49 protein-coding genes, 1 tRNA gene and 5 pseudogenes (1 of these 55 running past the window's edge) are annotated in these 57671 nt (G+C 65.5%); 21 read left to right on the top strand and 34 right to left on the bottom strand.

Translation table 11 applies throughout. The features are described 5' to 3' along the window. Positions 1-890, top strand: the 3' portion of a protein-coding gene (gene rimO / locus CG51_RS12610; RefSeq protein ID WP_035745544.1) for a 30S ribosomal protein S12 methylthiotransferase RimO. Its footprint begins 496 nt before the window's first position; 890 of the gene's 1386 nt are visible here — the last part of the coding sequence; its start codon lies beyond the left edge, outside the window; it ends in the stop codon at positions 888-890. A 349-nt stretch (positions 891-1239) separates the two neighbouring features. Here rimO and CG51_RS12605 read toward each other — a convergent pair whose 3' ends face one another. After that, positions 1240-1593, bottom strand: coding sequence for a PRC-barrel domain-containing protein (locus CG51_RS12605; RefSeq protein ID WP_233141148.1), 354 nt, complete (start codon positions 1591-1593; stop codon positions 1240-1242). A gap of 116 nt (positions 1594-1709) precedes the next feature. Here CG51_RS12605 and CG51_RS12600 point away from each other — a divergent pair, with 116 nt between their 5' ends. After that, positions 1710-2804, top strand: a complete 1095-nt coding sequence (locus CG51_RS12600; protein WP_035745542.1) for an NAD(P)/FAD-dependent oxidoreductase — start codon at positions 1710-1712, stop codon at positions 2802-2804. 946 nt (positions 2805-3750) lie between these two features. Here the strand turns inward: CG51_RS12600 and uvrB are convergent. Continuing rightward, positions 3751-5931 (bottom strand): excinuclease ABC subunit UvrB, encoded by a 2181-nt coding sequence (gene uvrB / locus CG51_RS12595; RefSeq protein WP_035745540.1) that lies wholly within the window; start codon positions 5929-5931, stop codon positions 3751-3753. A gap of 124 nt (positions 5932-6055) precedes the next feature. On the opposite strand from uvrB, the gene CG51_RS12590 reads away from it, so the two are divergent. Then, positions 6056-6367 (top strand): ETC complex I subunit, encoded by a 312-nt coding sequence (locus tag CG51_RS12590; protein ID WP_035745538.1) that lies wholly within the window; start codon positions 6056-6058, stop codon positions 6365-6367. Beyond that, on the top strand, positions 6355-7686 hold the full coding sequence (locus CG51_RS12585; protein WP_233141147.1) for an anti-phage deoxyguanosine triphosphatase: 1332 nt from the start codon (positions 6355-6357) through the stop codon (positions 7684-7686). The genes CG51_RS12590 and CG51_RS12585 overlap by 13 nt, the downstream gene beginning before the upstream one ends. A gap of 298 nt (positions 7687-7984) precedes the next feature. On the opposite strand, the pseudogene CG51_RS21145 reads toward CG51_RS12585, so the two are convergent. From CG51_RS21145 to CG51_RS12570, 3 genes and pseudogenes are all read right to left on the bottom strand, one after another. Beyond that, positions 7985-8292 (bottom strand): annotated as a pseudogene (locus tag CG51_RS21145) (hypothetical protein); the annotation flags it as partial. Positions 8293-8295: 3 nt separating this feature from the next. Next, positions 8296-8498, bottom strand: a pseudogene (locus tag CG51_RS12575) (transposase); the annotation flags it as partial. Positions 8499-8559: 61 nt separating this feature from the next. After that, positions 8560-8817, bottom strand: a complete 258-nt coding sequence (locus CG51_RS12570; protein WP_035745532.1) for a DUF167 domain-containing protein — start codon at positions 8815-8817, stop codon at positions 8560-8562. Positions 8818-8883: 66 nt separating this feature from the next. Between CG51_RS12570 and CG51_RS12565 the strand changes: the two genes are divergently transcribed. Continuing rightward, the gene (locus CG51_RS12565; RefSeq protein ID WP_035745531.1) at positions 8884-9462 is read left to right on the top strand and encodes a nitroreductase family protein; all 579 of its coding nucleotides are present in this window, start codon (positions 8884-8886) and stop codon (positions 9460-9462) included. After that, entirely contained in the window at positions 9447-10154 is a 708-nt protein-coding gene (locus CG51_RS12560; RefSeq protein ID WP_035745529.1) for an EI24 domain-containing protein, read from the top strand. The genes CG51_RS12565 and CG51_RS12560 overlap by 16 nt, the downstream gene beginning before the upstream one ends. Here CG51_RS12560 and CG51_RS12555 read toward each other — a convergent pair whose 3' ends face one another. Together CG51_RS12555 and mce are read right to left on the bottom strand one after the other, a co-directional pair. Beyond that, positions 10155-10439, bottom strand: a complete 285-nt coding sequence (locus CG51_RS12555; RefSeq protein ID WP_035745527.1) for a DUF1467 family protein — start codon at positions 10437-10439, stop codon at positions 10155-10157. Continuing rightward, entirely contained in the window at positions 10439-10843 is a 405-nt protein-coding gene (gene mce / locus CG51_RS12550) for a methylmalonyl-CoA epimerase (protein WP_035745525.1), read from the bottom strand. The genes CG51_RS12555 and mce overlap by 1 nt, the downstream gene beginning before the upstream one ends. 132 nt (positions 10844-10975) lie before the next feature. On the opposite strand from mce, the gene CG51_RS12545 reads away from it, so the two are divergent. Next, positions 10976-11443: a response regulator gene (locus CG51_RS12545; protein ID WP_051930554.1), complete on the top strand. Its 468-nt coding sequence runs from the start codon at positions 10976-10978 to the stop codon at positions 11441-11443. A 254-nt stretch (positions 11444-11697) separates the two neighbouring features. Here the strand turns inward: CG51_RS12545 and CG51_RS12540 are convergent, their stop codons facing one another. The 3 genes from CG51_RS12540 to CG51_RS20765 all read right to left on the bottom strand — a co-directional run bounded on the left by CG51_RS12540 (position 11698) and on the right by CG51_RS20765 (position 16529). After that, positions 11698-14280, bottom strand: a complete 2583-nt coding sequence (locus CG51_RS12540; protein WP_035745523.1) for a TIGR02302 family protein — start codon at positions 14278-14280, stop codon at positions 11698-11700. A gap of 36 nt (positions 14281-14316) precedes the next feature. Beyond that, on the bottom strand, positions 14317-15582 hold the full coding sequence (gene lysA / locus CG51_RS12535) for a diaminopimelate decarboxylase (protein WP_035745522.1): 1266 nt from the start codon (positions 15580-15582) through the stop codon (positions 14317-14319). A 296-nt stretch (positions 15583-15878) separates the two neighbouring features. Next, positions 15879-16529 carry a hypothetical protein gene (locus tag CG51_RS20765; RefSeq protein ID WP_035745520.1) on the bottom strand — a complete coding sequence of 217 codons (651 nt, stop codon included), beginning with the start codon at positions 16527-16529 and terminating at the stop codon, positions 15879-15881. A 77-nt stretch (positions 16530-16606) separates the two neighbouring features. Between CG51_RS20765 and CG51_RS12525 the strand changes: the two genes are divergently transcribed. After that, positions 16607-17980 carry an L-serine ammonia-lyase gene (locus CG51_RS12525; RefSeq protein WP_035745518.1) on the top strand — a complete coding sequence of 458 codons (1374 nt, stop codon included), beginning with the start codon at positions 16607-16609 and terminating at the stop codon, positions 17978-17980. Here CG51_RS12525 and moaB read toward each other — a convergent pair whose 3' ends face one another. Both moaB and CG51_RS12515 read right to left on the bottom strand, forming a co-directional pair. Continuing rightward, positions 17981-18505 (bottom strand): molybdenum cofactor biosynthesis protein B, encoded by a 525-nt coding sequence (moaB, locus tag CG51_RS12520; RefSeq protein ID WP_035745517.1) that lies wholly within the window; start codon positions 18503-18505, stop codon positions 17981-17983. Then, complete coding sequence (locus CG51_RS12515) at positions 18502-19326, bottom strand: uracil-DNA glycosylase (protein ID WP_035745516.1); 825 nt, start codon at positions 19324-19326, stop codon at positions 18502-18504. Before CG51_RS12515 ends, moaB begins: the two co-directional genes overlap by 4 nt. Positions 19327-19441: 115 nt before the next feature. Here CG51_RS12515 and CG51_RS12510 point away from each other — a divergent pair, with 115 nt between their 5' ends. The 4 genes from CG51_RS12510 (at position 19442) to plsY (ending at position 23304) form a co-directional block, all read left to right on the top strand. Next, on the top strand, positions 19442-20404 hold the full coding sequence (locus CG51_RS12510; RefSeq protein ID WP_035707867.1) for an aspartate carbamoyltransferase catalytic subunit: 963 nt from the start codon (positions 19442-19444) through the stop codon (positions 20402-20404). Further along, on the top strand, positions 20395-20958 hold the full coding sequence (locus CG51_RS12505; protein WP_035745515.1) for a hypothetical protein: 564 nt from the start codon (positions 20395-20397) through the stop codon (positions 20956-20958). Before CG51_RS12510 ends, CG51_RS12505 begins: the two co-directional genes overlap by 10 nt. A gap of 388 nt (positions 20959-21346) precedes the next feature. Next, on the top strand, positions 21347-22696 hold the full coding sequence (pyrC, locus tag CG51_RS12500) for a dihydroorotase (RefSeq protein WP_084695178.1): 1350 nt from the start codon (positions 21347-21349) through the stop codon (positions 22694-22696). Continuing rightward, complete coding sequence (plsY, locus tag CG51_RS12495) at positions 22696-23304, top strand: glycerol-3-phosphate 1-O-acyltransferase PlsY (protein WP_035745578.1); 609 nt, start codon at positions 22696-22698, stop codon at positions 23302-23304. Before pyrC ends, plsY begins: the two co-directional genes overlap by 1 nt. A 40-nt stretch (positions 23305-23344) precedes the next feature. Here the strand turns inward: plsY and CG51_RS12490 are convergent, their stop codons facing one another. The 4 genes from CG51_RS12490 to CG51_RS12475 form a co-directional block, all read right to left on the bottom strand. Then, positions 23345-24706, bottom strand: coding sequence for a glutamate--cysteine ligase (locus tag CG51_RS12490; protein WP_035745514.1), 1362 nt, complete (start codon positions 24704-24706; stop codon positions 23345-23347). Positions 24707-24774: 68 nt separating this feature from the next. Continuing rightward, on the bottom strand, positions 24775-25305 hold the full coding sequence (locus CG51_RS12485) for a hypothetical protein (RefSeq protein WP_035745513.1): 531 nt from the start codon (positions 25303-25305) through the stop codon (positions 24775-24777). Further along, positions 25302-26276: a GNAT family N-acetyltransferase gene (locus CG51_RS12480; protein WP_051930551.1), complete on the bottom strand. Its 975-nt coding sequence runs from the start codon at positions 26274-26276 to the stop codon at positions 25302-25304. The genes CG51_RS12485 and CG51_RS12480 overlap by 4 nt, the downstream gene beginning before the upstream one ends. Positions 26277-26651: 375 nt before the next feature. Next, on the bottom strand, positions 26652-27371 hold the full coding sequence (locus tag CG51_RS12475; RefSeq protein ID WP_035745512.1) for a 16S rRNA (uracil(1498)-N(3))-methyltransferase: 720 nt from the start codon (positions 27369-27371) through the stop codon (positions 26652-26654). 12 nt (positions 27372-27383) lie between these two features. Between CG51_RS12475 and ubiA the strand changes: the two genes are divergently transcribed. From ubiA to CG51_RS12460, 3 genes are read left to right on the top strand one after another with little or no spacing between them, the layout of a single operon-like run. Next, positions 27384-28349, top strand: a complete 966-nt coding sequence (ubiA, locus tag CG51_RS12470; protein ID WP_051930549.1) for a 4-hydroxybenzoate octaprenyltransferase — start codon at positions 27384-27386, stop codon at positions 28347-28349. 58 nt (positions 28350-28407) lie between these two features. After that, complete coding sequence (locus tag CG51_RS12465) at positions 28408-30441, top strand: OmpA family protein (protein ID WP_084695174.1); 2034 nt, start codon at positions 28408-28410, stop codon at positions 30439-30441. Between the two features lie 59 nt (positions 30442-30500). Beyond that, positions 30501-30818, top strand: coding sequence for a hypothetical protein (locus CG51_RS12460; protein ID WP_035745511.1), 318 nt, complete (start codon positions 30501-30503; stop codon positions 30816-30818). A gap of 1101 nt (positions 30819-31919) precedes the next feature. Here CG51_RS12460 and CG51_RS12455 read toward each other — a convergent pair. The 3 genes from CG51_RS12455 to pgsA are packed head-to-tail and all read right to left on the bottom strand — an operon-like array spanning position 31920 to position 33280. After that, positions 31920-32366, bottom strand: a complete 447-nt coding sequence (locus CG51_RS12455) for a molybdenum cofactor biosynthesis protein MoaE (protein WP_035745510.1) — start codon at positions 32364-32366, stop codon at positions 31920-31922. Between the two features lie 3 nt (positions 32367-32369). Further along, a complete protein-coding gene (gene moaD / locus CG51_RS12450; protein WP_035745509.1) occupies positions 32370-32618 on the bottom strand; it encodes a molybdopterin converting factor subunit 1 in 249 nt (82 codons plus the stop codon). Continuing rightward, positions 32615-33280 (bottom strand): CDP-diacylglycerol--glycerol-3-phosphate 3-phosphatidyltransferase, encoded by a 666-nt coding sequence (gene pgsA / locus CG51_RS12445; RefSeq protein ID WP_035745508.1) that lies wholly within the window; start codon positions 33278-33280, stop codon positions 32615-32617. Before pgsA ends, moaD begins: the two co-directional genes overlap by 4 nt. Before the next feature lie 173 nt (positions 33281-33453). Here pgsA and CG51_RS21140 point away from each other — a divergent pair. Next, positions 33454-33636: pseudogene (locus CG51_RS21140) on the top strand (winged helix-turn-helix domain-containing protein); the annotation flags it as partial. 178 nt (positions 33637-33814) lie between these two features. Here the strand turns inward: CG51_RS21140 and CG51_RS19570 are convergent. Next, positions 33815-34028, bottom strand: a pseudogene (locus tag CG51_RS19570) (integrase core domain-containing protein); the annotation flags it as partial. A gap of 269 nt (positions 34029-34297) precedes the next feature. On the opposite strand from CG51_RS19570, the gene CG51_RS19565 reads away from it, so the two are divergent. Next, on the top strand, positions 34298-34807 hold the full coding sequence (locus CG51_RS19565) for a restriction endonuclease (RefSeq protein ID WP_233141151.1): 510 nt from the start codon (positions 34298-34300) through the stop codon (positions 34805-34807). On the opposite strand, the gene uvrC is transcribed toward CG51_RS19565, so the two are convergent. From uvrC to CG51_RS19215, 5 genes are all read right to left on the bottom strand, one after another. After that, positions 34760-36631: an excinuclease ABC subunit UvrC gene (gene uvrC / locus CG51_RS12435; protein ID WP_035745504.1), complete on the bottom strand. Its 1872-nt coding sequence runs from the start codon at positions 36629-36631 to the stop codon at positions 34760-34762. The genes CG51_RS19565 and uvrC overlap by 48 nt on opposite strands. 335 nt (positions 36632-36966) lie before the next feature. Further along, positions 36967-37749: an SDR family oxidoreductase gene (locus tag CG51_RS12430; RefSeq protein ID WP_035745502.1), complete on the bottom strand. Its 783-nt coding sequence runs from the start codon at positions 37747-37749 to the stop codon at positions 36967-36969. A 39-nt stretch (positions 37750-37788) separates the two neighbouring features. Continuing rightward, positions 37789-37974, bottom strand: a complete 186-nt coding sequence (locus CG51_RS12425) for a hypothetical protein (RefSeq protein ID WP_035745500.1) — start codon at positions 37972-37974, stop codon at positions 37789-37791. A gap of 1 nt (position 37975) precedes the next feature. Beyond that, positions 37976-38791, bottom strand: coding sequence for a S49 family peptidase (locus tag CG51_RS12420; RefSeq protein ID WP_233141146.1), 816 nt, complete (start codon positions 38789-38791; stop codon positions 37976-37978). A 44-nt stretch (positions 38792-38835) separates the two neighbouring features. Further along, positions 38836-39579, bottom strand: a complete 744-nt coding sequence (locus CG51_RS19215) for a hypothetical protein (protein WP_051930547.1) — start codon at positions 39577-39579, stop codon at positions 38836-38838. A 204-nt stretch (positions 39580-39783) separates the two neighbouring features. Between CG51_RS19215 and CG51_RS12410 the strand changes: the two genes are divergently transcribed. Together CG51_RS12410 and CG51_RS12405 are read left to right on the top strand one after the other, a co-directional pair. Next, entirely contained in the window at positions 39784-48768 is an 8985-nt protein-coding gene (locus tag CG51_RS12410) for a GH36-type glycosyl hydrolase domain-containing protein (protein WP_143412970.1), read from the top strand. A gap of 111 nt (positions 48769-48879) precedes the next feature. Further along, positions 48880-49437: an NADPH-dependent FMN reductase gene (locus tag CG51_RS12405; RefSeq protein WP_035745498.1), complete on the top strand. Its 558-nt coding sequence runs from the start codon at positions 48880-48882 to the stop codon at positions 49435-49437. A gap of 4 nt (positions 49438-49441) precedes the next feature. Here CG51_RS12405 and CG51_RS12400 read toward each other — a convergent pair whose 3' ends face one another. From CG51_RS12400 to rpmH, 5 genes are read right to left on the bottom strand one after another with little or no spacing between them, the layout of a single operon-like run. Then, positions 49442-50980, bottom strand: a complete 1539-nt coding sequence (locus CG51_RS12400; protein ID WP_035745496.1) for a VOC family protein — start codon at positions 50978-50980, stop codon at positions 49442-49444. Between the two features lie 57 nt (positions 50981-51037). Further along, complete coding sequence (gene ttcA / locus CG51_RS12395) at positions 51038-51907, bottom strand: tRNA 2-thiocytidine(32) synthetase TtcA (RefSeq protein ID WP_035745494.1); 870 nt, start codon at positions 51905-51907, stop codon at positions 51038-51040. Further along, a complete protein-coding gene (gene yidD, locus CG51_RS12390) occupies positions 51907-52143 on the bottom strand; it encodes a membrane protein insertion efficiency factor YidD (RefSeq protein WP_035707821.1) in 237 nt (78 codons plus the stop codon). The genes ttcA and yidD overlap by 1 nt, the downstream gene beginning before the upstream one ends. Continuing rightward, positions 52140-52655, bottom strand: a complete 516-nt coding sequence (gene rnpA, locus CG51_RS12385; RefSeq protein WP_035745492.1) for a ribonuclease P protein component — start codon at positions 52653-52655, stop codon at positions 52140-52142. Before rnpA ends, yidD begins: the two co-directional genes overlap by 4 nt. 26 nt (positions 52656-52681) lie before the next feature. Continuing rightward, complete coding sequence (gene rpmH, locus CG51_RS12380; protein WP_035707816.1) at positions 52682-52819, bottom strand: 50S ribosomal protein L34; 138 nt, start codon at positions 52817-52819, stop codon at positions 52682-52684. A gap of 242 nt (positions 52820-53061) precedes the next feature. On the opposite strand from rpmH, the gene CG51_RS12375 reads away from it, so the two are divergent. Together CG51_RS12375 and CG51_RS12370 are read left to right on the top strand one after the other, a co-directional pair. Next, on the top strand, positions 53062-54477 hold the full coding sequence (locus CG51_RS12375) for a sensor histidine kinase (RefSeq protein WP_035745490.1): 1416 nt from the start codon (positions 53062-53064) through the stop codon (positions 54475-54477). A 57-nt stretch (positions 54478-54534) separates the two neighbouring features. Continuing rightward, positions 54535-54611: transfer RNA gene (locus CG51_RS12370), tRNA-Arg, on the top strand. A 6-nt stretch (positions 54612-54617) separates the two neighbouring features. On the opposite strand, the pseudogene CG51_RS20760 reads toward CG51_RS12370, so the two are convergent. The 4 genes and pseudogenes from CG51_RS20760 to CG51_RS12350 form a co-directional block, all read right to left on the bottom strand. Continuing rightward, positions 54618-56272: pseudogene (locus CG51_RS20760) on the bottom strand (phage portal protein). 5 nt (positions 56273-56277) lie between these two features. Continuing rightward, positions 56278-56637: an HK97 family phage prohead protease gene (locus CG51_RS12355; protein WP_233141150.1), complete on the bottom strand. Its 360-nt coding sequence runs from the start codon at positions 56635-56637 to the stop codon at positions 56278-56280. A gap of 168 nt (positions 56638-56805) precedes the next feature. After that, the gene (locus CG51_RS19210; RefSeq protein ID WP_051930541.1) at positions 56806-57069 is read right to left on the bottom strand and encodes a head-tail connector protein; all 264 of its coding nucleotides are present in this window, start codon (positions 57067-57069) and stop codon (positions 56806-56808) included. 177 nt (positions 57070-57246) lie between these two features. After that, positions 57247-57573, bottom strand: a complete 327-nt coding sequence (locus CG51_RS12350; protein ID WP_051930539.1) for a phage major capsid protein — start codon at positions 57571-57573, stop codon at positions 57247-57249. Between the last annotated feature and the right edge of the window lie 98 nt (positions 57574-57671).

Genomic DNA, 57671 nt, shown 5'->3' with positions numbered 1-57671 from the left:
CGGAGGGCTGCAATCACAAGTGCAAGTTCTGCATCATCCCCGACATGCGGGGCAAGCTGCAGAGCCGCCCTGCCCATGCCGTGCTGCGCGAGGCTGAGAAGCTGGTGGAGGCGGGGGTGAAGGAACTCCTCGTCATCAGCCAGGACACATCTGCTTACGGAGTCGACCGGAAACACGATTTCTCGCCCTGGAGGGGCGGGGATGTCCGGGCACATATCACCGATCTGGCTCGCGAACTGGGCGGGCTCGGCGCATGGGTGAGGCTCCACTACGTCTATCCCTACCCGCATGTCCGCCAACTTGTTCCCCTGATGGCGGAGGGGCTGGTGCTGCCTTATCTGGATATCCCCTTCCAGCACGCGCACCCGGATGTCCTGGGCCGCATGGCGCGCCCTGCCGCCGCCGCGCGCACGTTGGACGAAATTGCCGCGTGGCGAAGCGATTGCCCGGAACTGGCGCTGCGCTCCACCTTCATCGTCGGTTACCCCGGCGAGACGGAAGCCGAATTCCAGACTCTGCTCGACTGGCTGGACGAGGCTCAGCTCGATCGTGTCGGCTGCTTCAAATATGAAAACGTCGCCGGGGCCCGCTCCAACGATCTTCCGGATCACGTGCCGGAAGCCGTAAAGCAAGACCGTTGGGAGCGCTTCATGGAAAAGGCACAGGCCATTTCCGAAGCCCGGCTCGCAGCCCGCGTGGGCACGCGCCAGGAGGTGATTGTTGACGACGTGGACCAAGACGGGGCGACTTGCCGTACCCGCTTCGACGCGCCGGAAATCGACGGAAACCTTTTCATAGATGAAGGGTTCGAGGGCTTGAAGCCGGGAGACATCGTTACTGTAGCAGTGGACGAAGCAGGTGAGTATGATCTCTGGGGATCACTGATCTGACGTTGGCTCAGCCGCGTCGATATATACAGTTGCTAGGCGTAGCAGCGGTGACGCAGAAAACATCCTTTATATCCGTGATGTGCCTCTACATGTCCTGCGATTACAGGGCATCTCATTGTCCCTTGCGTCCCAGTTATAGGCCTCCCAGTTGAAGCCTGCCGGGAAAAGCTATGATCCGGCTTGGAGCAGAACCAGTTTGCCACCCGGCGATTGCCAGAATGAAATTCGGTTTCTTAACTTCGGCAAAAACGACTCAAACCGTTCGTAATTCTTGGTGGCCTATGGAGGCAAGCGACACACACAAAAAAAGCCGGGACGCGTATATCGCCCCGGCTCGATTTAAAATGTATCAAACCCAGTAGGGTTGAAGGCCGTAATGGCTCCAGACACGGGTTTCCCAATCGCGATCGCGGTCCCAGTCGCGCTCCCATTTAGGAGCCGTGCGATACTGCTCCGCCGTGATACCCGTCACATATCCTTCGAGTGTCGTGTCGTATTTCAATGCATTCCAAGGGATTGGACTATACTCCTCCCCAATGCCCAGAAATCCACCCGAACCCATCACGGCATAGGCAACCTTGCCGGATTTCTTGTCCAGCATCAGGTGGTCGATCGTCCCGAGCTTATCTCCCTCCGTGTTGTAAACAGCGGTACCGTTCACATCGGCGGACGAAATCATCGGATTGGCGAGTTCGGTCTGCATAGCATCCTCCATGGATCGTTTTGGTCCATGCAGAATTAACGCCGTTTCTTTCCCAAGGTTCCTGTCTTTTACCGCTCGCCGCTTCCCTCTAATGTCGGACAAAAGCGGGGGAATGAATGGATCGTGTAGATTGTATCGTCGCGGGCGCAGGGGTGGTCGGGCTTGCCATCGCGCGGGAACTGGCGCTCAAAGGCATGGAAGTTCTTGTGCTGGAGCGGGAGGATACCTTTGGTACCGGCACGTCTTCGCGTAATTCGGAAGTGATCCACGCGGGCATCTATTATGAACCCGGCAGCCTCAAGCAGCAGCTCTGCCTGCGAGGACGGGAAATACTTTATGCCTTCGCGGCCACGCGCGATGTCCCCCATCGCCGCTCCGGCAAGCTGATCGTCGCCACTGATGCCGCGCAGGAGCCCGCTTTGGCGGCCGTCGCCGCAAAAGCGGAGGCGGCGGGCGTTCCGCTTCGCCATCTGAGTGGGGAGGAGGCCATGAGGCTGGAGCCTGCGCTCTTCTGTACGCAGGCGCTTCTGTCACCGGAGACAGGGATCGTGGACAGTCACGCCCTGATGCTGACCCTTCTGGGCGACGCCGAGGCGCACGGAGCAACGCTCGTCACCGGCACGACCGTGCGTGCAGTACGCCGGGAGGGGAACGCTTTCATCGTCACGACAGAGGATGACTCGGGGCTGTTCGAGCTCTCCGCCACCCGTTTCGTCAACGCAGCGGGGCTGGATGCATCCCATCTGGCACAACAGATAGAGGGGCTGGCCAACGTACCCGCTACCCGATTTGCGCGCGGCAGCTATTATGCCCTGCCCGGTCGGCCGATGTTCCAGCGACTGATCTATCCCGTGCCGGAGCCGGGCGGCCTGGGGGTTCATCTCACGCTCGATCTGGGCGGCGCCATGCGCTTCGGCCCGGATGTCGAGTGGATCCCGGAAGTAGACTACCGTTTGAATACCGAGCGGCGGGCGCATTTCGAAGCGGAGATTCGAAAATACTGGCCCGGCTTGCCACGGGGCGTACTATCGCCGACCTACTGCGGCATCCGCCCCAAGATCGCAGGGCCGGGCGAGGCTGCCGCAGATTTCCGTATTGATGGACCCACAACGCACGGGATCCCAAACCTGATGACGCTCTATGGCATCGAAAGCCCCGGCCTGACCTCCTCCCTCGCCATAGCCGAGAACGTCGCGGAGCAATTGGGCTGACGCCGCCACTGACCCGCGGAAAGTCTGCGCTGTGCAGATCGACCGATGGCTGTGTTCAGGGCGACCACATCGATCAGCGGAGTGTCGTCTGGCCTTTGGAATAGCGGAGAGGCAAGCTCGCCCCGGTGTCTGCGGAGGTCGCCAGCGCAAGCGAGCAACGAAAGAAAGGCGAGGAGGCGGCACTTCGGGCGACACAGCGGGCTGCCTATGGCTCGCGCCCGAACGACTGCAAAGAGGCCATGCCAGTGATGCCACTGCTCTGTAGCACCGGTGCCAGCGGCCCGGGCCAGCACGGCACGGTTGCCCACCGCACGCCCCAGAAGGCTCGCCAATCTCCGCACCCCTATCTCCGTGCGAGCCATTGCCCGCATGGACTCTTCATGCCCCTGAAGGGGGCCAGCTTGTGGAGGCTGTATGGCTTAGCCCTCCCTGTCCATGTCTGACCGGAGGGAGCGAGGGAGACCGAGATGCCGGCCCCTCCCACGCCGGGACCGCTCCGCAGGCGGAGAAACGCAGCACAACATCGGTGCCGACAGGCCGACAGGCTGTTGAAGACAACCTGAAGTGTCACGCCAATCCTGCAGGTACCGGGGAGTCAGCCGGAATATGTCTGGATCCGCATGGGTTTCTGAATTCCGGAAGATTTCCGCTCCAGCTTAGAAGCCTTTTTTCCGCATCGCGCCAAGCCCATCTCGCCAGAACCACTCCACGAACAGGCCCGATGGCGCCACTCATGAACGACTGTCCAACGGTCCGTGCATTCGCTCACCTCGCACCCGCTGAATGGCGGTGTTCTGCCGGCAGAATGTTGGCAGACAGATGAATATTCCGGCCCAGGGAACGCAGAAAACAGCGCCGTTGTCACATGTTGTCCGGAGAGCCACTCGACGAGGGGCTTTGCGCTTCCCCTCGCCGGGCCCTGTAGGACATAGGCCGGAAAATCCGGTCAGGATCGCCGCTTGCGCCGGTTGGGGCGGGCTCCCGCACGGCCTGCGGTCGACCGACCGGAGGCGGCAACGGCAGCCTCCGCGGCCTCCTCCACGACCGATTGCCGGGCCAGCGGATCGTCCGCCACGGCAAGCTCCACCGCCTCCAGCCGTTTCACCTCGTCGCGAAGGCGGGCGGCTTCCTCGAACTCCAGGTTCTCGGCCGCCTTGCGCATCTGGGTGCGAAGCGCCTCCAGATGGGCCGACAGATTGCCGCCGACCATCGCCTTCTCGACCTTCGTGGTGATGCGCGACTGGTCGGTATCGCCCTTCCACAGCCCGGCCAGCACGTCCTCCACGTTCTTTCGAACGGTCTGGGGGGTGATGCCGTGCGCCTCGTTATAGGCGATCTGCTTTTCGCGCCGCCGCTCGGTCTCCCGCATCGCACGCTCCATGGAGCCGGTGATGCGATCAGCATACATGATGACGCGCCCCTCCGCATTCCGCGCCGCGCGTCCAATGGTCTGGATGAGGGAGGTCTCCGAGCGCAGAAATCCCTCCTTGTCTGCGTCCAGAATAGCCACCAGCCCGCATTCAGGAATATCCAGCCCCTCGCGCAGCAGGTTGATCCCCACCAGAACGTCGAACGCGCCGAGCCTGAGATCACGCAGGATCTCGATGCGCTCGATCGTGTCGATGTCGGAATGCATGTAGCGGACACGGATGCCCTGTTCATGCAGGTATTCGGTGAGATCCTCAGCCATCCGCTTGGTGAGCACGGTGACGAGGCTGCGATATCCCGCCTGCGAAACGCGCCGCACCTCGTCCAGCAGGTCATCCACCTGCATGGTGACCGGGCGGATTTCCACCTGCGGATCCACAAGCCCGGTCGGGCGGATCACCTGCTCCGCGAAGACGCCGCCCGCCTGCTCCATCTCCCACGCCGAGGGAGTGGCGGAAACGAATACCGACTGTGGGCGCATCGCATCCCATTCCTCGAACTTCAGCGGACGGTTGTCCATGCAGGACGGCAGACGGAAACCATGTTCCGCCAGCGTGAACTTCCGCCGATAGTCCCCCCGGTACATCCCACCGATCTGCGGGACCGTCACATGCGATTCGTCCGCAAAGACAATGGCATTGTCGGGAATGAACTCGAACAGCGTCGGCGGCGGCTCTCCCGGCGCACGACCCGTGAGATAACGGGAATAATTCTCGATACCATTGCAGACACCGGTGGCGTCCAGCATCTCCAGATCAAAATTCGTCCGCTGTTCCAGCCGCTGCGCCTCCAGCAGCCGCCCCTCCGAAACGAGCTGGTCGAGGCGCTGGCGGAGTTCCTTCTTGATCCCGTCGATCGCCTGTTTCAGCGTCGGACGCGGCGTCACGTAGTGGCTGTTCGCATAAATGCGGATCTGCTTGAAGGAGTCGGTCTTGGCGCCGGTCAGCGGATCGAATTCGGTGATCGATTCCAGCTCCTCTCCGAAGAAGGAGAACCGCCAGGCGCGATCTTCAAGGTGCGCCGGCCAGACCTCCAGGCTGTCCCCCCTGACGCGGAAAGAACCGCGCTGAAACGCCTGATCGTTGCGCCGGTATTGCTGCGCGACGAGCTCCGCGATCACCTGCCGCTGGTCATAGGATTGCCCGACGACCAGATCCTGCGTCATCGCGGAATAGGTTTCGACCGAGCCGATACCATAGATACAGGAGACCGAAGCAACGATGATCACGTCGTCACGTTCCAGCAGCGCCCGGGTGGCCGAGTGGCGCATCCGGTCGATCTGGTCGTTGATCTGGCTTTCCTTCTCGATATACGTGTCCGACCGGGGAACGTAGGCTTCCGGCTGGTAGTAGTCGTAATAACTGACGAAATACTCCACCGCGTTGTCGGGGAAAAAGCTCTTGAATTCCCCGTAAAGCTGGGCGGCCAGTGTCTTGTTGGGCGCAAGGATGATCGCCGGGCGCTGCGTCTCCTCAATGACCTTGGCCATGGTGAAGGTCTTGCCCGTTCCGGTGGCACCCAACAGCACCTGATTGCGCTCTCCCCCGTTCACCGCCTCCGCGATCTCGGCGATGGCGGCGGGCTGATCCCCGGCCGGCGAGAATTCGGTATGCATGACGAAGGCGCGCCCCCCTTCCAGCTTGGGACGGGTCAGCACGTCGAAGCGATTCATCGGGGCGTTGGTGTTGTTATGGGGCATGAGCGGACCTCCGGCGACCGGCCTCTCACATTTGATCTGTTTTTGTTCCCGTTCAAGGGGGCGACCGCCTCTTGCGCAGAGGCGCGGGTTTTTCCATAACGAAGGCGATATCACGGAGAAGGCCATGGTCGCGCGCATCTACAAGCCAGCCAAGACAGCCATGCAATCTGGCGTCGCCCGGACAAAGCGCTGGATTCTCGAATACGCCCCTGAAAACGCGCGTCAGATAGACCCGCTCATGGGCTGGACATCCAGCGACGACACCCAGACTCAGGTCCGCCTGCGCTTCGACACGCAGGAGGAGGCAGAGACCTACGCGCGGGAAAACGGCATCGACTACATCGTGCTCCCGGTTCATGGCCGGAAAGCCAATGTCCGCGCCATGGGGTATGGGGAGAATTTCGCCACCAACCGCCGGGGCGCGTGGACACATTGAGCCCATCTGCGGCGGCGGATGTCTGGCAGGAGCGGCGGGAGCCGCGCCGGGCGCCGCCGACGGATGCTCGCTCTCCCGGTGATGTGGACTACGCCCGAGTCATCCATTCGGCGTCCTTCCGGCGCCTGCAGGGCAAGACGCAGATCCTGAGCGTGGGCGATGGCGATTTCTACCGGACCCGGTTGACCCATTCGCTTGAGGTGGCCCAGATCGCCGCAGGGCTGGCCCGGCAGCTCGCCCGCTCCTTCCCCGACCATCCCGCCAGCGCCGTCCTGCCGGAACGCAGCTTGATAGAGGCCATCGGCTGCGCCCATGACCTTGGCCACCCGCCCTTCGGCCATGGAGGAGAGGTCGCGCTGAACTACGCCATGCGCGATGCGGGCGGGTTCGAGGGTAACGGCCAGACACTCAGGATCGTCGCACGGCTGGAGCATTTCTCCGACAGTGCGGGCGCGAACCTGACACGGCGGACGCTGCTTGGTCTGCTGAAATATCCCGTGGCCTATAGCCAGGCGCTCAACCCCGCTCTCCGTCCCGCGCTCCAGCCGGGAGAGGGCAAGATCCGCACGCTGGACATTCCCGCCTCCACCCCGCCGAAATGCTATCTCGACAGCGAGGCGGACGTGGTGGACTGGGTGCTCGCGCCGCTGTCGCCGGCGGAACGCGTGGTCTTTACGGCAATGGGGCCGAAGGGATGCAAGCACGGGCGAAGCCTGCACAAATCGCTCGATTGTGCCCTCATGGACCTGGCCGATGACATCGCCTACGGCATCCACGATCTGGAGGATGCGATCACGCTCGGCCTGATACCGGAGGGGCGGTTCCGGGACAGGCTGGCCGTCGCGGATTGCCGTTCGCTTTGTGCCGATGCGCCGGCGCGTGATGTCCTGATCCGTGACCTGTATGAGAGCCCGCGCGCGCGGAAGCGGCGGATCGGCGAGCTTGTCCACCATTTCATCAGCGCTGCGCACTACACCACGGAAGAAGCCTTTGCCGATCCGCTGCTGCGCTACCGCGTGGCGCTGCCGGAGGCGGAAGCGACCTTTCTGCGCGCCCTGAAGATGCTGGCCTCTGACGAGGTGATCAACAGCCCGTCCGTCCAGCAACTGGAGTTCAAGGGGCAGGGAATGGTGATGGCGGTGTTCGAGGCTCTGGCTTCCGATCCCGTGCGCCTCCTGCCCCGCGACTGGCTGACCCGCATGGAAAACGACGGGCGGGCGCTCTGCGACTACGTCGCGGGCATGACCGATGCCCACCTGCTACGCACCTATGAGCGGCTATTCGCACCCCGGATGGGGTCGGTGTTCGACCGGATCTAGGCTCGGTCCTTCGGTAACGGGGTCGCGCTAGTCAAGCGGGTTTGCGCATACGGGATGTGCCGCCGGAGCGGGTGGCCTTATTCTTTGATCAAGTGATTTACCTCCTTATTCGGCGGGCTTTGTCTGAGATCACCCCGGGCACATACTCGGTCCGTAGCGGGTGCCATGGCCGCCAACATGATGCTGGTTTAATGCAATTCCGATGTCCCCATTTCATTGGCGTGCTCGATATGATCGGCATCAGTCCTGAGCACGCATCACCGGAACCGCGTCCCTTGGGGACCTCGAACGCCCGCGATCAGGCGGGCAGCAGTCGGGATCCTGTATCTTCAGCCGGCAAGAAGCAGGGAGTGTCGAAGCGGAAGTCGGTCTGATCCTTCCACATCCGGTGCAGGATCGCGGCGATGCGGCGCGCCAGCGCAATCATCGCGCGCTTGGCGCCACGACGGCGCGCAAGCTTTGCCGCCCCGGTTCGCAGCCAGCTCATCCGTCCACCAATCGTCGGGAAAACAGCGCTCAGACTGTTTTCTGACCCTCCTCATACATCATGACAGTTTCTGCCTGGAACAGCGCGCGTCGAAGGTTGACGTCGCCTGCCTTAGTAATCCTCCAGCGCTTCCAACGGGTGTCGAGAGCCTTCGGCGGACCCGTATTCCTTGGGTGCATCACACCAAACGCAAGCCATTGCGATTGATTAATATTATGCCACTAAAAACGCGGCTATACTCAACGAGGGGCTTGCCATGGCGCTTGGGAAAGAGCGGTTTCAGACGCTCCATCTGGGGGTCGCTCAGCCAGAAAAGATTGCTCATGCATCAGCTCTCCTTGCGGTGCTGAGTCACGACAAATGTTCGAACTAAGTGGGTCTAGAGCCTAATCCACGCGGAACAGTTTGAACCGTGCGGTGGCGCCTCGCTCCAATGTCAGCCGCGAAGGCGCTATACCAAGCGCCTCGGCCAGCACCCTCGTCACAGCGGCATTGGCGCGCCCATCCTCCGGCACTTCGGTCACCGCGATGCGAATCGGTCCCTCCTCCGGCACCGTCAGGCCAGGACGGCGTGCACGCGGGGTCACGCGCACCTCGATCCGCGCGCCTTCAGCCACCAGATGCGCCAGTTCACCACGGGCCATGGCCCCTCTCCTCTTGAACCGTCTCGGGTGATCGCCGACATCTGTCCCCGGATCAAGGAGATACCCATGCCGGACGCCAATCCCGCCGCTCTCGACTTTCTGCTGACCCGGCAGTCTGTCTCTGCCAAGACGCTCCGCCCTCCCGTCCCCTCCCGCACGGAGATGGAGACGATGCTGACCGCCGCCGCCCGCGTACCCGACCACGGCGGGCTCGCCCCGTGGCGATTCATCGTGCTGGAACGGCCGGCGCTGGAGCGGCTGGCCCGCGTCGCGGCGGCACGGGGTGTGGCGCTCGGTTATGATGCGGAGAGGATCGGCAAGGGCGAGGGGCAGTTCGCCCGGTCGCACCTCGCCGTTGCGGTGATCGCGAGTCCGGTGGCCAGCGAGAAGGCGCCGGAGGTGGAGCAGACCCTTTCCACCGGCGCGGCCTGTGTGAGCCTTGTCAATGCGGCGCTCGCCTCCGGCTGGGGCGCCGCATGGATCACCGGCTGGCCCGCCTTCGACCGCGGATTCGCGGAGGAGGCGCTGCATCTGGCACCGCAGGAATGGGTGGCGGGCTTCGTCCATATGGGAACCCCTGGCTCCGCCGTGGCGGATCGTCCCCGGCCCTCCCTGGACCGGATCGTCACATGGGTGGCGGCGTGATCTTCACCGACCTCTTCCGCGCCCTGTCGCAACTGGGCGACCGCAGGTTCCAGAGCGTGTTCTGGCGCGGCATCCTCATCACCCTGCTGGTGTTCGTGGCGGTGGCGACCGGGGTGTTCTGGCTCATCGATCATTTCGCGCCGGAGAGCTTTTCCCTGCCGTGGATCGGACAGGTGGGCGGGCTGAACCTGTTCCTGTCCTGGGCAGGCGTCGTTGTGATGATGGTGCTGTCGGTCTTTCTGATGGTGCCTGTCGCTTCTGCCGTCACCGGCTTCTTTCTGGAGGAGGTGGCCGATGCCGTGGAGGCGCGCTACTATCCTGATCTGCCCCCCGCCCGTGATGTGCCGCTGCTGGAGATGCTGCGCGATTCGCTTGGCCTGTTCCTGCTGGTGATCGTGCTCAACCTTGGACTGTTCGTGGTCTATCTGTTCACCGGGCCGCTGGGGCCCGTGCTCTTCTGGGTGGTGAACGGATTTCTGCTCGGGCGAGAGTATTTCCAGCTCGTTGCGCTCCGCCGCGTGAGCGAGGAGGAGGCACGCATCCTTCGCACCCGCCACTTCGGCCAGATCTGGCTTGCCGGAACGCTAATGGCCGCGCCGCTCACCGTACCAATCGTTAATCTTTTCGTGCCGGTGATCGGAGCCGCCACCTTCACTCATCTTTACCATCGGCTGACGCGCGATGCGGGCTGACTACTCCCCGGCCGCCGGGGGGTTCATGCGATGATAGAAGTCTATGTCGCGGATGGAAATCACCCCTGACATGATGATCCCCGCCAACACGATCCACAGCCCGATGGTGATGAGCGTGGTGAGCTTCGCCTTACGCCCCACCGCTGCGTCCGAGGGGGCGGAGGCCGGTGTTCCCGGCTCTACATGGCCCGCCTCTGCCTGACTCTTCATGCCGATCGGCAGGATGACCAGGAACACCAGAAACCATATGACGGCGAAAAGGACGACTGCTCCGGTGATGGTCATCAGACCTGCTCCAGCTCGATCAGTGTTCCGGTGAAGTCCTTGGGGTGCAGAAACAGGACCGGCTTGCCATGCGCGCCGATCTTGGGTTCACCGCTGCCCAGAACGCGGATGCCCCGTTCCAGAAGACGATCCCGCGCGGCGAGGATGTCGTCCACCTCGTAGCAGATGTGATGGATACCCCCCGCCGGATTCTTGTCGAGGAATCCCTGTATGGGAGAGTTCTCACCCAGCGGGTGCAGCAGCTCGATCTTTGTGTTCGGCAACTCTATGAATACGACGGTCACGCCGTGATCCGGCTCGTCCTGCGGGGCGCCGACCCGCGCTCCCAGCGTATCCGCATATTGCGCCGTTGCCGCCGCAAGGTCCGGCACCGCGATGGCGACATGGTTGAGGCGTCCAATCATTTTCGCAATCTCCCTCCGCTCCGCCCGGTTTATGGGCGTTGCACCTCGCCGTCGCAAGGGCGGACCCTCCATTAACCATGGAGTGAGGAATTCCTGCTGGAATAGGTGTAGAAAGAAGCAAAGGAGAATCGCATGGCCCTCCTCACCCTGAACCGACAGCCGCTGCTCGCGCCCAGGCGCCCGCTTACGGGCCAGACGGTGCTTGTCGTTGCGCCGTCCGTCACGGATTTCGCAGCGCTACAGCGGGCGGGTGCCCGGCTTCGTCACGCGGATGGACACGGGGCGATGCTTCGGCACCTGGCAAGCTACCGGCCGACCTTTGTCATCGTCGATATGGCGGCGGGGGTCGAGGTTCTCCACGACGCCGTGCGGTTTCTCCCCGGCCAACGCAGCCTCATCGCGTTGGGAGAGCGGGGCAACCGCGCCGCCGCGCTGGAGGCGGGCGCCACCGGTTTCCTCGCCCTGCCGGTGACAGAGGCCGCACTTCTGAGCCTGCTCCTCGGCGGTCTGTGGGGCGGCAATGTCCTCCCGTTTCGGCAAAGACAGCCCTCAATGGATATTCGCCGGTCTGATGGTCAGCACCGCAGCGGGAAGTTGTGAAAACTGCACAGCCCGGCGAATGTCCGATACCCGAGCGGCCCCATCCAGCTACCGCCTTCGCGCGCCCGAAGCGCGTCCGCGATGACGCCGGGCTGCTTTCCATGGTCAGCAACGCCAGTCGAGAAACGGCCGGACAGGGAGCCCGCCGTCAGGAACAGCGAAGAATCCCAGCCCGCCGGGGGCGGCGCGCCCGGTCTCGGCAGCTCGTGCAACGGTCAGGCATAATCGGCGCAAACCGGCTCGGGGGGGTGTCTTCAGAACAGGTCGAGCAGACGCCGAAGGTAATCCCGCTCCAGGTCGGGGCGTTCCTGCTCCCCTGAACGGCGGCGAAGTTCATTCAGAATATCCTGCGCACGGCGATAGACATCATCTCCCTGAAGCATGGAATCCTGCGTTCCGATGCCGCGGCCGACCTCTCCCGGCCGACGGCCCAGCGGATCACGCTGCCCATTGGGATCGCCCGAGCCGAACTGATCCCCACCGCCGCTCTCGCCCGGTTGCCCCTGCTGCCGGTTCTGCGCCATGGCGTCGCCGAGGTTGCGCATCCCTTCGCGCATGCTTTCCATCGCGTCTGCTTGCCGGTCGAGCGCGCGCCCGTTGTCACCGTCCCTGAGCGCCTGCTCCGCTTCGTCCATGGCGCGGCCCGCACGGCCAAGCGCGTCGCGCCCCGCCTGCCCTTCGGGCGTACCCAGCCCGGGGAGCCCGCGCTGCATCAAACCATCAAGCTGGTTCCGCAAGCCCTGCTGCCGATCGGCAAGACTGCCGCCCTGACCGGGCCCGCTACCTTGCCCCTGACCCTGTTGCTGACCCTGACCTTGCCCGGAAGACTGCCCCTGACCAGGTTGCTGGCCCCCCTGCCCCTGCTGGCCCTCTCCCTGTTGGCCCTGTTGGCCCTGGCCGGGCTGCTGGCCCTGCATCCCCTGAAACGCCTCGTCGGAAAGACCCTGCTGTTGACGGAGCGTTTCGGCCAGATCGCGCATCGCCTGCTGGCCGGGACTGCCCTGTCCGCCCTGGCCCTGCGTGACACGCATGTTCTCCATCATCCGCCGCAGCTGGTCGAGAAGCTGCTGCGCCTCTGCCATCCGGCCCTCCTGCATCAGCTGCTGGAGACGGTCGAGCATCTGTTGAAGCTGATCGCCGGTGATCTTCTGCCCCTGCTGATCCTCTGCCGTCTGACGGTTCGGGTCGTTCTGCTGCTGCTCGGCAAGCTGGCGGATATAATCGTTCATCGCCTGCTGCAGCTCCTGCATGAGCTGGGCGATTTCCTCGTCGCTGGCACCGTTGCGGATCGCTTCAGACAGCCGATCCTGCGCGCGCTGCAGCCGTTCCATCGCGTTGTTGAGATCGCCATCCTCCAGCAGCACCGCGATGTCCCAGAGCGCGGACGCTACCTCATCCCGTGTTTCGGCACTCAATCCCTGCGAAACCCCGGTTTCGAGCTGCCGCATGGCGACGCGAAGCTGGAGATAGGCCCGCTGGTTGCGGATGAACCCCTCCGGTCGATTGGTCACGGCACGAAGCACCTGAAGGGAACGCTCCCCGTTCTCCCGCGACCACAGCAGGTCGCGCCGGTTCTCGATCAGCGCCGCTGCCAGCGGGTCGAAGAACCGCCGGCCCGGCAATACGATGCTGCGGGCCTCTGTCGCGCCCGTCTGACCGGCGGCATCCTGGACCGTCAGACTGATCTTCACGGGCAGGTTGGCCCAAGGGTGCTGGGAAAAGTTCTCAGCCAGCGTTTCGGTGAAATCCGCGCGGCTGCCGGTAATCGGCATGGGAAGATCCACCACCAGCGCATCCCGTGGCTCCGGCTCCGCCGCCAACCCGTAGCGCCGGTCGAGCGCGGCAGTGTCCAGCTCCATCCGGGCCTGCCCGGCGGTAACGCCGTAATCGTCATGCGCGGTGAAGGGCTGGCGCATCGCGCCATCCGCCTCGCGTCCGATGGGGCCGGAAAGCTCCACGCTGGGGGCGCGGTCAGCGATGGTCGTCACATCCCATCCCGCGCCGCGCGGCCCGTTTATGTTGAGCCGGCCCGAGCGGGTAATGGAGAATTCCTGGCTGGGGGCAGAGGCGCTGTCCACCATGCCGGTCCGGCCCGATACCGTTTCATCGACCGTAAGACTGCCTGCCTCGCCATAAAGACGCAGCACCACCTTGCTGCCGACCGGCACCGAAAGATCCGATTGCCGAATGTCGTTGAGATAGAGTGTTGGCTTGCCCGTATAGTCGGGCGGCTGGATCCAGCCTTCCCAGGACGGGCCCGAAGCCACGGCCCCGCCCCCCGGCATCTGCGCCAGATCCGCGACTGACGCCACCCGCCAGACGGAGCCGAACATCAGCCCTACCACCAGCGCGGTGAGCGCCACATAACGCAGTGCATAGGGATCGCGGCGAGTGACGTTGAGATCGGGATGCACAGGCTTTGCACCCCGCGTACGCTCCGCCATGCGGGCCAGATGCGCGCGCCAGACCTGCTGGGCCGCCTCGTCCCCCTTACCGATAGCGATATGGTCACCGAGAGCGGAGATCGGTCGGCCCGGCAGTGTGGCGTCCAGCCGCGCGGCGGCCTCTGCCCGGCTGGGCCAGCGGAATCGCCGCGCGCCGAACACCGCCGCTGCGACGAGAGCCACGACGATCAAGACAGCTCCCGCCCAGGCGACCTCAATGCTCACCGCATCCAGTGCACCGAAAAAAATGATCGCGAGCGTGGCGAACAAGATCACCGGGACCGGCCAGAAGGCCTGCGTCAGACGTTCGGTCACCATCCCCCACCGCGTCAAGCGCAGGGGCCATTTCAGTCGGTCGAGCGCTGCGGCAGGGTCACGATCCTGTGCGGTCATACCTCATCCTGGGGGCTACGGCACGCGACATGCGTGTCAGAGCCACTCGGGAATGGTATCTCGCGCGAGGATTTCGTCAAAGTCAGGTCTTTTGCGGATGACGGCGAAGTGATCGCCCTGCACCAGTACCTCGGGGACGAGCGGACGGCTGTTGTACTCCGACGCCATCACCGCGCCATAGGCCCCGGCGGAGCGGAAGGCGACCAGGTCGCCGGGCGCGAGCGGCGGGAGTGGCCACTGACGGGCGAAGGTATCGGAGGTCTCGCAGATCGGGCCGACCACGTCATAAGGCGATGCGGCGGCACCCGCGGCGGGCTCTGTCACCGGTACGATATCGTGATGGGCGCCATACATGGCCGGGCGGATCAGATCGTTCATTGCCGCATCCACGATCAGGAACTCCCGTTCCTCGCCTTCCTTCACGTAGATGACCTCTGAGACGAGCAGCCCCGCATTGCCGGAGATGAGCCGCCCCGGCTCGATCTCGATCTCGCAGTCCAGATCGCCGAGCGTCCGTTTCACCAGCGCGCCGTAGTCGAACGGCAGGGGGGGTGCCTCGTTGGAACGGGTATAGGGGATGCCCAGGCCGCCGCCCAGGTCGAGCCTGCGGATATGGTGCCCCTCCGCCCGAAGCTGCCGCGTCAGGTCGGCCACCTTGGCGAACGCAGCCTCGAACGGGGCAAGATCGGTGAGTTGCGAGCCGATATGCACGTCGATCCCCACCACCTCTATTCCGGGGAGGGAGGCCGCCAGTGCATAGACCTCCGACGCACGGGAAATCGGGATGCCGAACTTGTCCTCCTTCCGGCCGGTGGAGATCTTCTCATGCGTATGGGCATCGACGTCGGGATTGACGCGGACGGTGACCGGAGCCTGCACCCCAAGCCCTTCCGCGATACGGGAGAGCGCGCGCAGCTCTGCCTCGCTCTCCACGTTGAACTGGCGGATGCCGTCCTCCAGCGCGAGGCCCATCTCCTCCCCCGTCTTGCCGACGCCGGAGAACACGATCCGCTCTCCCGGCACGCCCGCAGCCCGCGCCCGGCGATATTCGCCGCCCGAGACCACATCCATCCCCGCGCCCAGATCGCCCAGCAGCTTCAGCACCGCGAGATTGGAGTTCGACTTCACCGAGAAGCAGATCAGATGCGGTAGCCCAGCCAGCGCCTCGGTGAACAGCCGGTAATGCCGGGCCAGCGTCGCGGCCGAATAGACATAGAACGGTGTGCCTACGGTGTGCGCGATGTCGGGAATCGCGACATCCTCGGCGTGGAGGATGCCGTCGCGGTAAAGGAAATGGTCCATGGCGATACTCCCTTTCAGGCCGAGGGTTTCAGCCAAAGCCTCTAGCGGATCGCCGGGAGCGAGGGAAGGCCGCGTTCCGCCTGTCGCGCTCCATCCGTCGGCTGTGCGCTGCAATCGGGCGAGGACTCACGCTCCGCTGGCTGGCGTGGCCGACGTGGCGCCCAGTAGCTGCAGGATAACAACGAAGGCCGGCAGGCACCCGCCTCCCATCCGCTGGCCACAGAAGCACGCGCCGCCGGTCAGACCAGCGGCTGGCCCTACAGCGTCTGCCTCCAATCAATCCATCTCAGCCAGTCTTACCCCTTGCCGGTCCAACCTCCTTGCCGGTCCAACCTCCTTGCCGGTCCAACCTGCTGCCCGTCCGCCTTCAGCTTGTCCGCCACCCGAATTGTCATCGCCAGCAGGCAGAGCAACCCACAGCACGAGGAAATCGGCCACGGAGGCAGGCACTCAACCCCGAGACCGCCCCCGCCGCGCGGGATAGCAAAATGCAACCCGCGGTCCAGCGGTCCAGCGGTCCAGCGGTCCAGCGGTCCAGCGGTCCAGCGGTCCAGCGGTCCAGCGGTCCAGCGGTCCAGCGGTCCAGCGGTCCAGCGGTCCAGCGGTCCAGCGGTCCAGCGGTCCAGCGGTCCAGCGGTCCAGCGGTCCAGCGGTCCAGCGGTCCAGCGGTCCAGCGGTCCAGCGGTCCAGCGGTCCAGCGGTCCAGCGGTCCAGCGGTCCAGCGGTCCAGCGGTCCAGCGGTCCAGCGGTCCAGCGGTCCAGCGGTCCAGCGGTCCAGCGGTCCAGCGGTCCAGCGGTCCAGCGGTCCAGCGGTCCAGCGGTCCAGCGGTCCAGCGGTCCAGCGGTCCAGCGGTCCAGCGGTCCAGCGGTCCAGCGGTCCAGCGGTCCAGCGGTCCAGCGGTCCAGCGGTCCAGCGGTCCAGCGGTCCAGCGGTCCAGAACGGCCACTACATAACCGGATCACGGTCAAGGGGGGAGACGCGGGCGGCGGGCGGCACTATGTAGAAGGGAAACCGCGAGGCATCATGTTCCTGTCCGTCTTCGACGTCTTCAAGATCGGTATTGGCCCCTCCTCCTCCCATACGATGGGGCCGATGGTGGCGGCGGGGCGGTTTCTGGACCTGCTCCGCGGCTCGCCCTTCCGGCCGGTGGCGCTCAGGTGCAGCCTGCACGGGTCGCTGGCCTTCACGGGTGTCGGCCATGCGACGGACCGGGCGGTGATACTCGGGCTGGACGGATTTCTGCCCGCGACCTACGACGCGGATCATGCCGAAGCGGCTCTCGCCCGCATTCGCGAGACGGGCGAGGTCTCACCCCCCGGCCTGCCGCCGCTCGGCTTCCGGCCAGAGCACGATCTGGTGTTCGACTACGGCCCGCCGCTTCCCGGACACCCGAACGGCATGACCCTATCCGCCCGCGATGCGCAGGGCGATACGCTTGTCAGCGAAACCTACTATTCCATCGGTGGCGGCTTCGTGGTGACGCCGGACGAACAGGCGGCGGGACCGGGCGGGGCTGCGCGGATCAGTGTGCCCTATCCCTTCGCCAGCGCGGCGGAGATGCTGCTCATGGCCGCAGCCTCTGGCCTTTCCATCGCGGAAATGAAACGGGCCAATGAACGCGCCGTCCACTCCCGGCGGGAGGTGGAGGACGGGCTCGGCCGTCTGTGGACGGTGATGTCAGGCTGCATAGACAGGGGGCTTGCGACCGAGGGCACCCTGCCGGGGGGCCTGAACGTACGGCGCCGGGCGCCCGCCATCCACGCGGCGCTGCTCCGGGAGCGGGGGCTGAACATCGCGCCGCCGCATACCGTCAACGACTGGATCGCCTGCTACGCCATGGCCGTGAACGAGGAGAATGCGGCGGGCGGACAGGTGGTCACCGCGCCCACCAACGGCGCGGCGGGCGTGGTTCCCGCCGTACTGCGCTACTGGCTGGACCATGTGCCGGGGGCGAGCGCATCGCGGATCGGGGATTTCCTGCTGACCGCCTCCGCCATCGGGGGAATCGTGAAGCACAACGCCTCCATCTCCGGAGCGGAATGCGGCTGTCAGGCAGAGGTGGGCTCGGCAGCGGCGATGGCGGCAGCGGGGCTTGCGCAGGTGATGGGCGGCACGCCGGAGCAGGTGGAGAACGCGGCCGAGATCGCGCTGGAGCACCATCTCGGCATGACCTGCGACCCGGTGAAGGGGCTGGTTCAGGTGCCCTGCATCGAACGGAACGGGCTTGGCGCGATCAAGGCTGTCTCCGCCGCGTCGCTGGCGCTCCGCGGCGACGGGATGCATTTCGTTCCCTTGGACGCCTGTATCGAGACGATGCGTCAGACCGGCGCGGACATGAGCGACAAGTACAAGGAAACCTCGCTGGGAGGCCTCGCTGTCAATGTGCCGAACTGCTGATCACTTACGCTTCAGATGTTCGTCCAGACGGGGCAGGATTTCCACGAAGTTGCAGGGCTTGTGGCGATAGTCGAACTGATGGACGAGGATCTCGTCCCAGGCATCCCTGCAGGCCCCCGGGCTGCCGGGCAGAGCGAAAAGATACGTGCCCCCCGCCACCCCTCCGCAGGCGCGCGATTGCACCGCTGACGTGCCTATCTTCTGCATCGAGACGATGGTGAAGACGGTGCCGAACGCCTCGATCTCCTTCTCATAGACATCGCGATGCGCCTCTACCGTCACATCGCGACCCGTAAGGCCAGTGCCGCCGGTGGTCAGGATCACGTCGATCCCCGCATCCGCGATCCACTCCCGCAACCGGCCCGCGATGGCGGCGCGGTCATCGGGCAGCAGGCCGCGCGCGGCAAGCAGATGTCTGGCCGCCGTGATCCGTGCAGCCAGCGTATCGCCGGAGCGGTCCTCCGCCGTGGTCCGCGTGTCGGAAACGGTCAGCACGGCGAAACGCACCGGAATGAAATCAGTCATTTTTCCTCCAGCCGGGATTGCAGAAGCAGCAGGTCCGACCAGCTTTCCCGCTTGCACGGTGGATTGCGGAGCAGGAACGCCGGGTGGAACATCGGCAGGGCCGGCCGCCCGAACACCGTCTGCCAAGTGCCGCGGAGCCGGGTGATCCCCTTGCGCCCCAGCAGCGCCTGACAGGAAATATTACCCATGAGGACGAGGAAATCCGGATCTGCCAGCGCCACATGACGCTCCACGAAAGGCAGCATCATGGCGATTTCCTCCGGCGACGGATCGCGGTTCTGCGGGGGCCGCCAGGGCAGGATATTGGTGATGTAGAGCGCCTTTTCCGCATCGGGCGCAGCACGGCCCATACCGATGGCACCGAACATCAGGTCGAGCAGCCGCCCCGCGCGACCGACGAAGGGCAGACCGCGCTGGTCCTCCTCACGTCCAGGCGCCTCGCCGACGATCATCACCCGCGCGCCGGGCTGGCCATCGGCAAAGACGAGGTTCCGCGCGCCTTTCCTGAGTTCGCAATGGCCATAGCCCGCCATGGCCTCCCGCAACGCGGCAAGGTCGGGCGCCGCGGCAGCGAGGGCGCGGGCCTCGGCCACCGGATCACCGGCGCTCTCCGCTTCGGGGGGCGGAGTTGCGGAGCGGTTCTGGAGGGCAGGTTGGGCTCCAGGGGCGGTCGGTGAATGGGCGGGGGCGCGTGCCGCACGGGCAGCGGCACTTTCGGCAAAGCGATCCACCGGACCCTCGCCGATCGCCTCGGTCGCACCGAGCTCGATCTGCCATTCCAGCAGCGCGAGGGCCGTCTCGTGATCGAGCGATTCCAGCATGCCTTTTCCTTACGCCGGGCTGCGTGTTGGGTAAACTCCCTTGTGAGGCCCCGGCGCCGCCTTGCCCGCCCGCCCGCCCTGCCCTATAAGCAGGCAGGCAGCGAAGGGGGCACGCATGACGTTCCGGGCGAAGCATCTCTTGGGTATCGAACCCCTGCACCCCGAGGAAATCCGCACCGTCCTCGACCTGTCCGACAAATATGTGGAGCTGAACCGACGCACGGTGAAGCAGTCGGACGTGCTGGCGGGGATGACCCAGATCAACATGTTCTTCGAGAATTCCACCCGCACGCAGGCGAGCTTCGAACTCGCGGGCAAGCGGCTCGGGGCCGATGTGATGAACATGGCGGTGTCGCAATCCTCCGTGAAGAAGGGGGAGACGCTGATCGACACGGCGCTTACCCTGAACGCCATGCACCCAGACCTTCTCGTGGTGCGGCATCAGAACTCCGGCGCGGTGGACCAGCTTGCGCAGAAGGTGAACTGCGCCGTGCTGAACGCGGGCGACGGGCGGCACGAGCATCCGACGCAGGCCCTTCTGGACGCATTGACCATCCGGCGGGCGAAGGGGCGGCTCCACCGGCTGACCATCGCGATCTGCGGCGACATCGCCCACAGCCGTGTCGCGCGGTCCAACATCATCCTGCTGGGCAAGATGGAGAACCGCGTCCGCCTGATCGGCCCGCCGACGCTCATGCCCACGGGGGTGCAGGAATTCGGGGTGGAGGTGTATGACGACATGAAGGCCGGGCTTGCCGATGCCGATGTGGTCATGATGCTCAGGCTCCAGAAGGAGCGGATGGATGGAGCGTTCATCCCATCGGAACGTGAGTATTTCCACCGCTACGGTCTCGATGCGGAGAAGCTCTCCCACGCGAAGGAAGATGCCATCGTCATGCATCCCGGCCCGATGAACCGGGGGGTGGAGATCGACGGTACCATCGCCGACGACATCAACCGCTCGGTCATTCAGGAACAGGTGGAGATGGGCGTGGCCGTCCGCATGGCGGCGATGGACCTGCTGGCCCGCAACCTGCGGGCGGAGCGTGGGCGGCAGGCGGTGGGTGAGTGGGCCTGACACAGGGCGCTTCCGCCTCCGGCGGCTGGGAAGGCATACTTGAACCGGGAGAGCGGGTTCTCTGGCAGGGGCAGCCCGAACCGGGGCTGGACCTTTCGCGCGCATCGCTGGGGCAGCTCGCCTCGGCATTGCCGCTGGTGATCTTTGGCCTCGTCTGGATCGCCGTGACGGTGGAGGCCGGGGGGGACGACCTCATCGCCCGACTGTTTCCGCTGTTCGGGGTGATGATCCTGCTTGGCGGGCTGTGGCATGGCGGCCTGCGGCTTCTCGGGGAGGCCTATGTCCTGCGCCACACCGTCTACACGCTCACCAACCGGCGCGCTTTCATCGCAACGGACCCCATGGGGCGCAAGCGGCTGAAATCCTGGCCGCTGGATGAGATGACGCTGCTCGACTATGATGGGGAGGTGCCCGGCACGATCTGGTTCGGGCAGCAGTTCAAATCCAACCGCCCCGGTCGCCGTCGCGTCGGCTTTCAGCGGATCGCCGAAGCCCCCCACGTGTATGACATGATGCGGAAGATCCGCGCGGGCGGGGAGATCGCACGGCCTTGAGGACCGGCACTTATCGCGGGAACCGGATACGGGGATGGACGGCGGCCCACCACGGTGTCGCGAAGCTCACCCTCCCCCGAGCAGAAGTGCAAGGGCTTACGGGCCTCCGCAGAGATGTCGAGGGCACGGTGGCTGCGGGCATTCTCCCGGAGGCCGGAGCCGCCGCAGCCCACCGGACCATGGACCCGCGCGATCCGGGACGGTATGGAAATCCACGCGGCGCGGATGCAGCAACGCTGCCACGGCGAAGATCGCAGATCGCGTGTACAAAGGCGAAGCGTGAAACCGTGCTGAACCGGCTGCGGGTCCGCGCCAAGATACAGCGGCCCCCAGCCGCAATGAAATGACGCGGCATGATGCCGCGACGGAAACGGAGGCGGAGGCTGCCATGACCGAGGCGAACGAAGCTCTGACAGGGGGCGGCGCAGCCCTTGCCGCACCGCCCGCCAACAGTGGCGCGGGCCTGTTGCTCACCAATGTCCGGCTGGTCGATCCCGAGGCGGGCGAGGTGCGGCCCGGCACGATCCGCATCGCGGAGGGCCGCATCGCCGCGGTGGACGGGCAGGACCGCACCGGCGAGGCCGTGGACGCGCGCGGCCTGCACCTTGCCCCCGGCATCGTCGATATGGGCGTGAAGGTCGGTGAGCCGGGCGAGCGCCACAAGGAGAGCTTCCGCTCCGCCGGTCTGGCCGCCGCCGCGGGCGGGGTGACGACGATGGTCGTCCGGCCCGACACCAACCCCGCGATCGACAGCCCGGAGATGCTGGAATTCGTCACCCGCCGCGCGGCGGAGGTTTCACCCGTCCATATCCGCCACATCGCCGCGCTGACCCGCGCGCGGGAGGGGCGCGAGATGGTGGAGATCGGCTTCCTGATCGATGCGGGCGCCGTAGCCTTTTCGGATTGCGACCATGTCGTGACCAACACCAAAGTGCTGTCCCGCTGCCTGATCTATGCGAAATCGCTGGGCGCGCTGGTGATCGGCCATCCGCAGGATCCCGGCCTGTCGGAGGGGGCGGCAGCGACATCGGGCAAGTTCGCCTCGCTCCGCGGGCTTCCCAGCGTCTCGCCCATCGCGGAGCGGATGGGACTGGAGCGCGACATGACGCTCGTCGAGATGACCGGTGTGCGCTACCACGCGGATCAGATCACCACCGCCCGGGCCCTGCCGGTTCTGGAACGGGCGAAGGCGCGGCTGGATGTCACCGCCGGTGTGTCGATCCACCACCTCACGCTGAACGACCTCGATGTCGGCGACTACCGCACCTTCTTCAAGGTGACGCCGCCCCTCCGCTCGGAGGAGGACCGCCGCGCGGTGGTGGAGGCCGTCGCCTCCGGGCTGATCGACACGATCTCCTCCTTCCACACGCCGCAGGACGAGGAATCCAAACGCCTCCCCTTTGAGGAGGCCGCCCCCGGTGCCGTCGGGCTTCAGACGCTGCTGCCCGCCGCCCTGCGGCTCCATCACGCGGGGCTGGTGAGCCTGCCGGTGCTGTTCCGCGCCATGGCGCTGAACCCGGCGCGCAGGCTCGGGCTGGAAGCGGGGCGGCTGGCGGAAGGCGCGCCCGCCGATCTCGTGCTGTTCGACCCCGACGCCCCCTTCGTGCTGGATCGTTTCACCCTGCTGTCGAAATCCAAGAACACGCCGTTCGACGGAGAGCGGATGCAGGGCAAGGTCGCGGCCACCTTCGTCTCTGGTCGGCAGGTTCACGGCGCGAAACTGGGGGGGCAGGCGTGATCCCTGCGCTGACCTCCTCCCCGCTCGCGCTGATCGTCACGGCGGTTCTCGCCTATCTGGTGGGGTCGATCCCCTTCGGGCTGCTGCTGGCCCGGGCGATGGGGCTTGGCAACCTGCGCAAGATCGGTTCGGGCAATATCGGCGCGACCAACGTGCTCAGGACGGGCAACAAGAAGGCGGCGGCGCTGACCCTGCTGCTCGACGCGGTGAAGGGGGCGGTGCCCGTGCTCCTCGCCCGCATCCTGCTGGGCGAGGACGCGGCGCAGGTGGCCGGTCTGGCCGCGTTCCTGGGCCATCTCTTTCCGGTCTGGATCGGCTTTCGCGGCGGCAAGGGGGTGGCGACCTTCCTTGGCGTGGTGCTGGCGCTGGCTTGGCCGGTGGGGGTCGCGGCCTGCGTGGCATGGCTCGTGGTGGCCTATGCCACGCGGTATTCCTCGCTCTCCGCGCTGGTGGCGGCGGCGCTGTCGCCCGTCTGGGCATGGGTGCTGGGCTATCAGCAGATGGTGGGACTGATCCTGCTGCTCGTGGTGCTGATCTTCCTGCGCCACCACGAAAACATCACCCGTCTGATCGCGGGAACGGAATCGCGGATCGGCGCGAAGAAATAGCGCGAAAGACGGCGAGAGGGGCTTCCCTCCCCGCCCCTTCTCAATACTGCTGGGAAGCGTAGATCCGCGAGAGATCGCGCCCCCATTCGCCGTCGTAGAGGTCGAGCAGCCGATCGGCAGGCACCTTGCCGCTCGCCACCCTGTCCCGCAGGGTCGCAAGGAACACGGTCTCGTCACGCCCTTCGGCGTCCAGCCGGTTGCGCGCTTTCAGCCCGCCTTCCGCGAGCGCCAGCGCCTCCCGCGCCACGTCGTGGAGCCTGACGCCATTCGCCTCGCCCCGGAGCGCCGAGACGGAGGCGGCGATGCGCAGCTCCTCCCGCGTAGCCGCATCCCAGCCCTTCACCAGCTCCCATGCCGCATCCAGCGCGTCCTGATCATAGAGCAGACCGACCCAGAAGGCGGGCAGCGCCGCAAGCTGCGCCCTGTCGCCCGCGTCCGCGCCGCGCATCTCCATGAACTTCTTGATGCGGACCTCGGGGAAGACCGTGGTCAGATGGTCGGCCCAGTCGGACAGGGTTGGCGTTTCTCCCGGCAGGGCGGGCAGACGACCGTCGAGGAAATCGCGGAAGGATTGCCCCCGCGCATCGACGTAATTTCCATCGCGATAGACGAAATACATCGGCACATCGAGCACCCAATCGGCATACCGCTCGAACCCAAAGCCCTCGTCGAAGACAAAGGGCAGCATTCCCGTGCGGGCGGCATCCAGATCGCGCCAGATCCGGCTGCGCCAGCTCATATGGCCGTTGGGCCTGCCTTCGAAGAACGGCGAATTGGCGAACAGCGCCGTCGCCACCGGTTGCAGCGCGAGGCTCACGCGGAACTTCTTCACCATGTCGGCTTCCGACCCGAAGTCGAGGTTCACCTGCACGGTGGAGGTGCGATACATCATCTGCGTGCCGTGGGTGCCCACGCGGCCCATGTATTCGGTCATCAGCCGATAGCGGCCCTTCGGCATCACCGGCATCTCGTCCTGCGTCCATTCCGGCGCGGCGCCGAGCCCCATGAACGCCACGCCCATGTCGGCCGTGACCTCCGCCACCTCTGCGAGATGACGTGCGGTTTCCGCGGCCGTCTCATGCACCGTGGCGAGGGGGGCGCCGGAAAGCTCGAACTGTCCGCCGGGTTCGAGGCTCACGCTCGCCCCGTCACGGGACAGGCCGATGAGCTTGCCCTGCTCCTCCACCGGCGCCCAGCCGAAGCGTTGCAGGCCTTTCAGCAGTGCGTGGATCGAACGCTCGCCGTCATAGGGAAGCGGTGCGTGGCTGTCGGTCAGGAAGCCGAACTTCTCATGCTCCGTGCCGATGCGCCACTCTGACGGCGGCTTGCACCCGGAGGCAAGGTAGTCGGCCAGCGCGGCCCGGTTCTCGATCGGCCCGCCGCCGGACTGGGGAATGGACATGTCGCTCTCCAGGCAGTTCTGGGGAAGTTCTTAACGGTCGCAACTCGTCGCAATCGGCGCGGCCCAAGTCAAGGCTTCGACGTGACCTGACGAACAGGACGACGCCAGATGAGCACATCGCCCTCACTCCGCTCCAGCGCCGCCAGCACGGCACCGAGATGCAGCCCAGGCAGCGTCGCGAACACGTCATAAAGGCGCTCCGCCCCTCTCGCATCCACCGGAACGACCAGCGGCGCAGCGCCCGCCTGCCCGATCCGCCATGCCCGGCCCTCATCCGAAAGAACGAGGGAGAGGGAAGTGATTTCGGGGATCGACGCGAAGCCGCCCCGCTCCGGCACGGGCGAGAGGTAGGCGATCTGCCCCTCCAGCACGTCCACCGCACCGATGCCGGTGGTGGCAGACCGGAAGCGCAGCCGCCTGACCCCGATCACGGCCAGCCCCAGTCCCGCCATGCCGGCAAGCACACCGACCGCGCCAAAGAACCAGCCGCCGAACAGCCCCACCCAAAGGCCCACGGCCGCGATGGCAAGACCGGTGAGCACCTCCTGCCAGCGGCGAAGCACGGCTACCGCTTCGGGGCGCAGAAGCGGTGCGCTCACGGCGTTTCCTTCCGGAGCGAGGGACAGGGAGCGACGGAAGCGCCCGGATCGGTGCTCCGGCCGGACTGAGCGGCGGTATCGGCCAACGTTCGGGGCAACACCGGCACGGCCCGCGCCTCGGGGAACAGCGTCAGCCGATAAGCACCGACCTGCCGGAAACCGATGGCCTGATAGGCGCGGAGCGCCGGTGGGCCAGAGGCGAAAAGGATGGCCGTTTCCGCCCCCTGCCCACGGGCTTCCGCCAGATGAAGCGCGACGGCAAGGCGGGCGTAGCCGCGTCCGCGATAAGCGGTGGGTGTATAGACTCCGCCTACCTGAACCATCTGTGCGGGCGCAGGCAGGCGCGCGTTGAAAGCGGTGATCGCCACCGGTACGCCCCCCTGCATCAGGATGCGAAGCCGGTCCTGCGCCATCAGCGCCGCGATATGCCGCGTCACGGCCTCAAGTTCCGCCGCACCGTGAAGTTCCGCCTCGTAAGACTGCCGCCAACGGCCCAGCCAGTCCAAATCGCCAGTCAGCGGGCGGCGCAGTACGGCGTCCCCTTCCGGCACGCGGAGGTCGCTCAACTGCAGCCGGCACAGCGGCTCCGCACCGTTGAACCTTGGTGCTCCCAACTCCAGCGCAGGCAGCAGAGCGGCTACCTGGCCCGCTTCTCCGGCGATACCGAAAACACGTTCCCCTGCCAGAGCGGCGCGAAGGGCGACCAGATCGGCGGGCGTGGCCGAAGGAAGCTGGACCGACAGGAACCCGGCGGTGCTGAGCGCGACGGCGCCCTCACCCACCCACCAGAAGCGGGCATTCTTCGGCTCAGGGCCGCCATCGATACCGGAAAGCAGTGATTCGCGCAGGAACATGGAGGTTTCCGCGTGGCGGGCGAGAAAGGCGGAGAGCACGGGCACTTCCTGTGCCATCACCCGCCGGACAATGGCCGGAGCGCCTTCGGCACCGGCTTTCCTAATGATCTCAGACATCATCTCCCTCCAACCTCAACACCCCGCGGTGCGGCCCTGCCCGCTCGTTCCCCGCTCACAGAGCGGCCTCCCACCCATCGAGCAGCGGAAACCGACATCCCGGAAAGTCGGCCCGCGCGGCCTTCTGCCACAGCACAAGAAACGGCATCCTCGCAGCGCTCATCCCCGGTCTCTCTCACCACCCTCCCACCCGCAGACAGCGGAAGCCGACACGCCGGGAGGCCGGAACTCGCGGCCTTCCGCCACCGCATGTAGATATGTAATCCTCGCAGCGCTCATCCCCGGTCTCTCTCACCACCTTCCCACCCGCAGACGGCGACATCCCGGAAGCGCCCGCTGCGCATTCTGCGGGCGGATAGGGCATTCCCGCAGCACTCACCCCCAGTCTCCCAGCGCGGCCTGCCACAATGTCAACGCCGCGACGGCAGCCGTATCCGCCCGCAGAATGCGCGGGCCGAGCGAGACCGGCAAGACGAAGGGCAGTGCCCGGAGCCTGTCCCTTTCGGCAGGAGAAAAGCCGCCCTCCGGCCCGATGAGGATGGCCCATGGCCCAGGCTCCGCACCCGAAAGCGCCGCGGCCGCGCCGACGAGGCTTTCGTCCGCCCACAGAATCCGCCGCCCTGCGTCCCAGCTGGAGAGCCAGCGGGAAAGCGGGCGCAACTCCTCCACCTCCGGCACGAAGGTTCCCCCGCATTGCTCCGCCGCCTCTACCGCATGGGCCTGCAACCGGTCCTGCCGGATGCGTTCCGCGTTGGTGAAATCGGTCTGCACCGGGCAGATACGGGCCGCGCCAAGTTCCGTCGCCTTCTCCACGATGAAATCGGTACGAGCCTTCTTGATCGGGGCGAAAAGCAGCCAGACATCGGGCGGGATCTGAAGCGGCCGCGTCTTCTCCTCCAGCTCGAGCTCTCCCCCCCGCTTGGCCGCACGAGCGACACGGGCGACGAACTCCCCCTCCCGCCCGTTGAACACGAGAATGTCATCGCCGGGGCCAAGCCGCATGACGCCGAACAGGTAATGCGCCTGCGCCTCCGTCAGCGGGAGCGATTGCCCTTGGGCGAGCGGGTGGTCTACATGAAGTCTGATGCGTGACATGAGGGCGAGATTATGACCCACCCCTTCGGAATGCCAGAGGCTGACGGACGCGTCGCCGATGCGGTCAGTGGAAGCTGGGTCGATACCCGCGCGCCCCGCGTGTTCCGCCCTTACCTCCGCCTGTCGCGCGCGGACCGCCCAATCGGAACATGGCTGCTCTACATGCCGATGCTATGGTCCATCCTGCTCGCGGCCTCGGCCACGCGGTTCACGTTCTACGACCTCTGGCTCATCCTTGCCAGCGGTGTCGGTGCGATCCTGATGCGCGGCGCCGGCTGCACCTGGAACGACATCACCGACCGGGATTTCGACGGCTCCGTTGCACGGACCCGGTCCCGTCCCATTCCCTCGGGTCAGGTCACGGTGCGGCAGGCGGCGATCTGGATGGGGGTGCAGGCGGGCATCTCCGCCCTGATCCTGTTCACCTTCAACGGGCTGGCCATCGCGCTCGGGGTGCTGTCGCTGGCGCTGGTTGCGATCTATCCCTTCGCCAAACGGTTCACCTGGTGGCCACAGGTGTTCCTTGGCCTCGCCTTCAACTGGGGGGCCCTGCTCGGCTGGGCGGCGCATATGGGCAACCTGGCGTGGGCACCGGTGTTCCTCTATATCGCCGGGATCTCCTGGACGCTGTTCTACGACACCATCTATGCTCATCAGGACAAGGAGGACGACGCACTGATCGGCGTGAAGTCCACCGCCCGGCTGTTCGGAGAGGATACGCACCGCTGGCTGACGATCTTCCTCGGCATCTCCGTCGTGCTGATGAGCTTCGCCTTCCTCTCCGCTCTGGGGCCGACAGGGAGTCCTTTGAAGCTGATCTTCGGGTTGGCGGGCGTGTGGTGCTTCGGCTTTCACCTGTGGTGGCAACTGACGAAACTCCGCATAGACGACCCGGATCTCTGCCTCAGGCTTTTCCGCTCCAACCGCGATGCGGGGCTGATCCCTGCGCTGTTTCTTGCCATTTCACTTTTCGTTTGATTGAAGCCGGGAGACAGGGGACTTAAGCAGGCGCCGACCGAAACGACACGGGGCCTTCATGCGTTTTTCCCCTGCGCTTCTCAGCACTCTTGCCCTCGCAGCCGCGGCGGGCCTTTCCCTTATCGGGGCGAGCCTCGCCGCCCAGGTGGTAGAAGATCGCGCCGTCCGCGCGGTGGATGGCGCCCTCGACACTGCGAACGTGACATGGGCGCGCGCCTCTGCCGACGGGCTGACGGTCACTCTGGCAGGGACGGCGCCGACTGAGGCCGCGCGGTTCCGGGCGCTGACGGTGGCGGGGGGCGTGGTGGACCCGTCCCGCATCGTCGATACGCTGGAGGTCGCAGCCGCCGCCGTGATCCCCGCGCCGACTCTCTCCGTGGAAATCCTGCGCAACCGTGACGGCATCTCCGTGATCGGCCTGATCCCGGTAGCAACCGGGCGGGAGGCGATCCTAGACCCACTCATCCGTGTGGCGAATGGCGTGCGTGTCTCCGATATGGTAGAGGCCACGCAGCAGCCAGTGCCCCAGGGCTGGGCGGAGGCAGTCGGTTTCGGGGTGAAGGCCGCGGAACTCCTGCCCCGCTCTAAGATCTCCATCGCCGCGGGCAGGGTGGCGGTAACCGCGGTCGCGGACAGCCCGGAGCAGAAACAACGTCTGGAACGTGAACTGCGGGCGCAGATGCCCAGGAGCGTTCCGGTCACGCTCGACATCTCCGCGCCTCGCCCGGTCATCACCCCGTTCACGCTGCGCTTCGTACTGGATGGTCAAAATCCGCATTTCGATGCATGCGCCGCGCCCGATGAGGCGGCCCTCGGCCAGATCATCGCCGCCGCGCGGGAAGCCGGAGTGAAAGACCCGATCGACTGTCAGGTCGGCCTTGGCGCGCCCTCGCAGGACTGGGGGCAAGCCGCGGCGCGGAGCATCGCCGCCCTGACGGCGCTTGGCGGCGGCACGGTGACGCTCGCGGATGCGGATATCACGCTGGAAGCCGCCGAAGGCACCGATGCGCAGACGTTCGAGGAGGTGGTGAGCAATCTCGACGCGTCCCTCCCAAGCCTTTTCTCCCTCCATGCCAACCGTCCCGTTGCCCCGGTGCAGGAGGCCGCCACTGCGGAGAGCGGTCCGCCCGAATTCACAGCGACGCTGGGTGCCGAAGGCGGCGTCACGCTACGCGGCCGGTTCCTTGACGAACGCCAGCGCGCAGCCGTGGAAAGCTATGCCCGCGCCCGTTTCGGCGCAGGGGCGGTCAACGTCGCAACCCGGCTCGACGACCGGTTACCCCAAGGCTGGGCGCTCCGCGTGCTGGCAGGGCTGGAAGCGCTGGGAGAGCTGAACCGGGGTGAATTGCTGGTCACGCAGGACCGCATCGCCGTCCGGGGCGTCACCGGCGACAAGTCCGCGCGGGGCAACATCACCCGCACCCTCTCCTCCCGTCTCGGGCGCGCGGCCTATACGGTCGATGTGAGCTATGACGAACGGCTGGATCCGCAGGCCGCGCTGCCGACCCCGCAGGAATGCGTGCGCACGATCAACGCGATCCTCGACAGCCACAAGATCACCTTCGCGCCCGGGTCCGCCACGATCAACGCAGATGCCCGCCAGACGCTCGACAAGGTGGCGGAGGCGATGATCCCCTGCATCGACGTGAAGATGGAGATCGGTGGCCATACCGACAGCCAAGGACGGGACGAGATGAACCTCCAGCTCAGCCAGGCGCGGGCGGAGGCGGTGCTGGAGGCGCTGCTTGCGCGCCGGGTGCCGATCTCCAACCTCACGGCGCGCGGCTATGGCGAGACGCGCCCCATCGCCGACAACGGCAAGGAGGAGGGGCGTGAGGCCAACCGGCGCATCGCCTTCACCCTCATCATAGGATCCGCCGATCAGCCCGCCCTGCCGGAGCCGGTGCCCGCCCCGACGGCCCGCCCCGAAGCGGTGACCGATGCTGCCCGCGCGGCAGAGGCCGCAGCCCCCCCTGCGGATGAAACGGAAGGGGCCATGGACGACGATGCGAGTGAGGAGGGTGAACCGATGGATGCGATCGACGGCGACGAGGAACCTTCCCCCGCCACGGAAGCCCCTGATACCAACTGAACCGCCCCGCCTCAGCAGGCGGTCCTCCCGGCAACCAGAACCCAGCGACGGCCAAGACCATGAACCGCACCGAATTCATCATCGCCACGGCCATTGCGCTGTTCATCGCCTTTTTGCTGGGCTGGCTCGCGCACTGGCTCGTCCATCGGCTGACGCGCGTGTCGCAGGCGGATCTGGACGAACTGGAAAGGATGGCGCAATCGCTCCACGATGCGGAGGAGACGCGGGACGCGGCCCTCGCCCATCTCTCCGCGCGGGAGGAGGAGATGCGCCACGAGAGCGAGGGCCGGGAAACCGAACTGATGGCGGCAATGGACGCCGTGCGGCAGGCGCGGGAGGAAAACGAACGCCTCCGGCATCGGCTGGGCGAGCACTGAACGCGCCGGCCAAGCCGTCCATGCTTCGCCCGCGAAAGGTGGCGCCAGTTGCCGCATAATGCGAGCAGAGGGTCGGGCTTTGCGGGCTTCCTGCGCCAGCCTTGTGAGCGGTATGACAATAGCTGGGTTTTGCAGGCTTTCTGAGCCGGTCCCGTTCCTGATAGTATCGCGGAGCCGTCCACGGTCTCGCGTACATCTGTCGGCAGACCACGCGGAAGCATCTTGCCGTTGTGATGGGTCTCTGCTCCCCCACATGGTGCTGGGTCTATCTAAATGACCGACGTGGTGCCGCCAACGCTGCACTTGGCGCGATGGCGACAAAGGCCGAAGCAAGTCGTGTTGATCCGCCCAGGGTCACAGCCACCGGCGTGAACCGGGCGGCTTTCATCCCAGTTTCACAATCCTGAACCCTGAACAGGCCGCTGAAAAAGACTTTCCGGCCCGTGTTGGAACGGAGATCCCTCGCAAACTGACGAAAGCTAGCCGGAAATCTATATACTTCCGGGCGTTCCCGGGCCGATTTTCCGCTTTCGGGCTCATATAGGCATGACGCTCCAGGACTTTTTCAGCAGCCTGTTAATGTGATAAGGTGAGGGCCATGACAACGCAGCGGCGCGGCGCTTCCGCTCATCGAGCGCAAACGTATCTGGCACCGCAGCGACAAGCACCCGCGGTAAGCACAGCACGACTTGTTCGACGTATGAAACACGTCAGAAACTTGATACTTTCACCCACCAAATTTTAAACTACAGCAGCGCTTGAAAGGCGTAAGGCGTGTAGAGGCTACGCGATTCGCTCCTGCGCCCTGCATACCGGCTCCGCTGCGCATGCCCTTGCCGGTGGAGATGCGGAATAACCCATTGCAATAAATTCTAGATTTTATCCCTCTCCGCCGCGGGATTTCTCATAACTTGGGCAGAACTCGCGTGATCCCGGTCAGGAGGGTTTGCTGAGAATTTCCGTTCGCTTCCGCAATGTCAGGAGGCGTCATCAGCACGATGATGCTCCACCGCTGCATCTCCCATTTTTCACGTGAGCCACGAGCCACGAGCCACGAGCCACGAGCCACGAGCCACGAGCCACGAGCCACGAGCGTTGCGATCAGTCCTGCCAGCGGTCAAGCTGGTCTTCATCCTCCTGCCGCGGGGCGACCCAGCCGGCTGCACCAGTCGTCAGCTCTTTCTTCCAGAAGGGGGCGCGCGATTTGAGCCAGTCCATCAGGAACTCCGCTGCGGAAAAGGCCGCTCCACGGTGAGCGGAGGCCGTGGCGACCATCATGATCTGGTCCCCGGGCGCAAGCCGTCCGTATCGGTGGATCACCAGTGCATCCAGGAGCGCAAAGCGCCGCATCGCCTCCTCCACCATCCCCGCGATGGCGCGCTCGGTCATGCCGGGGTAATGTTCGATCTCCATGGCGACGAGGCCGCCCGCCACGTCGCGCACCACACCGGTGAAGCTGACGACCGCCCCGGCCGCAGAGGCACGGCGGGTAAAGGCATCAAGCTCCTGCCCCGGTGCGAAGGCCTCGCTCTGGACGCGGATGTCCATGCCTCAGCCCCCCGTCATCGGCGGGAAGAATGCGACCTCCCTCACCCCGGCCAGAGGGGCGTCGAAGTCGGCAAGTTCCTGATCCAGCGCAACACGCAGCGCGCGCGTATCGGCGAAGGCGGCGGCATAGCGCGGCTCCCGGGCCTTCAGCTCCTCAACCAGAGCGGTCACGTCGGGCGCCGTCGTCTCCAGCCGCTCCTTCGGCAGGCCGATCCGCTCCCGCACCCAGGCGAAATAGAGAATATCGATCATTTCGGCTCCTTCAGATAGGGCAGCGCCTTTCTGAAATATTCAAGACCAGTGACGATGGTAAGGCCGGCCGCGATCCAGATCAGCCCCAGCCCCAGAACCGTCGCCGCCCCGGCGCAGCCGCTGGCAAAGCAGGTGCGGACCGGATCTGCCGTTCCCAGTTCCACCGCGCGGGCATAGGCCTCCGCCGTCATGCCGCGCAGGTGAATGCCGTTCAGATAATCGAGGCCGGTGCCCAGAAACAGCACTGCGATCGCGACCATCTGGGCCGTCGTCTTCCACTTGGCGAGCCGGGTCACCTTCAGGAGCCGCGAACGGTCTCCCAGATACTCCCGCAGTCCGGAGACGAACACCTCCCGAAACAGGATCACGGTCGCCGGGAGGATGAGCCATGGGTTCATGCCGGAATAGCCGGTGATCACGAGCAAAGCGATCACCACCATGGCCTTGTCGGCGATCGGGTCCATCGCTGCGCCGAAATGACTTTCCTGCCCCCAGGCGCGGGCGAGGTAGCCATCGATCCAGTCGGTCACTGCGGCACCGATGAAGAGCGCCAGCGCGAACCAATCGGCCCAAGGGCGGGCAAAGTAAAGGAACATCACCGGCACCCCCGGTGCCGCGATCAGCCGGAACACGGTGAGGATGTTCGGAATGTTCCACTTCATGCGCGGCGTCCCTCTTGTCTCGGCGACATACCTAGCCCGTCGGACCGGGGGTTGAAAGGGGAGAGCCCGCTTCTTGCGGCGGAGGTCGGGGCCGGTCTACCGAATACCAAGCTTCCGCTTCAGCGTATCATGTCGCTTCCGAACTTTCAGACCTTCGTGCTTCCTTTCCTCACTTGCTTGAAAACGTACGATCGAGGCGCGTAGGTGGGCGTGTTGACGCCCTTCAGCCGCAGCTGCATATCAGCGATGAAGATGCCGATGCCCTTCCCCCCAGCGGGAAACCGGCAGTCCTGCACAATCGCATCCACCGGGCGGGGACCTATCTCGCCAAAGCCGGGCTTTCAGGTCGGTCGGGTGAGGCAACCTTCAGATCACAGCCGAGGGAAGGCATTTCTGGCTTCCAAAGCAGACAAGATCGACGTCAGAATGCTGGAGCGATATCCGCCTACGTTCAATGGCTGGAAATCTCGCGCATGGGGGACGCGGCTCAAGAACAGGCATTTTCCTTGCCACGCGACCGGCGATCTTCATCTTTTAAACGGGGCGCAGAATTAGACTTCTGGCCGCCATCTTCAGTTTCTGGGCGGCGTAATGCCGCCAATGTCTGTGTTGGGGCGCTCATTGTTCCGTAGCCAGTCGGCTGCGATCTCCACACCTCATCGATTGTTTCAAAGATGGGGAGGTCCAGCCATTCATGCCGGACCGTCCTGTTGTAACGCTCGACGTAAGCGTTCTGATGTGGCTTCCCGTTCCACCTTCCTCGGTAAAACATCCTGCCACCGACCAGACCCCTAAACAGGCTGCTGAAAAGGCTTTTTGGCCTGTGTTGGGGTGGAAATCGTTCGCCATCTGACGAAATCCAGCCAAAATCCGTATACTTCCGTGGGTTCGAGCGGATTTTCCGATTTCCGGCGCGTAGCATGACACTTCAGGACTTCTTCAGCAGCCTGTTAAGACGCCATCGAAACTGCATCGCAGCAACTCAATGCCGCGGTGCGGGACGAACTGTTGACCCTGGTGCGCCAGATGACCCCGCGACGCTTCGAGCGTGTCATTCTGGAGCTGCTTGGTGCGATGGGATTCGGAGGCGGAGACTTGGCGAACGGACGCCTGACCGCGCAAGGTGCCGATGACGGGATCGACGGGATCATCCATGAGGACGCCCTGGGCCTCGATACGGTATTCGTGCAGGCCAAGCGCTATGCGGAGGATCATCGGGTCGGTCGGCCGGACATGCAGAAGTTCATCGGATCGCTCACCGGCGAAGGCGCGACGAAGGGGGTTTTCGTCACGACTTCGGGTTTTTTCACGAGATGCCTCGGATTATCTGCGGTGGGTGCAACACCCTGTCGTCCGGATCAACGGCCGTCGGCTGGCCGATCTCATGCTTACCCATGGCGTGGGCGTGCGAACGCGGGCTACCTGTCTCATCAGGACGGTGGACAGGGATTTCTTCGACGAAGCAGAGATTTGATCAACTCAATCCTTGTGGAAGAAATCGTAAACCGTCTGGGCAATGGCCTCTGATATGCCGGGCGCTGCCTTCAGGTCGGACAGACCGGCCCGGGCCACCGCCTTGGCGGATCCGAAATGCTGAAGCAACGCGCGTTTGCGCGATGCGCCAACGCCCGGTATCTCGTCCAGCGGAGTGGCGCCCATGGACTTCGCCCGCTTGGCCCGGTGAGTGCCGATCGCGAATCGGTGCGCCTCATCGCGGAGTCTCTGGATGAAATAGAGCACCGGATCATTGTGGCGGAGTGCAAATGGCGGCGCGCCGGTGCGGTAGAACTCCTCCTTGCCGGCATCCCGGTCGATCCCCTTGGCGACACCCACCATCGGAATATCCTCCACCCCCAGTTCGGCCATGATCTCATGCACGGCCGAGACCTGCCCCGCCCCGCCATCGATCAGCAGAAGGTCTGGCCATGCCTCTCCCTGCCGTTCCGGGTCTTCCTTCAGCAGCCGCTGGAACCGCCGGGTCAGCACCTCCTTCATCATGCCGAAGTCATCGCCGGGCGTGATCTCGGTGCCCTTGATGTTGAACTTGCGATACTGCGACTTGATGAACCCCTCAGGCCCCGCGACGATCATGCCGCCGACCGCGTTCGTGCCCTGAATGTGAGAGTTGTCGTAGACCTCGATCCGCGCGGGCGGGGCCTCCAGCCCGAAGGCCTCCGCCACCCCCTCCAGGAGCCGCTTCTGTGTGGCACTCTCCGACAGGCGGCGGGCAAGGCTTTCGCGCGCGTTGCGGAGCGCGTTGGCAACCAGCTCCGCCTTTTCACCGCGGAGCGGCACGCTGATCTCCACTTTGCGGCCCGCGCGCTCCCGAAGCGCCTCCGTCACGAGATCGGCATTGTCGATCTCCTGCGACAGCAGGATGAGGCGCGGCGGCGTCTTGTCGTCGTAGAACTGCGTCAGAAACGCCTCCAGCACCTCGCCCGCCTCCGCGCCGGAACCGGTCCGCGGATAGTAGTCGCGGTTGCCCCAGCTCTGATTCGCGCGGATGAAGAAGACCTGCACGCAGGCCTGTCCCCCTTCCATGTAAAGTGAAATCACGTCAGCTTCGGCCACTCCGCGCGGATTGATCCCCTGCGAGGACTGCACCTGCGTCAGCGCCCTGATACGGTCCCGCAGCGCGGCGGCGCGCTCGAATTCCATCGCCTCCGACGCGGCCTGCATCTCGGTGGCGAGCTCCGACTGCACATGGGTCGTGCGGCCTTCCAGAAACTCCTTCGCATCGTGGACGAGGCCCGCATAGCCCTCCTCCGAGACATGGCCCACGCAGGGGGCGGAGCAACGCTTGATCTGATAGAGCAGACACGGCCGCGTCCTGCTGGAGAAGGTCGCATCCGAGCAGGTGCGCAGCAGGAACACCTTCTGCAACTGGTTGATCGTCCGGTTCACGGCATCGGCGGAAGCAAAGGGTCCGAAGTAATCTCCCTTCTCCGCCTTGCGGCCACGGTGTTTCTTGATCGGCGGAAAGGGATGCTCCCGCGACAGAAGGATGTTCGGAAAGCTCTTGTCGTCGCGCAGCAACACGTTGTAGCGCGGCTTCAGTTGCTTGATGAGGTTCTGCTCCAGCAGCAGCGCCTCCACCTCCGTCCGGGTGGTCAGGAACATCATGGAGGCCGTCTCGCGGATCATCCGCGCGATGCGCCCCGAATGGCCGGAGGGGCGCGCGTAATTCGAGACCCGCGCCTTCAGGTTCCGCGCCTTGCCGACGTAGAGCACGCGCCCTTCGCCATCCAGCATCCGGTAGACGCCGGGGGATGAGTCGAGCGTGCGCAGATAATCCGCTATCACCGCATGTCCGGTTTTGGGCTGGTCCGGTCTGGGATCGACGGCGGTCACGGAATGGCTCTCCTCTTGGCGACCGGGTCGATTCCCGGCATGGGCTGCAATCTGGGCACTCGGTATGCAAGGGAAAAGGAGTCCACGACTTTTGTGGATAAGTCTGGAGACAACTTCATGGCAGAGAGCCTTTTTCCTTGTTTTCCTACCCCTTCGTCAAGCTGCCCGTTTTTTGGGCACGATTGCAACGCTCTGATTTTGCTGGTGAAATTTTTTTCCGCAGGCAAAGCGGCAGCAAATGCGGATGAATCGTGAACAACGTGTGACGGACCACCCCCGCTTGGGAAAAGTCAAGTCTCGGTGCCGCTTGCTGCCGGGCAAAGGGTGGCGAAAGGTTATTTCGTCCCGAGGATGTCAGGCGTCTGCCAGGCAAGCCGCTGCCCACCATCAACGAACAGAAGCTGCCCCGTGACGGACCGCGCTTCGATCAGATATCCCAGAGCAGCGGTGATGTCCGAGGGATCGGCTCCACGTTCCAGAATCGTTGCGGACCGCTGGCGGCGGTAGTGTTCGTCATCCTGACGCGCGCCCCGAAGCGTCGGTCCCGGCGCGATGCCATTGACCCGGATCGTCGGGGCAAGCGCCTGTGCCGCCGTGCGGGTAAAAGCCCAGAGCCCCATCTTGGCGATGGTATAGGTCATGAATTCCGGCGTCAGCTTCTCCACCCGCTGGTCTATGATATTGACGACGAGCGCCTGCGCAACCGCCTCACCCCGGTCATCCTTGCCCGCCTGCGGCGCCTGTGCGGCAAAGGCCTGCGTCAGAAAGAACGGCGCACGAAGATTGGAGCCGATATGCCGGTCCCAGCTTTCCCCCGTGGCCGAGGCAAGTGTGTCGTATTCGAAGATCGACGCATTGTTCACCAGAAGCGTCAGCGCACCGCCCAGCATATCCACCGCACGAGGCACGAGGCTCTCTGTCTCCGAAGCGCTCAGCAGGTCGGCTTGAAGTGCCACGGCCTGCCCACCCGCGTCGCGAATCTGGCGGACGACCTCATCCGCCCCATTGGCAGATGCGGAGTAATGGACCGCAACCTCATATCCCCGCTGGCCGAGGTAGAGCGCCATCTCGCGCCCGATACGTTTGCCTGCGCCGGTAACCAGTGCCTTGGGTGCCATGTCTTCTTCCTTCCGCCCTCGGATGCGCCGAAGAACGCGTCAGGCCTTGTCCTTGCAGGGACAGGTCTTCCGCCCGATGAGCCAGGTGCCGCAGTCGCCACACCGTTGCGGCTTCGATATCTGCGGCGGCTGTTGCTTCCGCGTAGGCCGGAACCAACGCATCTGGCCGAGAAAGCCGAGCAGAACGACCGCCGCCAGAAAGAATACCGCGATTTTCAGCAGCATGTCACAATCCGTATCTCGCCCACAGCGCCCGCTCTTCCACAGCTCCCTCCAGCCCGGCCAGTGCTTCCGCGCCCAGCGCATTCATACCAAGTCGCGACAGCAGGGACCGTTTCGGCCCGAACGCGCGAAAGCGGACCTTGTCGCCATAGAGCGCCTTCATGCGTGGCACGAGATGTCCGATACCGTCGGCGAGGCCCAGCGCAACCGCCTGCTGGCCGACCCATACATCGCCCTGAAACAGGTCGATGTCGCTGGCCAGCCGCGTACCGCGCCGCATCTCCACATGACGGATGAAATTCCCGTGGATCGGCTCAAGCAACGCCCGGATCCGCTGCTCGTCAGCTTCGGTCAGGCTGCGGAACGGATCGGCAAGGCTCTTTGAGCGACCCGCCGTCAGCACCCGTCGCTCGATGCCATGGCGATGAATGAACTCGGCAAAGCCGAAGGAGGCATGGATGACCCCAATGGATCCGAGCATGGAACTGTCATCGGCCCAGATATCATCCCCCGCCGTGGCGAGCCAGTAGCCCCCCGAAGCAGCAACATCTTCCACGAATGCGTGTACGGGCACCTGCTTCTCCTCCGCCAGACGGCGGATGCGCGCGGCGATGAGCGCGCTCTGCACCGGAGATCCACCCGGAGAATTCACGGCAAGCGCCACCGCAACCGGCTTCTTCGCGAAAGCACGCGCGATCACCGGGGCAAGGGACGCATCGCTCAACCCCCCGCGGCCACCTGCGGCAATCGTGCCCTGCAGGCGGATGACGGCGACGGTCGGACGGCAGGACAAGGAGAATTTGAAAGCCATGGTCCGCATTTATGCGCGGATACCCTCCCCCGGCAAGGGGTGCCGCCGTCCTGTCACCGCACGGGCGTAGGCGGGCTGGCGACAACTTCTTTCAAAAAGCGGTGAATCGGCGGCAGGCCAGAAGGATTTTGGTTACATGCGGTGGAGCGCGACGGCGAGCAGCAGATGTCTGACAGGGCCGGCCCGTTACGGGTGCCGGCATGGCGCAGCAAAAGGCGTATCATTGGATCCCAATTGCTGATCACCCGTCGGCCATGTGCGGTGTCATGTCCGAACAACAGGTAGCCCCGGGTGTCCTCACAAGCGTCCGACCGGATCCCCATCAGCCAGGGCTCCATAGAATTCGTCCCATCGAAGTGCTGCGGAATTTCCACCGACTGCACCGACTGCACCGACTGCACCGACTGCACCGACTGCACCGACTGCACCGACTGCACCGACTGCACCGACTGCACCGACTGCACCGACTGCACCGACTGCACCGACTGCACCGACTGCACCGACTGCACCGACTGCACCGACTGCACCGACTGCACCGACTGCACCGACTGCACCGACTGCACCGACTGCACCGACTGCACCGACTGCACCGACTGCACCGACTGCACCGACTGCACCGACTGCACCGACTGCACCGACTGCACCGACTGCACCGACTGCACCGACTGCACCGACTGCACCGACTGCACCGACTGCACCGACTGCACCGACTGCACCGACTGCACCGACTGCACCGACTGCACCGACTGCACCGACTGCACCGACTGCACCGACTGCACCGACTGCACCGACTGCACCGACTGGCGTCTTCTGCCCGCAGGACAGGCGCAAGGAGATGGGTCGCTTAAAGTTCGGGCGGCGCGCACAGAGCGGTCAAGCAAGCCTCGCGCTTAGGGAACAACGCCGCTTTCGCCGCGTTGCAGCTCGGGTGAGCGAGGTATTCAGATCGCCGCCCGTTGCTCAGGGAGGCGCTGCATGACCCACCGGCATTGGGCTTGACCGTGGACGGAACGAGCCCCGAGGCGTCCTCCATACGTATCCCCTTCTGGTCGGGCGGAAGTCTTCGCGCGGCGGGCGCCGCTGTGGCGGAGAGCGAAAGCCCCGACCTTTACGCCTTCCAGCCCTTCCGCATCATGGATCGCCTGGACCAGAATCAGGCGGTTATTGCGCGAAACTACCTTTCCATCATGTCCGCTGCGCGGGACGGGGAGCTTATCACCCCCGCCGCCGAATGGTTGATCGACAACCATCACGTGGTGGAGGAAAACTTCCGTCACCTTCGCCGCGACCTCACCCCTTCCTTCTACCGCCATCTGCCGCAGATCACGCTCGTCAACGGGCAGCGGGTTCCCCGGGCCTTCGCTCTTGCCTGGCAATACGTGGCAATCGTGGATTCCGAAATATCGCTCGCCGGCCTGACGGAGATGGTCGAGGGCTACCAGACGCGCCGTGTCCTTACCATCGGAGAGCTCTGGGCGGTTCCAGCGCTGCTGCGCTTCGTGCTTCTCGAAAACCTCCGCCGGCAATCGGAACAGGTGGACAGCGCCCGTCGGCAGAGGCTTGCGGCCAACGCGCTCGCCGATCAGATGCTCATCCCTGCGGGCGATGGCGGTGTGGCGCTGCTTCTGGCTACGCATGTCGCGGAAGCGCGGGAGGATACCTTCGCGTCCCAGCTCGTCTATCGCTTCCGCGACGGCACGCAGATATCCCGCGAGGGCACGGCGTGGCTGGATGCCCGGCTGGCGGAACGCGGGACCACTGCCGAGCGCATGGTTGCGCTGGAACATGCACGCCAGTCGGCGAGCAATGTCTCCAGCGGCAATATCATCCGCAGCCTGAGGCTGGTGGACGACGTGGACTGGCTGACATGGTTCGAAAAGGTCAGCGCAGTCGACAGGGTGCTCCGGCAGTCTTCCGATTATGGCCGTCTCGACAAGCCGTCACGCAACTCCTACCGCGACACGGTCGAACGCGTGGCGCGGCATGGCCGGCTCGACGAGGTGGAGGTGGCGGAAAAAGCCGTCGCCCTCGCCCGGACGGAAAGGCCACATGATCCAGACGGGTTTCATGACGCAGATGGGCCGCGGGATGCGGGCGGACGGCCTGACGCGATCGGACCTGACACAACCGGGCCGGGCTCAACCGGGCCAGATGATAGGGACACGCGCCTGACGCCTGATGCGGCGCAATCGGCTCGCATCCCCGCATCGGGTGAAGGAGCGGCAGAAAGCCTCCGCTCTGGTGCTGAACCGGAGCGGCGCTTTCCTACGCAGCCGGAGGCCCCCCCTCCCTTGCAGGATGCCGGAGCAGGCGCGCCCCTGTCCGGCACGCCTCCTTTGGCTTCGACCGGGAACGCATCGCACCCGGATGATCGGAGGAATGATCGTTCACTCATTTTGCCTGCGCAGGCCCCCGACGCGTCCCGCGCCCCGGTCAGTTCCGAGGCGGCGGGTACTCTTTCAGGCGCAGGTGATCCGAATGGCTTCGCCGCCCGCCCAACGGAACCACAGGCGCAGGCAGACGCCGCAGATACCCGCACCGGTGACGCGGGAAGTCCCGCCGCCCCCCCGCACGATGCGCCTCACGAGGTCGGGCCAGAGGTCGGGCGGGTGCTGGTCGGCGACAGGCTCGGCGAGCTGGAACAAGCCTGCGGCTACCGGACGCGCTTCGGGGAACGCTGCCTTCGCTTTGCGCAACGGCTGGGCTGGCCGGCGATCTTCGTGCCGGTGTTGGTGCTGTCCGTGATCATCGCCGGGCTGCTGGCCCTCACGCTTCCCGCCCAGCCGATGCTGCCGCTCCCCGTTTCCATCGTGCTTATCCTGCTGGCGCTGGTTCCGGCCTCGGATGCTGCGATGGCACTGGTGAGTCTCGTCTCCTCGCGGCTCGTGCCACCGGCGCGGCTACCCGCCTATGACTACACCGATGCCATCCCTCCTGAGGCGCGGACGCTGGTGGTTATCCCCTCCCTGCTTACCGACTACGACACGATCGATGACCTGCTGGGCAATCTTGAGCGCCACTACCTCGCGAACCCGCGCGGCGAGGTATCCTTTGCATTGCTCTCCGACTGGGCGGATGCGGCGGAGGAGACGCAGCCTTCCGACGACGAACTGGTCGCCTATGCCCGAAACGGCATTGACCTTCTGGCCGAGCGCTATGCCCATGACGGGCGGCGACGGTTCTTCCTTCTGCATCGCCGCCGCCTGTTCAATGCTGCCGAAGGCGTCTGGATGGGGTGGGAGCGCAAGCGCGGCAAGCTCAGCGAGCTGAACCAGCTACTGGAGGGTGAGGGCGACACCACCTTCCTCGACACAGGCCCCCGCCCGCCGGATGGGGTGCGCTACGTGGTGACGCTTGATGCGGATACCCGTCTGCCGCGCGATTCCATCGCCGATCTGGTCGGCAAGATCGACAACCCGGTGAACCGGCCCCGCAACGATCCCAAGACGGGCCTTGTCACGCGCGGACACGGCATCCTTCAGCCGCGCGTCACGCCCTCCCTCACATCCGGAGCGGAAAGCTCGGTTTTCCAGCGGGTGTTCTCCGCCAACCGTGGCCTTGACCCCTATGTCTTTGCCGTGTCCGACCTCTATCAGGACCTGCTGGACGAGGGGAGCTTCACCGGCAAGGGTATCTATGATGTTCGCGCCTTCGATGCCGCGATCGACAACCGCCTGCCGGAAAATGCCGTTCTGAGCCATGACCTGATCGAAGGATCTCTGGCCCGCGCGGCGCTCGTCTCAGATGTCCAGGTGATCGAGGATTTCCCGACCCGCTACGAAGTGGATGTCTCTCGCCAGCATCGCTGGGCAAGGGGGGACTGGCAGCTTCTACCCTTCATCCTCGACCCGACGAACGGCCTGAACGGCGTGGCACGGCTGAAGATGGTGGACAACCTGCGCCGCACCTTGGTCCCCATCGCCTGGGTTCTGGCGTCCGCCATAGGCTGGCTCACGATGCCGTTCAACGCCGCGCTCTGGTGGCAGGTAGGTCTTGTCCTGACTTTCATCTTCGTGCCGCTTGCCAACTTCTTGATCGGCGTCGTGCCCCGGCAGCGCGGAACCTCTGCCCGGAGCCACATCCACGTCGTGCTGAGCGAGGGGCGCGGCCTTCTGGTGGAATTCGGCCTGCGGCTCACCTTCATGGCCCATCTCGCGGTAAAGATGGGCGATGCGATCGTGCGCGCCCTCTACCGCATGTTCGTCTCACGCAAGCATCTGCTCGAATGGCGCACGGCCCAGCAGGTGCATGTGAGTGCGCGGTCAGACTTGAAGGACTACCTGCGCTACATGTGGATATCGCCGGTGATCGGGCTGGGCCTCTTTGTTGCGGTTGCGCTTCTTAACCCCGCCGGTCTGGCCGTCGCCCTGCCCTTCGCACTTATCTGGACACTGGCGCCGCTTGCAGCATGGGAGGTGAGCCGCCCGCTCGCCACGGAGGATCGGCTTAACATCCGTCCCGCGGACCGTGATACACTGCGCCGGACGGCGCGCCTCACCTGGCGGTATTTCGAAACCTTCGTCACCGCAGAATCGAACTGGCTGCCCCCCGACAACTTTCAGGAAGCCCCGGCCCCGAAGATCGCCGAGCGGACCTCCCCCACCAACATCGGGCTTTATCTGCTTTCCGTCCTCACGGCGCGCGATTTCGGCTGGATCAGCTTCGAGGTCGCCGTGGGCCGCATAGAACAGTCCCTCGGCACGCTGGAGAGGATGGAGAAGTATCGGGGCCATCTTTACAACTGGTATGACACGGCGAACCTCGCCGTGCTGGAGCCGCGATATGTCTCCGCCGTGGACAGCGGCAACCTCGCCGGACACCTGGTCACGCTGTCTTCCGCGCTTCGAGAGTGGAGCCGGAACCCGTCCGTCAACATGCTGGGCAATCTGGACGGGATCGGAGACGTGCTCGCCCTGGTGCGGGAGCGCCATGCCGCCGTGCCGGACGACCGCCGCACACTCCGCCCTCTCCGCCGCCGGATCGAGGAGCGGATCGACGGTTTCGCCCGGAGCCTCGCCAGCTATCTCGATGAACCGCAGCTCGCCCCGGTGCGCGCGATCAACCTCGCCGTCATCGCCGAGGATATCCGCAAGTTGAGCCTCGACCTCGAACGGGAGGCAGGTCACGCCACCACTGCGGAACTCGTCTGGTGGGCCAATGCGCTGAAAGCCACCTGTGACGCGATGACGGGCGACTCGCTCGCCGGCTGGGAAGAGAAGGACAGTCTGGCAGAGCGTCTCGCCGCGCTGGCTGAACGGGCGCGCTCCCTCGCCTTTGCCATGGATTTCCGCTTCCTGATGGACCCGGAGAAGCGCCTCCTCTCCATCGGCTACAGGCCGGATCTGGGTGAGCGCGACCTGTCCTGCTACGACCTGCTGGCGTCGGAGGCGCGGCTCGCCTCCTTCTTCGCCATCGCCAAGGGCGACCTGCCGGTGGAGCATTGGACCCGCCTCGGCCGACCCGTCACCGCCTTCGAAGGGCGCGGTGTGCTGCTGTCATGGTCCGGCTCGATGTTCGAATACCTCATGCCCCCTCTCGTGATGCAGGAGCGCGTGGGCGGTATCCTGAATCAGTCCAACGCCATGGCAGTAGCGGTGCAGATACAGCACGGCAACCGGCTGGGTATCCCATGGGGCGTGTCGGAGAGCGCCTTCAACGCCCGGGACCGGGAGATGAACTACCAGTATTACGCCTTCGGGGTGCCCGAGCTGGGCCTGAAACGCACGGTCGGGCAGGACGTGGTCGTCGCCCCCTATGCAACGCTCCTGGCGAGCCAGATCCGTCCCCATGCGGCGGTGGCAAACCTGCGGCGGCTGGAGAAGATGGGCGCCTTCGGCCCGCAGGGGGCGTATGATGCCGTGGACTTCACCCCCAGCCGGTTGCAGGAGGGCGCGAAATACGCGGTCGTTCGGAATTACATGGCGCATCACCATGGCATGAGCATCGTCGCGATCGGCAACTCCATCCTCGACGGCATCCACCGCACGCGCTTTCACGACGATCCGGTCATCAAGGCGGCGGAGCTGCTCTTGCAGGAAAAGGCACCCCGGGAGATCGTGCCGCTCACGCGGAGCGACTCGGCCTCCAGCCCCGCCCATGTCGCCGGCCCGGAAGCGCAGCCCCTGAACGTCGCGCCCGAGCCAGAGGACAACCGCAATGCCGTGGCCATTCTTTCGAATGGGCACCACTCGGTCATGCTCTCCACCACCGGCGCGGGTTACATGACGTATGGCAGGCTGGCTGTCACGCGCTGGCGACCGGATCCGACCTTCGACCACGGCGGCAGCTTCCTGTTCCTTCGAGACACGGCCTCGGGCATGTGGTGGTCCGCCAGCACGAGCCCGCGCCGCGCAAAGCGAGAAACCGCCGGCGCCGTCTTCTCCGATCACAAGGCTGAATTCCACAAGGTCGCACATGGCATCGACAGCCGGATGGAGGTCATCGTCGCGGCGGAGGCCAATGCGGAAGGACGTCGTATCGTGCTCCGCAATCTCGGCACCGAGGCGCGGACCATAGAGATCACCTCGTATGGGGAGATCGTGCTCGACCGGGCAGAGGCGGACGCCGCGCATCCCGCCTTCTCCAAAATGTTCATCCGCACGGAGGTATGGGAGAATGGTCGTGTCATCACGGCTCGGCGCAACCGCCGCACCGCCGGCGACAGGCAGTTGCACCTTGCCCATTTCCTGAGCGGGCCGCCTGAGGGGCGGGGTACCGAGTTCGAAACCGACCGACGCGCCTTCATCGGCCGCGGGCGCACGCTCGGTACGGCTGCCGCATTTGATCAGGGAGCTGAGCTCACCGGGGCGACGGGTTTCACACTGGACCCGATATTCTCCCTCCGCCGCCGTATCCGCATCTTGCCCCGGAAAGAGGCGAGCCTGATCTTCTGGACCGTCGTCACCGACACGGCCGAGGAACTGGAGCGGGCGGTGGCGCACTACAGCCGCGCCGAAACCTTCGAGCACGAGAGCCGCCTCGCCTGGACCTATTCGCAGGTGCAACTCCGCCATCTGGACATCCCGCTGGAGGAAGCCGCGCTCTTTCGTCGGTATGCCGCGCTGCTGGTCTATCCGGACCTTTCGCTGACGGCGATGGATGCCGCGACGCAGGCGGCGATGGGCCCGCAATCCGCGCTCTGGCCTGCGGGCATATCGGGCGACGTACCGATCTTCCTGCTCCGACTTGATAGCGAGGCGGACCTTCCCATCGTGCGAAAAGCGCTCAGGATGCATCTCTACTTCCGCGCGCGTGGGGTGCTGGCGGATCTGGTGATCCTGAACGAGCGCGCCACTTCCTATTCCGAGCAGTTGCAGGACGAGATCAACGCCCTGTCGCAAAGCTATGAGCGTCGCAGGACGGGGGAAGGCGGCAATGTCTATGTCCTGCGCCGCGACATGCTGGGCCGCGAGACGCTGGACACGCTCCTGGCCGCCGCGCGGATTTCGATACATGCCCGCAACGGGCGGCTGTCCGAGCAGATCCATCGGCTCGACACCATCGCGGAGGAGAGCGTTGCCCCGAAGGCGCCGCCGCCCGCCCTGCCGGTAAAAGCTCTGCCGCCCCCTGCCTTTCCGGAAGAAGCTCTGCGCTTCTGGAACGGCTACGGCGGCTTTTCCGCTGATGGGCGGAGCTATGTCGTCCGTCTCCGCCACGGCGAAGCGACACCGCATCCCTGGATCAACGTCATCGCGCGCGGCGCATTCGGCTTCCACGTCTCTGCCACCGGAGCGGGGTTCACTTGGTCCGTCAACTCCCGTGATCACCAGATCACGCCATGGTCGAACGATCCGGTCATAGACCCCCCGGGCGAGGGCTTCTTCATCCACGATACGGAAAGCGGTCGTATCGCGACACCCTTTGCCGGCCTCTCCGACGATCCGCTGGCGCTCTACGAGGTGCGGCACGGCTTCGGTCAGACCACTTTCCGAGCCTTTACCGACTGGCTGGAGGTGGAGGCCGTTCAGACGCTCCATGCGGATCAGCCGGCGAAGCTCACCCGTCTCACGCTCCATAATCGGTCCGGGCGGACGTTGCGGCTGCGCGTCGCGGGCTATGCGGAATGCGTTCTGGGCCAGAACCGCAGCAGGACCGCGCCGATGATCCGGTTCCGGCGGCTTGCCTCCGGCGGACTTGCCGCGCGGAACCCCTTTGCGACGGAAGCGGTTGGGCACGCCGCCGTCTTCACCTGCGACCGCGTCATGACGGGGTTCCTAGGCTCCCGCACCGCATTCTTCGGCCGGGGGGGCAATCTTCGCCGCCCCGCAGCGCTGGTGGACGGTTGGCCGGGGTCCTCTCTGGAGACGGAGGGCGATCCCTGCGCCGTGCTCATCTCGGAAGTGACCCTTCCCCCCGGTGCCAGCCGCAGTGTGACATTCGCGCTCGGCGATGGGGAGGAGGCTGATGTCGATCATCTCCCCGCTCGCGTGCTGGGGGAGGATGCCTGGCAGGCCGCTCTTGCCGCCGCGGCAGGGGAATGGCGCGGTATCACGGATACCCTGCAGGTCAGTACCCCGGATCCGAAGCTTGATCTCATGATAAACGGCTGGCTGCCCTATCAGGCGATCGCGTGCCGCATCCGCGCCAGGAGCGCCTTCTATCAGGCCTCCGGCGCCTTCGGTTTCAGGGACCAGTTGCAGGATACGAGCGCCCTCCTGTTACAAGACCCTTCCCTCGCCCGCGCACAGATCCTGAACGCCGCCGGCCGCCAGTTCCCTGAGGGGGATGTGCAGCACTGGTGGTTGCCTGCGACGGGCGCGGGCGTCAGGACGATGATCTCCGACGATGTGGTGTGGCTGGGCCATCTGACGGAGCGTTATGTGGCGGCCACCGGCGATACCGCCTTGCTGGACCATCCGCTGCCCTGGCTGGAGGGCCGGAGGCTGGAGGAAGGGGAGCATGATGCCTTCTACACCCCCGGTCACAGCGCGGAGACGGCGCCTCTCTACGAACACTGCGCCCGCGCGCTCGACCTCGCCGTGGAGCGGACGGGGGCGAATGGCCTGCCGCTGATCCTTGGCGGCGACTGGAACGACGGGATGAACCGCGTGGGCGAAAAGGGCCGGGGAGAGAGCGTCTGGCTTGGCTGGTTCCTTGCCACCACGCTCGACGCCTTCGCGCCCTTCGCGCGGGCGCGGGGCGAGGCGGAGCGCGCCGACCGCTGGCAGGCGCATCGGGAGCGGCTGGCGCAGGCGCTGGAAGCGGCGGGATGGGACGGAGGGTGGTATCGCCGCGGCTATTATGACGACGGGGCGCCGCTCGGAAGCCAAGAAAGCGATGCTTGCCGCATCGATTCCATCGCGCAGAGCTGGGCCGCCATCTCCGGCATCGCCCCGGAGGACCATGCAACCATCGCGGTGGATGCGGCCCTGTCACATCTGGTGGATACAGAGGCGGGTCTCATTCGCCTGTTCCAGCCGCCCTTTGTCGGCGGTGCGGATGGCGAGGCCCGCGACCCCGGCTATATCCAGGGCTACCCCCCTGGCGTGCGGGAAAACGGGGGGCAGTACACGCATGCCGCGGCGTGGATGGTCTATGCGCTGGCGCGAATGGGCCGGGGTTCGGATGCGCATGGCCTTTTCGACATGATCAACCCCGTCTCGCATGCGGAGAACCGCGCGGAGGCGGATCGCTACAGGGTGGAACCCTATGTCGTGGCGGCGGATGTCTATGGCATCGGCGATAAGCGCGGTCGCGGGGGCTGGACGTGGTATACCGGCTCGGCAGGCTGGCTCTACCGGGCTGCGGTGGAGGGGATCCTCGGCATCACGCTGGCCGATGGAAATCTGCGCGTGGAGCCGAACATCCCACCCGACTGGCCGGGCTATGAGGCCGATATCCGACTTCCCGACGGTCGCCGCTACCACGTCGCGGTGACCAGACAGGACGGCTCCCATACCGTCGAGGTGACCCGGCAAACCGAGGACGCTGCCGACGGAGCGGCTGCGCCGGTTCCCCGTGACGCGGCAGAGACGGACAGCCGCTAGACACTCCGCCGGCAGGACAAGGTAGTCCGCGAAAGCCGCACCGGCTTTTCAGGAAGATGAAGGAGCGTCCGGGAATGCTATATTGCCGGCCAGCAACAGGAAAGGAACGCGATGACCACCATTCTCGGACTGTCTGGCAGCCTTCGCCGCGCCTCGTTCAATGCATCGCTGCTCCGCGCCGCATCGGGGCTGATGCCGGAGGGAGTTGCCCTGCAGATGGGCAGCATCGCCGATGTGCCGCTCTACAATGCGGATGACGAGGCCGCGTCGGGTATCCCGGAGCCGGTAGCCCGCCTGAAGGATATGCTGATGCAGGCGGACGGGTTACTGGTCGTGACGCCGGAGTACAACAATTCGCTGCCCGGGGTATTCAAGAACGCGATTGACTGGATGACCCGGCCGGCCGATGACATCGCGCAGGTATGGGGTGGCAAGCCCGTCGCGGTCATCGGTGCCTCTCCGGGCGGCTTCGGCACCATTCTTGCCCAGAACGCTTGGCTGCCTGTGTTCCGCACACTTGGCACGCGTCCATGGTTCGGCGGGCGGATGATGGTGTCACGCGCCCATACGCTGATGGACGCAGATCACGAACTGGAAAACGAGGAAACGCGCAAGCAGCTTGCGAACTTCCTCGCCGGTTTCGTGGGTTTCGTGCGGGAGGGTGGCTGACCGCTCAGAGATGTTCCTCCAGCCATGCCTTGACCACAAGCGCATCTGACGGGGTCAGGGCATGACCCGCCTGCACCACCTCCTCCGTCACCTCCACGCCCGCGGCCCGTAGCGCTTCAGCGACAAGGGGAGAGGGCGGAGCAACCTCGTCCACCGCACCCGACACGATCAGCGCCGCTCCGCTCGCCTCCGGCACGGGCGGTGCGGACAGCACAGCCGCAGGGCGGAGCAGCACCGCCCGCTGCACCGCGCGCGGCTCCAGTAGCATCGTCGCCCAGATCATGTTCGCACCGTTGGAATATCCCAGAAAGCCGGTGCGCGCCTCATCCAGCCCATAGCCCCGGATCGCGGTCGCGATGGTGGCGGAAAGCGCCTCTGCCTCCGAGCGGATGTCCTCCTCGTCGAAACGCCCCTCTCCCAGCCGACGGAACCAGCGGAGCGTCCCCTCCTCCGTCGAACGGCCGCGCAGACCGACGAGAGTGGCATGCGGTGCAACGCGACGGGCGAACGGCATCAGATCCGCTTCGCTCCCGCCCGTGCCGTGCAGCAGAAACAGCACGCTGCCATCCGGCTCCTCCGGCTCGTTCAGGCGGTGGACAAAGGGCAGGTCGCGCCGAGGGAAACGCGGCGTATCGGGCAACGCGAACTGCGGCAGCATCACACGAAGATCGGCGCCACGCTCCGCGTCGGACGGCGGGATCATCACCGCGGTTCCAAGCGTTTCCTCCGGCTCGTCCACAAGGAAACCGGGTCCGTCGGTCGCGTATTCGATCAGGGTTCCGGCGGGTTCGCGCGCATAGAGGGAGACGAAATACTTCCGGTCGTGGAGGTTGGTTTCCGTGGCGTTCAGGCGGGAGAGCTCCGCCTCCATACTGCGGATCGCGGGCACATCGGGCGCGCGGAAGGCCACGTGATCGGCGATCCCCGTCCCCGGCACACCCGGCCAGAAGCCGGTGGCGTCACGGATGTCGATGGCGTCCGTATCGGACAGCATACGCCGGACCGTCCCCTCCTCCGCCACAGGGCGATAGCCGAACCGCGCGATGAAGGCCGCCGTCTGCTCGGGCGCCTCGCTGAAGAGGGTGGCGGAGCGCAGGCGGGTGATCGCCAGCGCTTCCGGCACGGTTTCGGTCCATGGTGCGGTCGCGGGCAGATCGCTGCCTACCAGTTTCACCACCACGCCGTCGGGATCCTTCAACCGCAGGACGGGTTCTCCGAACTCCTTGCGGGGATGTTCGTGCGGGATCCCGCGCTCCAGCGCGCGGCCCAGCCAGTCGCCAAGCGCGGCACGGGGCACGGCAAAGGCGATCTCCGCCACCTGCCCGTGACCGACCCGGCCCGGCGCGCCGTCCTCCCACACGAGAAAGGTCACCAGTGAGCCGGGCGAGCCTGTCCGGTCGCCATAGAACAGGTGGAGCTGTTCGGCATCCTCGAACCCGCCCGTGCGCTTCACCAGCCGGAGACCCAGAAATCCCGCGTAGAAATCCACGTTCGCCTGAACGCGGCGTGTGACCAGAGTGATGTGATGAATGCCCGTAACCATGCCGCTCCCTTTTCGTTGCCCTTTCCGCATATGCGCCGGGCGGGGAGCGGGGCAAGGTCAGTCGGCGAGACGCGGGATGGCCGGATCCACTTCCACAGGCTCCACGCCGCGGGACAGCCCCGCGAAATCGAAGAGCGCCGGGTCCAGCAGATGCGAGGGACGGGCGTTCATCAGGGCGCGGAACATCACCTGCCGCCGGCCCGGCGAACGCGCCTCCCACCCGTCGAGGATCTGCTTCACCTGCTGGCGCTGCAAGCCGTCCTGCGAACCGCAGAGGTCACAGGGAATGATCGGATAGTTCATCGCACGGGCGAATTTCTCACAATCCGCCTCCGCCACAAATGAAAGAGGGCGATAGACGAACAGGTCACCATCCTCGTTCAGCAGCTTCGGCGGCATGGTTGCCAGCCGCCCGCCATGGAAGAGGTTCATGAAGAACGTCTCAAGGATATCGTCCCGGTGGTGCCCCAGAACGACCGCCGAACATCCCTCTTCCCGCGCGACGCGGTAGAGGTTGCCGCGCCGGAGGCGGGAGCAGAGCGCGCACATCGTCCGGCCCTGCGGCACCTTGTCCATCACGATGGAATAGGTGTCGGCATATTCGATCCGGTGCGGCACGCCCATGCGCGACAGAAACTCCGGCAGCACCGTCGCGGGAAATCCGGGCTGCCCCTGATCAAGGTTGCAGGCAAGCAGATCGACGGGCAACAGGCCACGCCATTGCAGCTCATGCAGGATCGCGAGCATCGTATAGCTGTCCTTGCCCCCCGACAGACAGACGAGCCAGCGGGCTCCGCGCTCGATCATGCCATAGGCGTCGATCGCTTCCCGCACCTCACGGACGAGACGTTTGCGGAGCTTGCGGAACTCCGTGCTCTGCGGCGCGCCGCGGAACAGCGGATGGATGTCGTCGGCCTCGTCCAGCATCAGCGGTCCCTTCTTGCGGGCGGCACGGGATCATAACCCGATCCGCCCCACGGGTGACAACGAAGAAGGCGGCGGAGCGTCAGCCAGCCGCCCCGCAGCCCGCCATGCCGCTCCAGCGCCTCCAGCGCATAAGCGGAACAGGTAGGCTGAAACCGGCAGGACTGGCCCAGCCACGGCGAAATCAGCAGCCGGTAGGCCCTGACCGGCAGTGCCACAACATGCGCGAGCGGCGTCACTTTGGCCGCCTTTCGCGCCTCTCAGATCGCAGCCCGTCGCGGTGGGCAGAGGCACGGTGGACAGAGGCGATGGCCGCGTCGAGATCAGACAGCAGATCGGCAAACGGCCGGTCCGTCGTCACGCCCGGCCGCCCGACCAGCACGTAGTCCCATCCCGCGCGTCCGATCAGCGGCAACCGCTCGCGCGCGAGGGCGCGGAGCCGCCGTTTGGCGCGGTTTCGGGCGACAGCATTTCCGACCTTCTTGGAGCAGGTGAACCCAACGCGGATCCCCTCCCCCGGCTCCCCCTCCGCCCGGCGGCGGGCCTGAAGCAGGAAACCCGAAGTCGCCTGACGGCGCGCCTGTGCCGCGCGCAGGAAATCCGCGCGAAGCTTCAGAATTCTCAACCCGGTGCGCTGGAGGTTGTGCCGGCCGAGACGTTCGTCCGCGGCCTCCTCCACATACGAAACCGCCGCCGGCCCCCCATCAGGTTCGGCGACGAGGCCCTCCTGACCGGGTTCCGGCGGCGTCATGTCTCTGACCTCAGGATCGTCCCGGCTTACGCCGAGAGAACCTTCCGGCCACGGGCGCGGCGCGCGTTGAGGACACGCTGGCCCCCTTTGGTCGCCATGCGGGCGCGGAACCCGTGCCGGCGCTTGCGGACCAGGTTGCTCGGCTGGAAAGTACGTTTGCTCATCGCGGCACTCCGTTCGTCGTCTGTCATGCGACCCAAACCCGCAAAACGTGCGGATTCGAAGGCCGGGGTTGTTCGAAGCCAGCCCAATAGGCGGAAAGCGGCAGGAAGTCAATCCGGGCGTCGCTCTCTCCCGCCGAGAGGTGCCGCAAGGTCGCTTTCCGCTTTATCCTGTCGCGAAGCTGTGAAAAAACCGGGGAAAATCCCCGGCGGCGTCGGGCTGCGACCGGGGGCAGGCGCTTCGCATGGTGTTGAACTCCCTCTCCGGCCGATTCCTTATCGTCACGACACTGTTCGTGCTGCTGGCCGAGGTGCTGATCCTCGTCCCGTCCATCGCGCGTTATCGGGTGGACTATCTGCATCTCCGGCTGGAGCGGGCACAGATCGCCGCGCTCTCCGTTCTGGCCAGCGACGATGTGCTGGACGAATCGCTGGAAAAGGAACTGCTGGCCACCGCAGGGGTGATGAACGTGGTCCTCCGCCGGGACGAGGTGCGCCAGCTCGTTCTGTCCTCCCCCATCACCCAGCCCATCTATGGCACCTATGATCTGCGGGAGGCAGGTCCCTTCCAGCTCATCCGAGACTCGCTCTCCGTTCTGCTGGAGCGGGACAACCGCATCATCCGCGTGATTGGCAATCCGGTACACGACGCGGGCCTGCTGATCGAGGTGACGACGGAAACGGAACCGCTCCGGGCGGCGATGGTGGACTACGGGCTACGCATCCTGCTGCTCTCCGCCGTATTCTCGGTGGTGACAGCGGTGCTACTGTTCGCGGCGGTGAGTCGGCTGGTGCTCCGCCCGATCCGGCACCTGATCCAGCATGTCACCGCCTATGCGGAGGCGCCGGAGGATGCGCGGCTCATCATCGAACCCTCCAGCCGGGGCGTACGCGAAATCCGTGAGGCCGAAGTCGCCCTCCGCTCCATGCAGACGCAGCTGACGCAGGCGCTGCGCCAGAAGGACAGGCTCGCCCAGCTCGGCGGAGCGGTTGCCCGGATCAGCCATGACCTGCGCAACATCCTGACCGCCGCGCAACTCTTCGCCGACCGCATGGAAAGCTCCGAAGACCCTGCTGTGCAGCGGGCCGCCCCGAAGCTCGTCGGCTCCCTCTCCCGCGCGATCAACCTGTGTGAGAGCACGCTTGCCTTCGGCCGGGCAGAGGAGCCGCCGCCCAGCCTTACCCGATTCCCGCTGATCCGCACCGTGTCGGAGATTCTCGAAAGCGAGACGATGGCGGATGAGGCGGCTGGCGGCCAGATCACCTTCCTGAACGACGTACCGCCCACCTTGTGGCTGCGCGCCGACCCCGAGCAGCTTCACCGCGTGTTGTCCAACCTCATCCGCAACGCCCGGCAGGCGATCGAGGCCACTGGCCAGCCCGGTGTCATCGAGGTCAGCGCCGGGGAGGATGAGGCCGAGTGGTTCATCCGCGTGGGAGACACCGGCCCCGGCCTGCCGCAGAAGGCACGGGAGTTCCTGTTCACCCCGTTTCAGGGCGGGGCGCGAAAAGGCGGCTTCGGCCTCGGCCTCGCCATCTCCGCCGAACTGGTCCGCGGCCATGGTGGACGGCTGGAGCTTGCCCGCAGCGACGAGGAAGGGACCGAGTTCATCATCCGCCTGCCGCGCGGCAGTGTGCAGGCCGAAACCGCGGCGCAATAACTTCTTCACTTTCGCCCTTGCATCCCCCCGCTGGGGGCGGTACATGCCCCCCACAGCGCACCCGTAGCTCAGCTGGATAGAGCACCAGACTACGAATCTGGGGGTCAGGAGTTCGAATCTCTTCGGGTGCGCCAATCATCTTATTGATTTACCCTCGCTTTCTCCTCCTGTTCCGGGAGGGGGTTCGGTCCGGTTTGCAGACGGTTTGCAAAAGCCGTTGCCGGACTGTTCTCGAATGCCAGGATCGCGGCCTTCGACAGGGCGGCCGTTCGGGCCATGTATTTTTCCAGAATGCGGGTAGCCGACTGTAGTGTGTGACCCGTCACCGCACAGATTTGCGAGATCGCCACACCAGCGGCAGCCAGCAGCGTCACAGCGGTCCCGCGAAGGTCATTGAAGTGCAGTTGCTCCGCCTTCCCCGCCTTGCTTAATTCCTCAAACGGCTTGGCATAGAAGCCTGCCTCAGCCATCCGGGCACGCCACCGCTTGCTCAGTTCTTTGTCGCTGCCCTCGGTGAACCACGGACGCCCGTCTTCCCGAGTGAGAATGAAGGGGCTGACCTTAGGGGCAGAATCGAGCATCAACCGCAGCGCCTCCGAGCAATGGACACTCACCGGCTCCTTGGTCTTGGATTGCTTGAGGCTGATGCTCTCGCCGTCATAGTCGGACCAACGCAGTCGATCAGGTCGCCGTAGCGCTGCCCGGTGTGAGAGCCAGCCGCCATCCCGGCCGGTGCGGTAGGCCTCATAGCGCGCGCCAAGGTCGCCACGCAGCAGGCCCGCGAGGTCGTGCTCCACGAAGAAGGTCTTACGCGCTTCCTCGGACAGCAGCGCCATGTTCATCGCCTGCTCGATTCGCTTCGCCATCGGCGCAAGGCAGCGCTGCACCAGCGCCCGGCTTTCCTCGCCGATGTTCGAATAGGTCGCGTTGTCGGTGATGCCGGCGGCCGAGGGCGGCACGCCGAAGATGCGGCACACGTCGAGGTTGGGAGTTTACGGCTCTCAAGGAACTCGGCGTCCATCGAGGAGAAGGCGAACGGCTTCCAGTCCGCCCCGCCGTCGAGCACCAACACGCCCGAGGTGCTGTCGTTCCGCTCGATCTTCTGCCGCAGCTTGTCGAGCACATCGATCTTCTGCGTCGGATTGATCGACTGGGCGAAGACCACCGCGCCTTCCGGCCGGAAGCCCTTCTGCGCCTGCTTGCCCGCCGCTTCCGCCTGCGTGACGGCAAGGCCGAAGGTCTCGCGCGCCAGATGCACCGGGGAGAGGCCCATGACGCCATCGGAAGCCAGCCGCCAACGCAGGTGCAGCACCTCGTCTTGCAGCATCACCTTGCCCGGTGCGCCGGTCTCCACGTAGCGCAGGCGGCCGCTGCGCAGCTTCTCCACAGAGATGCCGCGCGGGTCGATCATGCGCAGTGTCGTGACCTGGCCACGCCCGTTCCGTTCGATTTCGGCATAGGCATTGCCGTGGGTCAGCAGGTTGACGATCAGCGCGTTGCGGAAGTCGAAGGCGGTCTGGAACGTATTCGGCGCGTCGTGCAGCACCCCGTAGAGCGGATGGTCATTCGCCCGCTCGCGGCCGCCCCGGTCAGTCGAGCGGTAGACAAACAGCGGCACGCTCGCCATCAGCTCGGCGATCAGCGTGATGCAGCGCAGCGCGACTGGCAGGCCGGAGGCGCGGGTGGGATCGACGGCCGCCAGCGCCCCGCCATGACCGAAGAACTCGGGAAGATAGGGATCGGAGGTGGCGACGGTTTCCTGTGCGCGGCGCTCGCGGCCGAGGATGCGGGACATGAGGCTCATTGCTGCGCCTCCATGATGCGAACGATCCGGGCGGCATGGGCGAGCTGCGGATGGCCGGAAAGCGCGGCCCGCGCCCGCACCACGGTGCCGGGACAGGCCGGCCAGGTGGAGACCACGGAGACTTCGAGCAGTTCCACGGCGCGCAGCTCGCGCCAGTCGCCCTTGCGATGCTGATCGCGGACGGTAAAGCCGAAGCTCATGCCGCCAACGTCGCCGCGTTCGGCGAGCGCCAGCACGTCGCGGCCGGCCTGCGTGTCGGGAAGGTCGAGGTCGAAGGCGAGCCCGCGGGCGTCTTCGGTCAGGCGGAGCGAGCCGGAGCGGGTGCGGCCCAGCACCTTGCCGGGATCGTGGTCCAGCAGGGCCAGAATGTCCCGGCCGGAAGCGAGCGAGGTGCGAAGGCACCGGGGGCGATGGTTTCGGTGAAGGCATCGCCGATCCGGGCTTCTGCGCCGAAGGTGGCAGCATAGCCTTCGAGACGGCTGCCCTTGGCGCGTAGTTAGGTAGCGATGCGCGGCGTTCGACGGTCACAGGGCGATCTCCCGATAGGGCGTGATCAGCCGGTTGACGACGGGCGCGGTGTCGTCACCCATCCGGCCCGACCATTGGAAGAAGTGATCGACAAGCAGGAGCGCCGCCCGCTGTAAAGCGGGCGGCGCGGGATCGGAGGGCAGGGCTATCCCGATCGAAGCCAGATGATCCGCCGCGGCGGCAATCACCTGAACGATCTCGGCGTCGAGGTCATCTTCGCTGATACGCAGTTGAAGCTTGGCCTCGGCGAGGGTGAGCATTGGCCGGCGCCTCCCGGCGTCGAGCGGCGCGACGTTGAAGCGCATCGTCGGCAGGGTGGTGTTGAGAATGCCGCTCGGCTCATTGACACCGCCGCCCTTGATCGCCGCTCCGTCAACCGCTGCGGCAAGAAGGGAACCGAGGTCGGCCCGCAGGATCGGCTCCAGCGCGGTATAGCTTTACAGCAGCAGCCGGCGCGACACTTCGTATTCGGCTGCTACCGTCTTCGGCGACATGCTGGCCTTGCCGAAACGCGCATTGGACCGGGACACAGGCGCATGTTCCGCCACCCATCCCGCGATGCCACTGCCGGCAAGCCGGGGAAGGTCGAAGTTGCCGGAAAGGCTGCGCAGCACGGTCGCGCCCATGTCCTCCACCTTCAGCGCTGAGCGGCGGCGATCCATCAGCGGCCCCATGGTTGTCCCGATGAGATTGCCCGCCGCCGGTCCGGCCGGAGTCGTGGTGGTGAGCGCGCGGGCTTCCATGAGGATTTCCGTGGGCACCATCACGCCACGCACCTCGCGGTCGCGCGACAGTTCCTGATGCGTCGGCTTCGATGCCGGTCAGCCGGCCGCTCATGCCTTCGGAGTGCGGATTCCAATGA

This window comes from Haematobacter missouriensis (assembly GCF_000740775.1).
Classification (GTDB): domain Bacteria; phylum Pseudomonadota; class Alphaproteobacteria; order Rhodobacterales; family Rhodobacteraceae; genus Haematobacter; species Haematobacter missouriensis.
Note: the sequence above shows the minus strand (reverse complement) of the source record. Positions and strands in the feature narration are given on the sequence as shown.

Excerpts from the sequence above, each read along its gene's own strand:
- CG51_RS12480 (WP_051930551.1), bottom strand. The coding sequence starts at position 26,276 with ATGTCTGAGATCATTAGGAAAGCCGGTGCCGAAGGCGCTCCGGCCATT.
- CG51_RS12490 (WP_035745514.1), bottom strand. The coding sequence starts at position 24,706 with ATGTCCATTCCCCAGTCCGGCGGCGGGCCGATCGAGAACCGGGCCGCG.
- pgsA (WP_035745508.1), bottom strand. The coding sequence starts at position 33,280 with ATGAAGTGGAACATTCCGAACATCCTCACCGTGTTCCGGCTGATCGCG.
- mce (WP_035745525.1), bottom strand. The coding sequence starts at position 10,843 with ATGATTGGACGCCTCAACCATGTCGCCATCGCGGTGCCGGACCTTGCG.
- ubiA (WP_051930549.1), top strand. The coding sequence starts at position 27,384 with ATGACCCACCCCTTCGGAATGCCAGAGGCTGACGGACGCGTCGCCGAT.
- CG51_RS12540 (WP_035745523.1), bottom strand. The coding sequence starts at position 14,280 with ATGACCGCACAGGATCGTGACCCTGCCGCAGCGCTCGACCGACTGAAA.
- rpmH (WP_035707816.1), bottom strand. The coding sequence starts at position 52,819 with ATGAGCAAACGTACTTTCCAGCCGAGCAACCTGGTCCGCAAGCGCCGG.
- moaB (WP_035745517.1), bottom strand. The coding sequence starts at position 18,505 with ATGACTGATTTCATTCCGGTGCGTTTCGCCGTGCTGACCGTTTCCGAC.
- ttcA (WP_035745494.1), bottom strand. The coding sequence starts at position 51,907 with ATGCTGGACGAGGCCGACGACATCCATCCGCTGTTCCGCGGCGCGCCG.
- CG51_RS12430 (WP_035745502.1), bottom strand. The coding sequence starts at position 37,749 with ATGGCACCCAAGGCACTGGTTACCGGCGCAGGCAAACGTATCGGGCGC.
- CG51_RS12525 (WP_035745518.1), top strand. The coding sequence starts at position 16,607 with ATGTTCCTGTCCGTCTTCGACGTCTTCAAGATCGGTATTGGCCCCTCC.
- CG51_RS12375 (WP_035745490.1), top strand. The coding sequence starts at position 53,062 with ATGGTGTTGAACTCCCTCTCCGGCCGATTCCTTATCGTCACGACACTG.
- uvrB (WP_035745540.1), bottom strand. The coding sequence starts at position 5,931 with ATGCCCCATAACAACACCAACGCCCCGATGAATCGCTTCGACGTGCTG.
- moaD (WP_035745509.1), bottom strand. The coding sequence starts at position 32,618 with ATGATCGATATTCTCTATTTCGCCTGGGTGCGGGAGCGGATCGGCCTG.
- CG51_RS12420 (WP_233141146.1), bottom strand. The coding sequence starts at position 38,791 with ATGCGGACCATGGCTTTCAAATTCTCCTTGTCCTGCCGTCCGACCGTC.
- CG51_RS12600 (WP_035745542.1), top strand. The coding sequence starts at position 1,710 with ATGGATCGTGTAGATTGTATCGTCGCGGGCGCAGGGGTGGTCGGGCTT.
- CG51_RS12350 (WP_051930539.1), bottom strand. The coding sequence starts at position 57,573 with ATGGTGCCCACGGAAATCCTCATGGAAGCCCGCGCGCTCACCACCACG.
- CG51_RS12565 (WP_035745531.1), top strand. The coding sequence starts at position 8,884 with ATGCCGGACGCCAATCCCGCCGCTCTCGACTTTCTGCTGACCCGGCAG.
- CG51_RS12570 (WP_035745532.1), bottom strand. The coding sequence starts at position 8,817 with ATGGCCCGTGGTGAACTGGCGCATCTGGTGGCTGAAGGCGCGCGGATC.
- pyrC (WP_084695178.1), top strand. The coding sequence starts at position 21,347 with ATGACCGAGGCGAACGAAGCTCTGACAGGGGGCGGCGCAGCCCTTGCC.
- CG51_RS12510 (WP_035707867.1), top strand. The coding sequence starts at position 19,442 with ATGACGTTCCGGGCGAAGCATCTCTTGGGTATCGAACCCCTGCACCCC.
- CG51_RS12515 (WP_035745516.1), bottom strand. The coding sequence starts at position 19,326 with ATGCTGGAATCGCTCGATCACGAGACGGCCCTCGCGCTGCTGGAATGG.
- CG51_RS12455 (WP_035745510.1), bottom strand. The coding sequence starts at position 32,366 with ATGGACATCCGCGTCCAGAGCGAGGCCTTCGCACCGGGGCAGGAGCTT.
- CG51_RS12460 (WP_035745511.1), top strand. The coding sequence starts at position 30,501 with ATGAACCGCACCGAATTCATCATCGCCACGGCCATTGCGCTGTTCATC.
- CG51_RS12400 (WP_035745496.1), bottom strand. The coding sequence starts at position 50,980 with ATGGTTACGGGCATTCATCACATCACTCTGGTCACACGCCGCGTTCAG.
- CG51_RS12545 (WP_051930554.1), top strand. The coding sequence starts at position 10,976 with ATGGCCCTCCTCACCCTGAACCGACAGCCGCTGCTCGCGCCCAGGCGC.
- CG51_RS12405 (WP_035745498.1), top strand. The coding sequence starts at position 48,880 with ATGACCACCATTCTCGGACTGTCTGGCAGCCTTCGCCGCGCCTCGTTC.
- rnpA (WP_035745492.1), bottom strand. The coding sequence starts at position 52,655 with ATGACGCCGCCGGAACCCGGTCAGGAGGGCCTCGTCGCCGAACCTGAT.
- CG51_RS12560 (WP_035745529.1), top strand. The coding sequence starts at position 9,447 with ATGGGTGGCGGCGTGATCTTCACCGACCTCTTCCGCGCCCTGTCGCAA.
- CG51_RS12590 (WP_035745538.1), top strand. The coding sequence starts at position 6,056 with ATGGTCGCGCGCATCTACAAGCCAGCCAAGACAGCCATGCAATCTGGC.
- CG51_RS12475 (WP_035745512.1), bottom strand. The coding sequence starts at position 27,371 with ATGTCACGCATCAGACTTCATGTAGACCACCCGCTCGCCCAAGGGCAA.
- CG51_RS19210 (WP_051930541.1), bottom strand. The coding sequence starts at position 57,069 with ATGCTCACCCTCGCCGAGGCCAAGCTTCAACTGCGTATCAGCGAAGAT.
- CG51_RS12425 (WP_035745500.1), bottom strand. The coding sequence starts at position 37,974 with ATGCTGCTGAAAATCGCGGTATTCTTTCTGGCGGCGGTCGTTCTGCTC.
- CG51_RS12555 (WP_035745527.1), bottom strand. The coding sequence starts at position 10,439 with ATGACCATCACCGGAGCAGTCGTCCTTTTCGCCGTCATATGGTTTCTG.
- CG51_RS12605 (WP_233141148.1), bottom strand. The coding sequence starts at position 1,593 with ATGCAGACCGAACTCGCCAATCCGATGATTTCGTCCGCCGATGTGAAC.
- CG51_RS12465 (WP_084695174.1), top strand. The coding sequence starts at position 28,408 with ATGCGTTTTTCCCCTGCGCTTCTCAGCACTCTTGCCCTCGCAGCCGCG.
- lysA (WP_035745522.1), bottom strand. The coding sequence starts at position 15,582 with ATGGACCATTTCCTTTACCGCGACGGCATCCTCCACGCCGAGGATGTC.